The 57,671-nt window shown below is 54.0% G+C and carries 56 protein-coding genes (1 of these 56 running past the window's edge); 29 read left to right on the top strand and 27 right to left on the bottom strand.

The annotated features are described in order from the left end of the window. The 6 genes in view from TALK_RS11435 to TALK_RS11410 are tightly spaced (at most 2 nt apart) and all read left to right on the top strand, a layout consistent with a single transcriptional unit that may run on beyond the window. Positions 1 to 418, top strand: the 3' end of a protein-coding gene (locus tag TALK_RS11435) for an NAD(P)/FAD-dependent oxidoreductase (RefSeq protein WP_085618948.1). It extends 818 nt beyond the left edge of the window; only the last 418 of its 1,236 coding nucleotides appear in the window; its start codon lies beyond the left edge, outside the window; it ends in the stop codon at positions 416 to 418. After that, complete coding sequence (locus TALK_RS11430; protein WP_169715008.1) at positions 400 to 1,038, top strand: DUF3261 domain-containing protein; 639 nt, start codon at positions 400 to 402, stop codon at positions 1,036 to 1,038. Before TALK_RS11435 ends, TALK_RS11430 begins: the two co-directional genes overlap by 19 nt. Positions 1,039 to 1,040: 2 nt before the next feature. Further along, positions 1,041 to 2,258, top strand: a complete 1,218-nt coding sequence (locus TALK_RS11425) for a beta-ketoacyl-ACP synthase (protein ID WP_085618944.1) — start codon at positions 1,041 to 1,043, stop codon at positions 2,256 to 2,258. Continuing rightward, positions 2,255 to 2,755 carry a hotdog family protein gene (locus TALK_RS11420; RefSeq protein WP_169715007.1) on the top strand — a complete coding sequence of 167 codons (501 nt, stop codon included), beginning with the start codon at positions 2,255 to 2,257 and terminating at the stop codon, positions 2,753 to 2,755. The genes TALK_RS11425 and TALK_RS11420 overlap by 4 nt, the downstream gene beginning before the upstream one ends. Then, positions 2,752 to 3,477 (top strand): 3-oxoacyl-ACP reductase FabG, encoded by a 726-nt coding sequence (fabG, locus tag TALK_RS11415; protein ID WP_085618941.1) that lies wholly within the window; start codon positions 2,752 to 2,754, stop codon positions 3,475 to 3,477. The genes TALK_RS11420 and fabG overlap by 4 nt, the downstream gene beginning before the upstream one ends. After that, the gene (locus TALK_RS11410; RefSeq protein WP_085618939.1) at positions 3,474 to 4,703 is read left to right on the top strand and encodes a beta-ketoacyl-ACP synthase; all 1,230 of its coding nucleotides are present in this window, start codon (positions 3,474 to 3,476) and stop codon (positions 4,701 to 4,703) included. Before fabG ends, TALK_RS11410 begins: the two co-directional genes overlap by 4 nt. 51 nt (positions 4,704 to 4,754) lie before the next feature. On the opposite strand, the gene TALK_RS11405 is transcribed toward TALK_RS11410, so the two are convergent. The 15 genes from TALK_RS11405 to TALK_RS11335 all read right to left on the bottom strand — a co-directional run bounded on the left by TALK_RS11405 (position 4,755) and on the right by TALK_RS11335 (position 19,518). Continuing rightward, entirely contained in the window at positions 4,755 to 5,165 is a 411-nt protein-coding gene (locus TALK_RS11405; protein ID WP_085618937.1) for a RidA family protein, read from the bottom strand. After that, complete coding sequence (locus TALK_RS11400; protein WP_085618936.1) at positions 5,158 to 5,589, bottom strand: acyl-CoA thioesterase; 432 nt, start codon at positions 5,587 to 5,589, stop codon at positions 5,158 to 5,160. The genes TALK_RS11405 and TALK_RS11400 overlap by 8 nt, the downstream gene beginning before the upstream one ends. 1 nt (position 5,590) lies before the next feature. After that, entirely contained in the window at positions 5,591 to 6,280 is a 690-nt protein-coding gene (locus TALK_RS11395) for an ABC transporter ATP-binding protein (protein WP_085618934.1), read from the bottom strand. 1 nt (position 6,281) lies between these two features. Then, entirely contained in the window at positions 6,282 to 7,031 is a 750-nt protein-coding gene (locus TALK_RS11390) for an ABC transporter ATP-binding protein (RefSeq protein WP_085618932.1), read from the bottom strand. Then, on the bottom strand, positions 7,024 to 8,010 hold the full coding sequence (locus tag TALK_RS11385) for a branched-chain amino acid ABC transporter permease (protein ID WP_085618930.1): 987 nt from the start codon (positions 8,008 to 8,010) through the stop codon (positions 7,024 to 7,026). Before TALK_RS11385 ends, TALK_RS11390 begins: the two co-directional genes overlap by 8 nt. A gap of 1 nt (position 8,011) precedes the next feature. After that, on the bottom strand, positions 8,012 to 8,929 hold the full coding sequence (locus tag TALK_RS11380) for a branched-chain amino acid ABC transporter permease (RefSeq protein WP_085618928.1): 918 nt from the start codon (positions 8,927 to 8,929) through the stop codon (positions 8,012 to 8,014). An 87-nt stretch (positions 8,930 to 9,016) separates the two neighbouring features. Continuing rightward, positions 9,017 to 10,156, bottom strand: a complete 1,140-nt coding sequence (locus TALK_RS11375) for an ABC transporter substrate-binding protein (protein ID WP_085618926.1) — start codon at positions 10,154 to 10,156, stop codon at positions 9,017 to 9,019. Between the two features lie 137 nt (positions 10,157 to 10,293). After that, entirely contained in the window at positions 10,294 to 11,157 is an 864-nt protein-coding gene (kynA, locus tag TALK_RS11370; RefSeq protein ID WP_139833803.1) for a tryptophan 2,3-dioxygenase, read from the bottom strand. Continuing rightward, positions 11,154 to 12,347 carry a kynureninase gene (kynU, locus tag TALK_RS11365; protein WP_085618924.1) on the bottom strand — a complete coding sequence of 398 codons (1,194 nt, stop codon included), beginning with the start codon at positions 12,345 to 12,347 and terminating at the stop codon, positions 11,154 to 11,156. The genes kynA and kynU overlap by 4 nt, the downstream gene beginning before the upstream one ends. Next, complete coding sequence (locus TALK_RS11360; protein WP_085618922.1) at positions 12,344 to 13,978, bottom strand: AMP-binding protein; 1,635 nt, start codon at positions 13,976 to 13,978, stop codon at positions 12,344 to 12,346. Before TALK_RS11360 ends, kynU begins: the two co-directional genes overlap by 4 nt. Positions 13,979 to 14,001: 23 nt before the next feature. Further along, positions 14,002 to 15,159 (bottom strand): acyl-CoA dehydrogenase family protein, encoded by a 1,158-nt coding sequence (locus TALK_RS11355; RefSeq protein ID WP_085618920.1) that lies wholly within the window; start codon positions 15,157 to 15,159, stop codon positions 14,002 to 14,004. After that, complete coding sequence (locus TALK_RS11350) at positions 15,159 to 15,971, bottom strand: enoyl-CoA hydratase family protein (protein ID WP_085618918.1); 813 nt, start codon at positions 15,969 to 15,971, stop codon at positions 15,159 to 15,161. Before TALK_RS11350 ends, TALK_RS11355 begins: the two co-directional genes overlap by 1 nt. Then, positions 15,964 to 16,461 carry a MarR family winged helix-turn-helix transcriptional regulator gene (locus TALK_RS11345; RefSeq protein ID WP_085618916.1) on the bottom strand — a complete coding sequence of 166 codons (498 nt, stop codon included), beginning with the start codon at positions 16,459 to 16,461 and terminating at the stop codon, positions 15,964 to 15,966. Before TALK_RS11345 ends, TALK_RS11350 begins: the two co-directional genes overlap by 8 nt. After that, on the bottom strand, positions 16,458 to 17,216 hold the full coding sequence (locus TALK_RS11340; protein WP_085618914.1) for an SDR family NAD(P)-dependent oxidoreductase: 759 nt from the start codon (positions 17,214 to 17,216) through the stop codon (positions 16,458 to 16,460). Before TALK_RS11340 ends, TALK_RS11345 begins: the two co-directional genes overlap by 4 nt. A 7-nt stretch (positions 17,217 to 17,223) precedes the next feature. Beyond that, positions 17,224 to 19,518 carry a bifunctional salicylyl-CoA 5-hydroxylase/oxidoreductase gene (locus TALK_RS11335; protein ID WP_085618912.1) on the bottom strand — a complete coding sequence of 765 codons (2,295 nt, stop codon included), beginning with the start codon at positions 19,516 to 19,518 and terminating at the stop codon, positions 17,224 to 17,226. Between the two features lie 218 nt (positions 19,519 to 19,736). Here TALK_RS11335 and TALK_RS11330 point away from each other — a divergent pair, with 218 nt between their 5' ends. Together TALK_RS11330 and TALK_RS11325 are read left to right on the top strand one after the other, a co-directional pair. After that, positions 19,737 to 20,573 carry an alpha/beta hydrolase gene (locus TALK_RS11330; protein WP_085618910.1) on the top strand — a complete coding sequence of 279 codons (837 nt, stop codon included), beginning with the start codon at positions 19,737 to 19,739 and terminating at the stop codon, positions 20,571 to 20,573. Continuing rightward, positions 20,573 to 22,531 carry a 3-hydroxyacyl-CoA dehydrogenase NAD-binding domain-containing protein gene (locus TALK_RS11325; RefSeq protein WP_085618909.1) on the top strand — a complete coding sequence of 653 codons (1,959 nt, stop codon included), beginning with the start codon at positions 20,573 to 20,575 and terminating at the stop codon, positions 22,529 to 22,531. Before TALK_RS11330 ends, TALK_RS11325 begins: the two co-directional genes overlap by 1 nt. Before the next feature lie 99 nt (positions 22,532 to 22,630). On the opposite strand, the gene iolG is transcribed toward TALK_RS11325, so the two are convergent. The 9 genes from iolG to TALK_RS11280 all read right to left on the bottom strand — a co-directional run bounded on the left by iolG (position 22,631) and on the right by TALK_RS11280 (position 33,027). Continuing rightward, complete coding sequence (iolG, locus tag TALK_RS11320) at positions 22,631 to 23,620, bottom strand: inositol 2-dehydrogenase (protein WP_085618907.1); 990 nt, start codon at positions 23,618 to 23,620, stop codon at positions 22,631 to 22,633. Positions 23,621 to 23,658: 38 nt separating this feature from the next. Beyond that, the gene (iolB, locus tag TALK_RS11315; protein WP_085618905.1) at positions 23,659 to 24,462 is read right to left on the bottom strand and encodes a 5-deoxy-glucuronate isomerase; all 804 of its coding nucleotides are present in this window, start codon (positions 24,460 to 24,462) and stop codon (positions 23,659 to 23,661) included. After that, positions 24,462 to 25,367 (bottom strand): myo-inosose-2 dehydratase, encoded by a 906-nt coding sequence (iolE, locus tag TALK_RS11310; RefSeq protein WP_085618903.1) that lies wholly within the window; start codon positions 25,365 to 25,367, stop codon positions 24,462 to 24,464. Before iolE ends, iolB begins: the two co-directional genes overlap by 1 nt. A gap of 6 nt (positions 25,368 to 25,373) precedes the next feature. Continuing rightward, positions 25,374 to 27,203 (bottom strand): 3D-(3,5/4)-trihydroxycyclohexane-1,2-dione acylhydrolase (decyclizing), encoded by a 1,830-nt coding sequence (iolD, locus tag TALK_RS11305; protein WP_085618901.1) that lies wholly within the window; start codon positions 27,201 to 27,203, stop codon positions 25,374 to 25,376. Then, a complete protein-coding gene (locus TALK_RS11300) occupies positions 27,200 to 29,113 on the bottom strand; it encodes a bifunctional 5-dehydro-2-deoxygluconokinase/5-dehydro-2-deoxyphosphogluconate aldolase (protein ID WP_085618899.1) in 1,914 nt (637 codons plus the stop codon). The genes iolD and TALK_RS11300 overlap by 4 nt, the downstream gene beginning before the upstream one ends. Beyond that, on the bottom strand, positions 29,113 to 29,892 hold the full coding sequence (locus TALK_RS11295; RefSeq protein WP_085618897.1) for an ATP-binding cassette domain-containing protein: 780 nt from the start codon (positions 29,890 to 29,892) through the stop codon (positions 29,113 to 29,115). Before TALK_RS11295 ends, TALK_RS11300 begins: the two co-directional genes overlap by 1 nt. Continuing rightward, complete coding sequence (locus tag TALK_RS11290) at positions 29,892 to 30,989, bottom strand: ABC transporter permease (protein WP_085618895.1); 1,098 nt, start codon at positions 30,987 to 30,989, stop codon at positions 29,892 to 29,894. The genes TALK_RS11295 and TALK_RS11290 overlap by 1 nt, the downstream gene beginning before the upstream one ends. Positions 30,990 to 31,067: 78 nt before the next feature. Continuing rightward, a complete protein-coding gene (locus tag TALK_RS11285) occupies positions 31,068 to 32,009 on the bottom strand; it encodes a sugar ABC transporter substrate-binding protein (protein ID WP_085618893.1) in 942 nt (313 codons plus the stop codon). Positions 32,010 to 32,202: 193 nt separating this feature from the next. Further along, a complete protein-coding gene (locus tag TALK_RS11280; protein ID WP_085618891.1) occupies positions 32,203 to 33,027 on the bottom strand; it encodes a MurR/RpiR family transcriptional regulator in 825 nt (274 codons plus the stop codon). 109 nt (positions 33,028 to 33,136) lie between these two features. Between TALK_RS11280 and TALK_RS11275 the strand changes: the two genes are divergently transcribed. The 12 genes from TALK_RS11275 (at position 33,137) to TALK_RS11220 (ending at position 47,571) form a co-directional block, all read left to right on the top strand. Further along, positions 33,137 to 34,264 (top strand): Gfo/Idh/MocA family protein, encoded by a 1,128-nt coding sequence (locus TALK_RS11275; RefSeq protein ID WP_085618890.1) that lies wholly within the window; start codon positions 33,137 to 33,139, stop codon positions 34,262 to 34,264. A 94-nt stretch (positions 34,265 to 34,358) separates the two neighbouring features. Next, positions 34,359 to 36,119, top strand: a complete 1,761-nt coding sequence (locus TALK_RS11270; protein WP_085618888.1) for a sensor histidine kinase — start codon at positions 34,359 to 34,361, stop codon at positions 36,117 to 36,119. After that, positions 36,082 to 37,461 (top strand): sigma-54-dependent transcriptional regulator, encoded by a 1,380-nt coding sequence (locus TALK_RS11265; protein WP_085618886.1) that lies wholly within the window; start codon positions 36,082 to 36,084, stop codon positions 37,459 to 37,461. Before TALK_RS11270 ends, TALK_RS11265 begins: the two co-directional genes overlap by 38 nt. Before the next feature lie 244 nt (positions 37,462 to 37,705). Next, entirely contained in the window at positions 37,706 to 39,043 is a 1,338-nt protein-coding gene (locus TALK_RS11260) for an ABC transporter substrate-binding protein (protein WP_085618884.1), read from the top strand. 21 nt (positions 39,044 to 39,064) lie between these two features. Then, positions 39,065 to 40,378 carry an ABC transporter substrate-binding protein gene (locus tag TALK_RS11255; RefSeq protein ID WP_085618882.1) on the top strand — a complete coding sequence of 438 codons (1,314 nt, stop codon included), beginning with the start codon at positions 39,065 to 39,067 and terminating at the stop codon, positions 40,376 to 40,378. A gap of 76 nt (positions 40,379 to 40,454) precedes the next feature. After that, positions 40,455 to 41,354 (top strand): branched-chain amino acid ABC transporter permease, encoded by a 900-nt coding sequence (locus TALK_RS11250; RefSeq protein ID WP_085618881.1) that lies wholly within the window; start codon positions 40,455 to 40,457, stop codon positions 41,352 to 41,354. Between the two features lies 1 nt (position 41,355). Further along, complete coding sequence (locus TALK_RS11245; RefSeq protein WP_085618879.1) at positions 41,356 to 42,303, top strand: branched-chain amino acid ABC transporter permease; 948 nt, start codon at positions 41,356 to 41,358, stop codon at positions 42,301 to 42,303. Next, complete coding sequence (locus TALK_RS11240; protein WP_085618877.1) at positions 42,300 to 43,076, top strand: ABC transporter ATP-binding protein; 777 nt, start codon at positions 42,300 to 42,302, stop codon at positions 43,074 to 43,076. Before TALK_RS11245 ends, TALK_RS11240 begins: the two co-directional genes overlap by 4 nt. Beyond that, positions 43,073 to 43,735: an ABC transporter ATP-binding protein gene (locus TALK_RS11235; protein WP_085618875.1), complete on the top strand. Its 663-nt coding sequence runs from the start codon at positions 43,073 to 43,075 to the stop codon at positions 43,733 to 43,735. The genes TALK_RS11240 and TALK_RS11235 overlap by 4 nt, the downstream gene beginning before the upstream one ends. Before the next feature lie 14 nt (positions 43,736 to 43,749). After that, on the top strand, positions 43,750 to 44,904 hold the full coding sequence (locus TALK_RS11230; RefSeq protein ID WP_085618873.1) for an iron-containing alcohol dehydrogenase: 1,155 nt from the start codon (positions 43,750 to 43,752) through the stop codon (positions 44,902 to 44,904). Between the two features lie 15 nt (positions 44,905 to 44,919). Then, entirely contained in the window at positions 44,920 to 46,395 is a 1,476-nt protein-coding gene (locus tag TALK_RS11225) for an NAD-dependent succinate-semialdehyde dehydrogenase (RefSeq protein WP_085618871.1), read from the top strand. A 21-nt stretch (positions 46,396 to 46,416) separates the two neighbouring features. Next, complete coding sequence (locus TALK_RS11220; RefSeq protein ID WP_085618869.1) at positions 46,417 to 47,571, top strand: iron-containing alcohol dehydrogenase; 1,155 nt, start codon at positions 46,417 to 46,419, stop codon at positions 47,569 to 47,571. Between the two features lie 82 nt (positions 47,572 to 47,653). On the opposite strand, the gene TALK_RS11215 is transcribed toward TALK_RS11220, so the two are convergent. Further along, positions 47,654 to 48,598 (bottom strand): cyclase family protein, encoded by a 945-nt coding sequence (locus TALK_RS11215; protein ID WP_085618867.1) that lies wholly within the window; start codon positions 48,596 to 48,598, stop codon positions 47,654 to 47,656. A 394-nt stretch (positions 48,599 to 48,992) separates the two neighbouring features. On the opposite strand from TALK_RS11215, the gene atpD reads away from it, so the two are divergent. Genes atpD through TALK_RS11170 form a run of 9 tightly spaced genes read left to right on the top strand, consistent with a single transcriptional unit; the run spans position 48,993 to position 55,618 of the window. Further along, positions 48,993 to 50,477: a F0F1 ATP synthase subunit beta gene (gene atpD, locus TALK_RS11210; protein WP_085618865.1), complete on the top strand. Its 1,485-nt coding sequence runs from the start codon at positions 48,993 to 48,995 to the stop codon at positions 50,475 to 50,477. After that, entirely contained in the window at positions 50,474 to 50,884 is a 411-nt protein-coding gene (locus TALK_RS11205) for a F0F1 ATP synthase subunit epsilon (protein WP_085618863.1), read from the top strand. Before atpD ends, TALK_RS11205 begins: the two co-directional genes overlap by 4 nt. Beyond that, complete coding sequence (locus tag TALK_RS11200) at positions 50,881 to 51,189, top strand: AtpZ/AtpI family protein (protein ID WP_085618861.1); 309 nt, start codon at positions 50,881 to 50,883, stop codon at positions 51,187 to 51,189. Before TALK_RS11205 ends, TALK_RS11200 begins: the two co-directional genes overlap by 4 nt. After that, positions 51,171 to 51,476, top strand: a complete 306-nt coding sequence (locus tag TALK_RS11195; protein WP_245829861.1) for an ATP synthase subunit I — start codon at positions 51,171 to 51,173, stop codon at positions 51,474 to 51,476. Before TALK_RS11200 ends, TALK_RS11195 begins: the two co-directional genes overlap by 19 nt. After that, complete coding sequence (locus TALK_RS11190) at positions 51,473 to 52,171, top strand: F0F1 ATP synthase subunit A (protein ID WP_085619231.1); 699 nt, start codon at positions 51,473 to 51,475, stop codon at positions 52,169 to 52,171. Before TALK_RS11195 ends, TALK_RS11190 begins: the two co-directional genes overlap by 4 nt. 11 nt (positions 52,172 to 52,182) lie before the next feature. Continuing rightward, a complete protein-coding gene (locus tag TALK_RS11185; RefSeq protein ID WP_085618857.1) occupies positions 52,183 to 52,428 on the top strand; it encodes a F0F1 ATP synthase subunit C in 246 nt (81 codons plus the stop codon). A gap of 4 nt (positions 52,429 to 52,432) precedes the next feature. Continuing rightward, positions 52,433 to 53,173, top strand: a complete 741-nt coding sequence (locus TALK_RS11180; protein WP_085618855.1) for a F0F1 ATP synthase subunit delta — start codon at positions 52,433 to 52,435, stop codon at positions 53,171 to 53,173. Then, on the top strand, positions 53,160 to 54,776 hold the full coding sequence (locus TALK_RS11175; RefSeq protein WP_085618853.1) for a F0F1 ATP synthase subunit alpha: 1,617 nt from the start codon (positions 53,160 to 53,162) through the stop codon (positions 54,774 to 54,776). Before TALK_RS11180 ends, TALK_RS11175 begins: the two co-directional genes overlap by 14 nt. Further along, complete coding sequence (locus tag TALK_RS11170; protein WP_085618851.1) at positions 54,773 to 55,618, top strand: F0F1 ATP synthase subunit gamma; 846 nt, start codon at positions 54,773 to 54,775, stop codon at positions 55,616 to 55,618. Before TALK_RS11175 ends, TALK_RS11170 begins: the two co-directional genes overlap by 4 nt. A gap of 77 nt (positions 55,619 to 55,695) precedes the next feature. On the opposite strand, the gene TALK_RS11165 is transcribed toward TALK_RS11170, so the two are convergent. Then, a protein-coding gene (locus tag TALK_RS11165; protein ID WP_245829860.1) for an IS3 family transposase occupies positions 55,696 to 56,900 on the bottom strand; the annotation gives its coding sequence in 2 pieces (ribosomal slippage) (positions 55,696 to 56,567 and positions 56,567 to 56,900; 1,206 coding nt in all). A gap of 31 nt (positions 56,901 to 56,931) precedes the next feature. After that, positions 56,932 to 57,671: phage tail protein (locus tag TALK_RS11160; protein WP_085618849.1), on the bottom strand; the 740-nt coding region annotated here is incomplete at its 5' end.

The raw sequence follows: 57,671 nt of genomic DNA, 5'->3' as shown, positions 1-57,671 counted from the left end.
GATTGCCGGATACAGCGCACAATCGGAAAAACTTCATGGCGATGGTTATGTCTTGTTGGGGAATTCGGCCGGGTTCCTTGATCCGGTGTTTTCATCTGGGGTTACCATTGCCATGCAATCGGCCGAAATGGCCGCCAGTGTTCTGATCAATCGACACAGGGGACAATCGATTGACTGGAACAAGGATTTTGCCGAACCGTTGTCAAAAGGTGTCGATACGTTCCGGTCCTATGTCGATGCTTGGTACGATGGACGTCTACAGGCGATTATTTTCAATCAGCCCGATGATGATTCACAACTGAAACGTATGGTCGTTTCGATCCTTGCAGGATATGCATGGAACATCGAAAACCCGCTGGTCGACAAGACCGAGCGTTATCTGGAAATGTTGCACGATCTATGCGCGCCATCATTATAAGAACCCTTTTCGCAAGCATCCTTGCCGCCGGGCTTACCGCCTGCGACAGTATCCACATGCCCGAAATGTCGATGCCAAATATCTTTGCACCGGGCCAGACACAAACCGTGATGCTTGACCCGGGTTCGGAATTCACCCTGCCCGACGAACCATGGGACAGCGATGAAACCATTGATGTCACCCAACAGGTTCGCGCCAATTGGAAAGATGGCACTGAAACCGGACAAGGCATTTTTCAGGCCCGCATAACAATCGAACGCGATCATGCCCGTATCGTCATGCTTGACGATCTGGGTCGCCGGGCGATTGATATCGACTGGACGGTTGATGCGCTATCGGTGCAATCAGCGGACTGGCTTCCTGCCAGCCTTGATGCCAAACGCCTGCTTGCTGATATCATCATGGTTTACTGGCCCAAAGACGTGCTGGAAGGTTCCCTGCCCGATAATATGTCGGTCAATCAAACCATGGGCGAACGGATCATTCGTCTGAATAACAATGGCCGCGCCTATGCCCGGATTGAACGGCCGGTGCGCGATGTCTGGCACGGTATTGCGACCCTTCGCAATGAACAATTCGGTTATGTCATCACGATCAATTCCAAACGGACGGGATCGTAAGCATGACGTTCGGTCCGCTTTATCTTTCCGCCCTTGGCATTGTTTCCGCCCTTGGCACAGGGATCGATGAAACCCGTACAACCCTGCGTGGTGACCGTGTTGCCGATATGATTGCGCGCGATGGCTTTATGGCAAGCGGGTCAACGATCCTTGGAACGGTTACACAGGCACCGGCAAAATTGCCCGAACACCTTACCCGCCACGATACACGCAATAACCGCCTGCTTTGGGCCGCCACCTGCCAGATCAGGGATCAAATCACCGATCTGATCGCCACAACCGGCAAGGATCGCATCGGCATTGTGATGGGCACCAGCACATCCGGGATCGAAGAAGGAACAACCGACTATCAGGCAACACTGGATCAGGGCACCTTTCCCGAAGGCTTCCTTTACAGTCATCAGGAAATCGGATCACCGGCAGATTTCCTGCGCGAGGCCTTTGACCTTGGCGGGCCAGCCTATGTGATTTCCACCGCCTGTTCATCCAGCGCCAAGGCATTTGCCGCCAGTGCCCGCCTGATCAAGGCCGGATTATGCGATGCGGTTCTGGTTGGCGGGGTCGATAGCCTGTGCCGCCTGACCGTGCGAGGCTTTGACGCGTTGCAATCAATATCTGCCGGGGTTTGCAACCCCATGAGCATCCATCGCGACGGTATCAATATCGGCGAAGGGGCTGCCCTTTTCATCCTGCGCCGTGATGCGGGCGAGGTCGAATTACTGGGCGTTGGCGAAAGTTCGGATGCCCATCATCCCAATGCCCCCCATCCCGATGGCAAGGGGGCGGCACTGGCGATGCAAAACGCCCTTGCCAATGCCAATGTGACCGCATCCGATATCGCCTATATCAATTTGCATGGCACGGCCACACCGTTAAATGACGGGATGGAGGCACGCGCCGTTTGCGATGTGCTGGGCCCAGATGTCCCTGCCAGTTCGACCAAACCCATGACCGGCCATACATTGGGTGCCGCAGGCGCGATAGAGGCGGCGATACTTTGGCTGTCGCTTTCCGATGCACCAGATAGGGCATCCCTGCCACGTCATATCTGGGACGGTAAAAAGGATGCCGATATTCCTGAACTGCAGTTGATCAATGATACCAACGCGCACCTTGCCCCAATGGATCGCTACGCAATGATGAGCAACTCATTCGCCTTTGGCGGCAGCAACGTTTCAGTCATTCTTGGCCGGGGATGGCAACGGGGCAAACCGGCATGACGACCATCACGGCAACCAACGATCATTGCGACTTTCCACCAGTTGAAACGCTGGTGCCACACGCGGCCCCAATGCTGCTGATTGACCGGGTGCTGGCCGCCGATGACGAAGCCATGTGTACCGAAGTCCGCATATCAAAAAACAGCATGTTCTTTACCACCGGTCATGGTGTTCCGGGGTATGTCGGGATTGAATATATCGCCCAGACCGTCGCCGCCTATAGCGGCTGGCGCGTTCAATCTGCCGCACCGGGCAGCACGCCCAAAGTCGGGTATTTACTGGGCACGCGCAAGATGACCATGACCTGCGACTGGTTTGATGACGGCGCGACACTTTCGATCCATGTGAAGAATATTTTCGAAGACGGCGAAATGGGCGTTTTTGACGGCGAAGTGCGCAACGGTGATGACATACTTGTTAGCGCACGCATCAATGTCTATCAACCGAACGAACCGTCACCTGCAACAGATAGCAACCAAGATACGACAGACCCATGACAGAAACCATTTTGGTAACCGGGGCAAGCAAAGGGATCGGTGCTGCCACCGCCCGCCGACTTGCCAAGGACGGATTTGACATCATCGTCCATTATCATTCGGACCGCATAGGCGCCCAAGCCGTGTGTGATGACATCATTGCCCTTGGCCGTTCCGCACGATTGATCCAGTTTGATATCGCAGACCGCGAAACCACCCGCACGGCGATCGAAACCGACATCGCCGAAAACGGCGCACCATATGGGGTAATCCTGAATGCCGGGTTGACCCGTGATGGTCCGTTCCCAGCCCTTGAAGATGACGATTGGGACCGGGTATTGCACACCAATCTGGATGGTTTTTACAATGTGATCAAACCGTTGATCATGCCGATGATCCAGCGACGTAAGGGCGGGCGCATTGTCGCGTTAACCTCTATCGCCGGGATTGCCGGTAATCGCGGACAGGTCAATTATGCTGCGTCCAAGGCCGGGATCATCGGTGCCGTCAAATCGCTGGCCCTTGAACTGGCCAAACGCAAGATCACGGTCAATGCGGTCGCGCCTGGTGTCATCGAAACCCAAATGACCAAAGATTTGCCCGAAGACGACGTCAAGGCCATGATCCCGATGCGCCGATATGGCACCAGTGATGAAGTTGCCGGAACCATTGCGTTTCTGTGCGGTGCAGATGCGTCCTATATCACCCGTCAGGTCATTAGCGTAAATGGGGGGATGCTATGACGCGGCGCGTCGTTGTCACCGGCATGGCCGGGATTACCGCCCTTGGCGATAGCTGGGAAATCATCTCGTCACGCATGGCGAATGGCGAAACCGGTATCCGGCGTATGCATGACTGGGACGGCAAATATGATTTGCGCACCCGTCTTGCCGCCCCGGTCGAGGATTTCACGCTCAAAGGAAAGTTCAACCGCAAACAACTGCGCAGCATGGGTCGTGTGGCCCAAATGTCGGTGGCTGCGACCGACAAAGCACTTGAAATGGCGGGCCTGCGCGATGACAAAACTCTTCTGCAGGGTGGGCGTATTGGTATTGCCTATGGATCATCCTTTGGCAGCACCCCACCGGTTCTGGGCTTTACCCGCCTGATGGAACATGGTGACAGCAACGCCATCACCGCGACGAGCTATATCCAGATGATGAGCCACACGGCGGCGGTCAATATCGGTGTGCTATATGGCATTTCGGGCCGGATCATTCCGACCTCAACCGCTTGCACATCGGGCAGCATGGGGATTGGTTACGCCTATGAGGCCATCAAATTCGGCATGCAGGATTTGATGATTGCCGGTGGCGCCGAAGAACTCTGCCCGACCATGGTCGCGGTATTCGATACCCTGTTTGCCACCAGCACCAATAACGACACCCCGGAACTGACCCCGCGCCCCTATGATGCGCGACGTGATGGATTGGTGATCGGCGAAGGTGCCGGGACGTTGATCCTTGAAGAATACGAACATGCCAAGGCACGCGGCGCGCAGATTTTTGGAGAGATCATCGGCTTTGCCAGCAATTCGGATGGTGCCCATATTACCCAACCCGCCGCCGACAAAATGGAGATCGCCCTTCGCACCTCGCTTGAAACGGCGGGTCTGTCACCAAGCGATATCGATATCGTCAATGGTCATGGCACCGCCACGGATCACGGCGACCTTGCCGAAAGCAAGGCGACACGCGCGGTATTTGACCGCGCCATTCCAATGCATACGCTAAAGGGGCATTTCGGCCACAGCCTTGGCGCATGTGGCGCGATCGAGGCATGGCTGGGACTGGAAATGATGCGTGACAGCAAATTTGCCGCCACCGCCAACCTTGAACAGGTCGACCCGGAATGTGCTGAACTTGATTATATCTATGGAACCGCACGAAATATTTCCGCCGAACATATGATGAGCAACAATTTTGCCTTTGGCGGCATCAACACATCACTGATCTTCCGGCAGATCTAAGTCTGCCAGACCCGACAAACCCCCGGCATCTATCTGCCGGGGGTTTGCTTCTCAAGCTGCACTTTTACTGGTCGGAATGGCGGCTGTTGCCTCGATCTCGATCAGGGCTTCGTCTTCGACAAGCGCACTGACAACCACCATGGTCATGGCCGGAAAGTTTTTGCCAAGCACACGGCGATAGGCTTCGCCAACTTCACGCTGATGGGCCAGATATTCTTGTTTATCCACAACAAACCAGGTCAACCGCACAAGGTTTTCAGGGCCACCACCGGCGGCTTCAAGCACGTCAACGATGTTGCGAAGTGCCTGTTCCATCTGGCCGACGAAATCCTTGGCGACAAAGACCTGATCGGCGTTCCAACCGATCTGACCACCGATATAAAGCGGTGCCCCGTCGGCAAGCACACCATTGGCGTATCCCTTGGGCGGTTTCCATCCGTCTGGCTGAATGATTTTATGCATTTTTTTCTACCATTTCGTTGATTTCATTATCGATCTTGGCACGCAAGTTATCGGGCCAGGGCACCGACTTTCCGGCACCATTTCGGGTAAAGACCAGTGTTGCTGTCATTGCAAGGCGTTGCTCGTCACCGCAAACGGCACTGATTTCAAGATCAAGGCTGGATCGCCCCAATCGTGTCGGCGTCAGGCGAAATTCAAGCATCTCGCCAAGACGGCTTGGCGCGGTAAAGCTGATTTGAAGGGCGGCGGTTGGCACGGCAACCTGCAAGGGCCCGTGCATTTGCGCAAAACTGACCCCGATCCGGGCATCAAACCATTCTTCGACCGTAGCATTGATCATTTCGAAATAACGGGGATAGAAAACGATCCCCGCCGGATCGCAATGTTGAAACAAGACTTTTTGGGGATAGGTAAATACCGTCATCTCAGACCCCCAAATACCGGTTGGTCAGATCGTCAGTCAGGTCATTGACCGCACCACTCCATGCCGTAACGCCCTTTTCAACAATGACATAACGATCCGCCACGCCCGACAGTTCCTTTAACGACTTATCGACGACAAGGATCGACAGACCTGATTGTTTCAAAACGTTGATCGCCACCCAGATTTCCTGTCGCACGACAGGGGCCAAACCCTCGGTCGCTTCGTCAAGGATCAGAAGGCGCGGGTTGGTCATAAGCGCACGACCAATCGCCAGCATCTGCTGTTCGCCGCCCGAAAGCGTCATCGCCTTTTGATCGCGACGTTCGGCAAGGCGCGGAAACAAATCCGCCACCCGGGCAAAATCCCATTCGCCGACGGTTGCCGCCGCCATCAGGTTTTCCATCACGGTCAAACGCGCAAAGCACCGCCGACCTTCGGGCACCAAACCAATGCCAAGGCGGGCCGCCTTATGCGATGGCAATTTGGCAAGATCATTTCCGGCAAAGCGGATATCACCATCACGATGGGCCATCATGCGACAGATGGTTTTGATCGTGGTTGTCTTGCCCATGCCATTGCGGCCCATAAGGGCCACGGCCTCGCCCTCACCCACGGTTAGGTCAACACCAAACAACGCCTGTGATGCTCCGTAAAAAGCGGTCACACCCGATAATTCGAGAAGTGCAGTCATATCAGGCTTCCTCCCCGAGGTAGGCACGTTTAACATCGTCATTGCCCCGAATTTCATCAACCGTTCCGGTCGCAATGATCCGGCCATAAACCAAAACCGAAATCCGGTCGGCCAAGGCAAAAACCGCATCCATATCGTGTTCGACCAAAAGGATCGGGGCCTCGGCACGCAGCCCCCCCAGGAAGTCGGTCAAATTTTTGGAGCCCTCTGGCCCCATGCCGGCCATTGGTTCATCCAGCAGGAAGGCACGCGGTTTAAGCGCCAATGCTACCGCCATTTCAAGCTGACGACGTTCACCGTGCGATATATCAGCCGCCCGCATTTGTGCCCGATCGGCAAGGCCAACCCGTTCAAGCTGTGCCATCGCCGGTTCAAGAAGCGACGCATCGGACAGAACCGGCTTGAAAAACCGAAAGATTTTGCCGCTGACCGATTGCTGAGCCAGAACAACATTTTGCAGTACCGAGAATTCCGGCATCAACGATGATACCTGAAACGTTCGGGCCAAGCCCATGCGGGATCGTTCAACCGCATCCAATTCACCGATATCGCGCCCGGCAAAACGAATTTCACCGCTATCGGGTTTGATTTCACCGGCAATCTGTTTGATCAGGGTGGATTTCCCCGCCCCGTTCGGCCCGATCAGGGCATGAATTTCACCCGGCATCAGATCAAGCGATACATTGTCACTGGCAAGCAGAGCGCCGAACTGTTTGGTGACTTTTGATAGCGAAAGAATGGCTTCAGGCATGTTTGCGTTCCCCCGCCAAAAGGCCAATCAGGCCACCGCGTGCAAACAGCACCACCACCAGCAACAAAATACCCAACGGCAATTGCCAGAATTCAAATGTACTGCCCAAAAGATGTTCCAGCATGATGTAAAGTGCCGCCCCGGCCACCGGGCCAAACAAACGCCCCACCCCGCCCAGAATGACAAACACCATGATTTCACCTGACATATGCCAAGACATCATCGACGGGCTGACAAAGCGGTTCAGATCGGCGTAAAGCGCCCCGGCCCATGCGGTAATCATGGCCGAAATCACAAAGGCCACCAGACGCACACGGAATGGTGCAATACCAACCGCCATCATGCGTTGTCCGTTCTGGCGTGCCCCCTGAAGGGCAAGACCAAAGCGTGACCGGATCAGCACCGCTGAAAACGCCAAAACAATGCCCAGCATCACCGCACACAGGCCAAAGAAACTAAGCGGATCAAGCGTATTAAGCCCCGGGAAGCTGTTACGCACATAGATCGACAACCCATCCTCGCCGCCATAGGCCGGCCAGGAAATTGCGAAATAATAGATCATCTGTGCGAAGGCCAGCGTGATCATGATGAAATAAACACCACTGGTCCGAAGCGTGATCGCCCCGATCAAAAGCGCAATCACGGCCGATGCGATCAAGGCCACAACCCAAATCACAATCATCTGTGTCGTGCCGTTAATTTCAAACGGCGTGCTCATGATCGGTTCATAGTTCAGCGCATGGCTGGCTAGGATCCCGGCGGCATAGCCCCCGATCCCGAAAAAGGCGGCATGCCCAAACGAGACAAGCCCGCCATAGCCAAGGGCGATGTTAAGCCCGACACCGGCCATACCAAATATCGCGACCTTGGTCGCAAGGGTGATGATAAAGGGTTCGTCCATTGCCTGTGCAATCAGCGGCACCGCAATCAAAAGAACAGCCAGAATAATATTTAAAATGGTTTCGCGGTTCATGGTCATATCAGGCTTCCGTCCCGAACAAACCGCTTGGCCGCAGGAATAACACCAGCGCCATAACGATATAAATCAGCATCGATGCCAAGGCCGACCCGATTGCAGTTGCACTTGCCGGGTCAAAGAATGCCTCGAACCCGATTGGCAACAGGAAACGCCCCATCGTGTCGGTAAATCCAACCAGAAGTGACCCGATCAAGGCCCCTTTGATCGACCCGATCCCGCCAATCACGATCACGACAAAGGCCAAAATCAAAACCGGTTCGCCCATGCCGACCTGAACCGACTGGGTCGTGCCGACAAAGGCCCCGGCAAGCCCGGCCAAGGCAGCACCAAGGGCAAAAACAATCGTGTAAAGACGATCAATATTGACGCCCAATGCCGCGATCATGCCACGGTCGGCTTCGCCCGCACGAATACGAATACCAAGCCGGGTTTTCCCGATCAAAAGGAACAAACCAATGGCAACGGTCAGACCGGCAATAATAATTGCCAGACGGAAAATCGGATATTGGAACCCGCCCGGCATCACAACCGTGCCAGACAACACATCCGGAACACTTAAAAACAAAGGAAATGATCCAAAAAGCCACCTTGTGCCTTCGGAGAAAATCAGAATAAGCGCAAAAGTCGCCAGCACCTGATCAAGGTGATCACGCGCATAAAGACGACGGATCACAATCATTTCAACCAGCGCACCGGCAATGGCCGCGGCCATCAAACTGCCGACCAGCCCCAGCCAGAATGACCCGGTCCATGCCGCCACCGCCGCACAGGCAAACGCCCCCACCATGTAAAGCGATCCATGGGCCAGATTAATCAGCCCCATCACGCCAAACACCAGCGTCAAACCCGATGCCATCAGAAACAGCATCACGCCTGACTGAAGGCCGTTTAACAGCTGTTCCAGAAATAAAGAAAACATATAGGGAAAACTCCGTCGCAAGATGGCGGACACCAAGCCCCCGATATCATTACCGATCCCGGTGCCCGCCGACTTGTCAGACTTCTTTTACATCACACATTCTGATGCATAGGCATCGGCATGATCAATCAGCGCGGTACCAACGATCTTGTTGGTCAGAACATCGCCTTCCTTAATCACTTCGCGGACATAAATGTCCTGGATCGGATGCTGGTTCGCACCAAAGATGAACTTGCCACGGACCGAATTAAAGTCCGCCGCACGTAGCGCATCACGGAATGCGTCCTGATCCTTGACATCTGCCTTGCCCATTGCCGACAGCAGCAGGTTCGCCGTATCAAAGCCATAGGATGCATAAAGCGACGGCAGGCGGCCATATTCGGCCTGGAAGGTTTCGACAAATGCCTTGTTGGTGGCATTGTCGATGTCTTTTGACCAGTTAGAGGTGTTTTTGATGCCAAGTGCCGCATCACCAACCGCACCAAGGATCCCCTGATCCAGCGAGAATGCCGGGCCAATCAACGGAATGCCAACACCAGACTGTGCATATTGCTTCATGAACGCAATACCCATGCCGCCCGGCAGGAAGAAGAACACGCTATCGGCACCCGATGCACGGATCTGGGCGATTTCAGCCGCATAATCGGTCTGGCCAAGCTTGGTGTAAACTTCACCGGCAACATCACCGAGATAGAAACGCTTGAAGCCGGAAATGGAATCTTTACCCGCCGGATAGTTCGGCGCCATCACAAACGTTTTCCCGTAACCGGCACTGGTCGCATAACCGCCAGCGGCTTCGTGCAGGTTGTCGTTCTGATAGGAAACGCTGAAGTAATTCTTGTTACAGCCCTTGCCGGCAAGTTGCGACGGTGCGGCATTAACCGACAGATAGAATTTGTTCTGCGCCACAGCCGATGGCACAACTGCCATAGCAAGGTTCGACCAAATAATACCGGTCAGGACATCAACTTTTTCCTGCTGGATCATTTTATCCGCCAGCTGAACCGCAACATCGGGTTTGCGCTGATCGTCTTCGATCACAACCGTAAGATCGGGATTATTGGCTTGCTTGACAGCCAGCATGAACCCGTCACGTGCATCAATACCAAGACCGGCACCGCCGCCCGAAAGGGTCGTGATCATGCCAACTTTTAACGGTTCTGCATGTGCAGTCCCTGCCATCAGCAATGCAGCAAGTGCTGCAATTGTTGTTTTAGTGCCCTTCATCAAAGCCTCCGTGTTTATGTTTTTATCTGTCTAGCAACACGTTGATCCCGCGACTTTTTCTGTAGTGTGTTGCCGCGGTTATAGTGAACCTGATGCCTGCCCCTGATTTTGCAGTGTTCAGCCAGGTCCGTCCATCCTCAAAGCGTGGTTCTGACACGCCAGAGTTCCGGAAACAGTTCAATTTCCAGCATTTTTTTCAGATAACTAACGCCGCCGGTCCCCCCGGTACCGCGTTTAAACCCGATAACGCGTTCAACCGTTGTCACATGGTTAAACCGCCAACGCCGAAAATAATCTTCGAAATCGACAAGCTTTTCGGCCAATTCATAAAGCGGCCAGTATTTTTCAGGTGCGCTGTAAACCATATGCCAAGCCGCAATCACGTCATCATGCGCGCTATAAGGTTCACTGACATCGCGGTTCACAATCGCATCGGGCACAGCAATGCCTTCGCGCACCAGCAAACGAAGCGCTTCGTCATACAGGCTTGGCGTTGCCAGTTCGGCCATCAACAATTGAGTAATATCGGCGCGGTGCGCATGTGGACGCAGCATCGCATGATTGCGATTACCCAACATGAATTCGATCTGACGATACTGATAGGATTGAAACCCCGAAGACGGGCCAAGCGCATCACGGAACGTCGTATAGTCACTTGGCGTCATGGTGCGCAACACGTCCCATGCATTATTAAGCTGTTCGAAAATACGTGATACACGGGCCAGCATCTTGAACGCCGGTTGCAGGCGTCCATTACGGATGGCATCGCGTGCTGCGGTAATTTCGCGGATTGCCAGCTTCATCCAAAGCTCGGACGTTTGGTGCTGAATGATAAACAGCAATTCATCCTGTGCATCGGTCAAAGGATGCTGCGCACTTAGAACAGCATCAAGCGACAAATAGTCGCTATATGACATCTGATCGGAAAAATCGGTCCGTGCGCCTTCGGTGCTGGGATCATAAGGCTGATTCATCGGGCAACCGTTGTTTTTCTCGCTCATGTTACCGCATTCCTTTTGTGGAATTCCGGCCTATCCCAGGCACGGGTTCCCATGATTTCTGCAAGGATTTTAACCGCGCCATCAACGTCGGCATTGTCGATATAAAGCGGGGTAAAACCAAACCGGATAATATCGGGTGCGCGGAAATCACCAATCACGCCGCGCGCGATCAAGGCCTGCATCACCGCATAGCCATCGGCACATTTAAACGATACCTGCGATCCGCGATTTTGGGCATCACGCGGGCTTGCCAGTTCCAGCATCGGGCAGCTTGCCTCTACCCCGGCGATGAATTGTTCGCAAAGTTCAATACTGCGTGCACGGATATCAGCCATTTCAATGCCGTCCCAGGCTTTCATGGCTTCTTCGAGAACCGTCATCTGAATGACCGGTGGCGTCCCCACCCGCATCCGCGATACATCGGGTGCCGGGTTATATGCCATATCAAAGGCAAAGGGGGCCGCATGCCCCAACCAGCCCGAAAGTGCGGGCCGCACGGTTTTGGCGTGATCCGGACGGACATAGATAAACGCCGGGGCACCGGGGCCGCCATTTAGGTATTTATAGGTGCAGCCCACCGCGAAATCGGCTTCGCACCCGGCAAGGTCCACCGGCACCGCCCCGGCGGAATGCGCCAAATCCCAGATCACCAACGCACCAACGTCATGGGCAAGTTTGGTAATACGTTTCATGTCGTGCATGCGCCCGGTGCGATAATCGACCTGGGTTAGCATCAAAACGGCAAGGTCTTTGTTGATCAGGTTTTCGACGTCTTCGGGGTTCGGGGTTTTAAGAACGTGCCCTTTATCCAGGCTTTTGATCAGGCCATCGGCCATATAAAGATCGGTCGGGAAATTGCCGTTGTCCGAGACCACCACCTTGCGATCTGCACGCATTTCAAGCGCACTTGCCAGCGCCTGATAAACCTTGATCGACAAGGTATCCCCCATCACCACCGTACCCGGTGCCGCGCCGATCAGACGCGCGACCATATCGCCGACACGTGTGGGCTGCGCCATCCATTTGGCATCGTTCCAGCCCCGGATCAGCATTTCACCCCATTCATCCGTAATCATGGATGAAGCACGCGCAGCAGCCGTTTTTGGCATCGCGCCCAATGAATTCCCATCAAGGTAAATCACCCCGTCGGGGATATGGAACAACGCTTTGGTGGCGGCAAAATCAGTCATGCAGAATTTTCCTGTTTCAGGCGGAAACGTTGAATTTTTCCAGTCGCGGTTTTGGGCAACCCATCGACGAAAATCACCGAACGCGGATATTTATAGGGCGCAATCGTTGCCTTAACGTGATCTTGCAAAAGCTTGGCCATTTCAGGCGACGGATTGGCATTTGTGGCCAATACCACATGCGCCTGAACGATATAACCGCGTTCCGCATCAGCACTGGCAACCACCGCACATTCAGCAACATCGGGGTGGGACAACAGGGCGGCTTCGACCTCTGGCCCAGCGATATTGTAACCCGACGAAACAATCATATCATCGCTACGCGCCGCAAAATGGAAATAGCCTTCGTTATCGACAAAGAACGCATCCCCGGTCAGGTTCCAGCCATCACGCACATAGCCAAACTGACGATCATCAGCCATATAACGGCACCCGGTTGGACCGCGTACCGCCAGCTTGCCGACCGTGCCAACGGGCAGTTCGTTCATCTCGTCATCAACGATTTTGGCTTCGTAACCGGTTACCGGGCGCCCGGTGCATGCCGGATGGGAATCCCCGAACCGGTTGGAAATAAAGATATGCAGCATTTCGGTCGCCCCGATGCCGTCCAGCATCGGTTTGCCGGTCTTTTCCATCCATGCGTTATACACAGGGGCGGGCAAGGTTTCCCCGGCCGAGACAGCAGCCCGAAGTGATGACAAATCAGCCCCATCATCCATCGCGGCCAGCATCGCACGATAGGCCGTTGGCGCAGTAAAGCAGACGGTCGCCTTATAGGTTTCGATGATTTCGATCATATTGGGCGGCGATGCCTTTTCCAGCAACGTCGCAGTTGCGCCAAAGCGCAGCGGAAATACCGCCAATCCACCAAGGCCAAAGGTAAAGGCCAATGGCGGTGATCCGACAAACACGTCATCGGGCGTCACATTCAAAACTTCCTTGGCATAACCATCGGCAATGATCAAAAGATCGCGGTGGAAATGCATGGTTGCCTTTGGCTGCCCGGTGGTGCCCGATGTGAACCCCAAAAGCGCAACGTCATCCCGCCCGGTTTTGACCGCATCGAATTTCACCGATTTGGTCAGGGCAATACGATCCAGTTCGGCGTCATGATTGGCCGTGCCATCAAACCCGATAACCTTGGTCAAAAACTTGCTATCTTTGGCGCAGGCGACCAATTCATCCATCAGGCGCGTATCGCACAGGGCAAATTCGATCTCGGCCTTATCAACGATCTGGGCCAATTCACCCGCGCGCAGCATCGGCATGGTATTAACCACCACCGCCCCCGCCTTGGTTGCCGCCAGCCAGCACGCAACCATTGCCGGATTATTGGCCGACCGGATCATGATGCGATTGCCGGGCTTGACCCCGTAATCTTCGACCAATGCATGAGCAATGCGATTGGTCCAGTCGGAAAGTTCCTTATAGGTACGCTGACGGCCATTGCCGATCAATGCGGTATTATCGCCAAATCCCTGTTCGACCAAACGGTCGGTCAATTCGACCCCGGCATTAAGATATTCGGGGTACTGAAATTGATCGAGATTGAATTCCGGCCAGGTTTCGACCGGTGGCAGATTGTCCCTTGCGAATGTATCGCTATGTGCGGTTGGACCCAAAACGTGCGACATGGTTAGTTAAGCCCCTGATACAGCTATTTTTGTGCCAGCGTTTGCCGTGCAATGATTATTTTTTGGACGTCTGACGCGCCTTCATAAATCCGAAGAGCGCGAATTTCCCTATACAGCGTTTCAACGATGTGGCCACTGCGCACACCATCGCCGCCGTGAATTTGCACCGCCTTGTCGATGACGGTTTGGGCGTGATCGGTTGCATAAAGTTTCGCCATTGCGGCTTCGCGACTGACACGCGCCGCCCCGCTGTCTTTAAGCCATGCGGCGCGATAGACCAAAAGCGCACTGGCATCGACATCAAGGGCCATATCGGCAACATGCCCCTGCACCATCTGCAAATCAAACAACGGCGCGCCAAACAATTCGCGTGACTGGACACGAGCAATGGTTTCATCCAGCGCCCGGCGTGCAAAGCCAAGGGCCGCGGCGGCAACGGTTGACCGGAACACATCCAGAACCGACATCGCAATCTTGAACCCTTCGCCCGGCAGGCCAATCAGGGCACTTGCCGGAATGCGGCAATCGGTAAATTTCAACCGTGCCAACGGATGCGGAGCAATGGTTTCCAGACGTTCGGCAATCTCAAGCCCCGGCGCATCCGCAGGCACCAGAAAGGCCGACAGGCCCTTGGCACCGGGGGCTTCGCCAGTGCGGGCAAAGACGCAGTAAAAATCGGCGATGCCGCCATTGGAAATCCAGGTTTTCTCGCCGTTCAGAATATAATCACTGCCATCTGTTCGCGCATCAAGGGCGATATTGGCAACATCCGATCCCGATTGCGGTTCGGTTAAGGCAAAGGCGGCGATGGCTTTGCCTGACCGCACTTTGTGCAGAATATCACCGCGCTGTGCGCTTGTGCCGAACAATGAAACCGCGCCACTACCCAACCCCTGCATGGCAAAGGAAAAATCGGCCAAACCATCATAACGCGCCAGCGTTTCACGGATCAGACACAGCGACCGCACATCCAGCTTTGCCCCGGCCATATCAGGATCAATAGCGGCATGTTTTAACCAGCCACCTTCATTCAGACGCGACACCAGATCACGACAGGCAGCATCGACATCGTGATGATTGATCCCCTCAAGATTTGCAGCAGCCCACACATCAAGATTTGCGGCCAATTCGCGGTGCCGATCTTCGAAGAAGGGCCAATCAAGGTATGATGTATCGGCCATCAGTTCCCCTCAAACACCGGTTTTTGTTTGGCAACGAATGCCTTATAGGCGCGATTGAAATCTTCGGTCTGCATGCAAATCGCCTGGGCCTGGGCTTCGGCCTCGATCGCCTGTTCGATGCCCATGTTCCATTCCTGCGCCAGCATGGTTTTGGTCATCATGTGGCCGAAATTCGGGCCTTCGGAAATGCGGGTTGCCAGCGCAATTGCCTCAGCCTCCAGCACGTCGGCCTCGACCAGACGATTAAAGAATCCCCAGCGTTCGCCTTCGTCAGCCGACATCGACCGGCCGGTATAAAGAAGTTCGGCAGCACGCCCCTGACCAATAATGCGCGGCAGGATGGCGCACGCCCCCATATCACATCCGGCAAGACCGACACGGGTAAACAAAAATGCCGTTTTGGATGCCGATGTCGCAAGACGCAAATCCGATGCCATGGCGATGATTGCCCCGGCACCGACGCAAATCCCATCAATGGCGGCAATCACCGGTTTGCCACAGCCAATGATCGCCTTGACCAGATCGCCGGTCATGCGGGTGAATTCCAAAAGGCCCTTCATGTCCTTGTCGATCAGTGGACCGATGATGTCATGGACATCACCACCGGAACAGAAATTGCCCCCGTTCGATGCAAACACCACGGCCTTGATATCATCGGCATAGACCAGATCACGGAACGTATTGCGCAATTCGGCATAGCTATCAAAGGTCAACGGGTTTTTGCGATCCGGACGATCCAATGAAATGACCGCAACATCGCCTTCCATGCGCCAATTGAAATGCTTTGGTTTAAGACCGGACATTTTAGTCATGGGGCGCCTCGTTATGATGGGAAATGGTGCGCAAAATACGGATCAGCGCGTCAGCATCGTTTGCCGACAAATCGGAAAACAGTTCGGAAACCCAGCCTTCATGCACAAGCGCACGTTCGGCAAAATCTTTTTCCCCATCCGGGGTCAAGCGCACAATCGATGCCCGGCGATCATTTTCAACCGGTACACGAACAATCATGCCATCGGCAACCAAGCGATCAACAATGCCCGTGACATTGCCGTTTGAAACCATCAACGCGCTTGAAAGTTCGCTCATGCGCATACCGTCACGCGACCGATACAGGGCGGCCATAACATCGAAACGTGGCAGCGTGGAACCAAATTCAAGCCGCATCTTTTCACGCAGCTCGCCCTCGATCTTGCGCGACACTTTCAGGACTTGCAGCCAAGCGCGCAGGCGGGCCTTTGACAAGTCCGAGGTTTCATTATCGGCGTCGTTTCGAAGGTCTTCGGGGTTGGTCATATTCATACTTCTCCTCCCGATACCGAAATTGCCTGTCCGGTTATCGATCCGGCTTGCGGGCTGCATAGCCACATGACGGTTTGGGCGACTTCTTCGGGTGCGATGAACCGCCCCTGCGGATTAATTTTGGCAAGGCTTTGACGCGCGGCATCGGGGCTCATACCGGTTTTCGACACGATATTGGTAACCGACTGTTCAAGCATCGGCGTTTCCATGAAACCCGGGCAAACCGCATTCACCGTGATCGGAGTTGATGCCAGTTCGTTTGCAAGGCTTTGGATCAACCCAATGACCGCATGTTTGGCCGCACAATAGGCGGTGACATAGGCATATCCCTTTAACCCCGCGGTCGAGGCGATTGAAATCAAGCGTCCCGGCTTGGTCTTGTCCATCACGTTTAACCCTTCGCGGAAGGTCAAAAACGTTCCGGTCAGATTGACATCAATCGTGCGTCGCCACAGATCGACCGATGTTTTGCCAAACGGTGCACTTTCGGCCATGCCCGCATTGGCAACCACCAGATCAGGCCCGCCGATCACATCACACATGGCTTCATACATCGCACGCACCGATGCCTCGTCGGTGACATCGGCCCGAATGGCGGTGATATTGGGATGTTTTGCCACCTCGGCCAGCATATCAACCCGGCGACCCGATACGGCAACCTTAACCCCCGCATCGGCCAGCATGCGGGCCATGACGGCCCCCACCCCGGAACCACCACCGGTGATCAATGCCGTCTTGATGGCAAGATTGGTCATGGCGGGCTTATACCTTTCCTGTCATGACATCGCCGCGTTCTGCCAGACGCCACATCTGATCACGGCCCGCGTAATAGGGTTCGGGCCAGTTTTCAGTGCGATTGCCCAGTGCGGCGCTTGCATGCAACGTCCAATAGGGATCGGCAAGATGCGGGCGCGCCAGACAGACAAGATCGGCACGACCGGCCATCAGGATCGAATTGACGTGATCAGGCTCATAGATATTGCCGACCGCCATGGTCGCCATATGGGCCTCGTTGCGGATACGGTCGGAAAACGGCGTCTGGAACATGCGACCATAAACCGGGCGTGCTTCCTTGGTCGTCTGACCGGCGGACACATCACAGATATCAACATCATTGGCCTGAAGCAGACGGGCGATTTCAACCGCGTCTTCGGGGGTGACACCATCATCACCAACCCAATCATTGGCCGAAATACGCACCGACATCGGTTTATGTGACGGCCATGCTGCGCGCATTGCATTAATGACTTCCAACGGATAGCGCATCCGGTTTTCAAGTGACCCGCCATATTCATCACCACGGACATTGCTGACCGGGCTGATAAATGATGACAAAAGATACCCATGCGCGGCATGGACTTCGATCATGTCAAAGCCCGCCCGTTCGGCCATTTTCGCCGCAGCAACAAACTGATCCCGGACCCTGTCCATATCATCGCGCGTCATCGCCTTCGGCGCTTGATTACGATCCGACCACGGAATTTCGGATGCCGACAATAACGGCCAGTTATCGGATTTCAATGGCGCGTCCATTTCTTCCCACCCAAGCTGGGTCGAACCCTTGCGCCCGGAATGTCCAATCTGCGCACAAATTTTGGCGTCAGTTTCCCCGTGTACGAAATCGGTGATGCGTTTCCATGCCGTTTCGTGGGCGGGGTCATAAAACCCGGGACAGCCCGGCGTAATGCGACCATCGGCCGACACACAGGTCATTTCGGTATAAACCAGCCCGGCACCGCCCTTGGCACGTTCGGCGTAATGCACCAAATGCCAATCGGTCGGGCAACCATCCACCGCCTTGTATTGCGCCATTGGCGACACAACAACACGGTTTTTAAGCGTCATATCGCGCAATTTGAACGGCACAAACATCGGATGACGCACCGGTTCATTGGCAGGAAGACCGGCTTGACGCTGAAACCATCCTTCGGCGTCGTTAAGCCATTTGGCATCGCGCAGGCGCAGATTTTCGTGACTGATACGTTGCGATCTGGTCAGCAATGAATAGGTGAACTGCACCGGATCAAAGCGGAAATATCGTTCGATTTCTTCGAACCATTCCATCGAATTGCGGGCGGCTGATTGCAGGCGCAGCACTTCAAGACGACGTTCGTCTTCGTATTTGGCAAAGGCAGACGGCAGATCGGCCTCGGAATGCAGATAGCTTGCCAGTGCAATTGCACTTTCAAGCGCCAATTTGGTGCCCGACCCGATTGAAAAATGCGCAGTCGCCGCCGCATCGCCCATCAAAACGATGTTTTCATGCGACCATGTTTTGCACAAAACACGCGGGAAACTAAGCCATGCGGAACCGCGCACATGATGGGCATTGCTGATCAGCGGATGACCGCCAAGATGATCCTTAAAGATTTCCTCGCAGGTGGCGATGGATTCTTCCTTGGTCATATCGCCAAAACCATAGGCATCCCAGGTTTCTTGCGAACATTCGACGATGAAAGTCGCGGTTTCATCATCAAATTGATAGGCGTGCGCCCAGACCCAGCCCTTGTCGGTTTCTTCAAAAATAAAGGTAAAGGCATCATCGAATTTCTGATGCGTGCCGAGCCAGACAAATTTGCATTTGCGGGTATCAACGTCGGGCTGGAAAGTATCAGAAAACTCGCTGCGCGTTTTGGAATTCAGGCCATCACTGGCAACAACAAGGTCAAATTCCGTGGCGTAGTGAGCAGCACTTTCGGCCTCTGTTTCAAACCGCAGTTCAACACCAAGCTCGCGGGCGCGCTGTTGCAGCAGGATCAAAAGTTGTTTGCGACCGATACCGCAGAAACCATGACCGGTCGAAACCGTCTTTTCGCCGCGATATTGAACGGCAACATCATCCCAATAGGAAAAATGCGCCCGGATTTCTTCGGCACTTTTGGCGTCATTTTCCGCCAAATTGGTCAATGTTTCATCCGACAACACAACGCCCCAGCCGAATGTATCATCGGGCTTGTTGCGTTCGATCACCACGACATCATGCGCGGGATCACGCAATTTCATCGAAATCGCGAAATAAAGCCCCGCAGGACCGCCACCCAGACAAACTACTCTCACCTGCTTTCCCTTTCTTGATGTGTTTGGTTGTTTCGGGAAACTTATGAAACGGTACGCCTCTGAATTATTTATTTCAAGCATAAATATTTTGAGTTTGAAATATCTGTAAATTCACCTAAAGTCCCTCGAATAAACTGTTGAAAAAGCTTTGCAATCCGCCCGTTTTTAAGCAGAGTCCGCATAGATAACATCGCATTCAGGCAAGGAAGGCATTCACCATGATCACCGATTGGGACGACGCATACGCCAATGGCGACCACATTAAAGGTGCCGCTGAATTCCCCGGTATGTGGGTAAAAATGGCGACCGCCTTTCGCGATGAAATGACCGCAACAAACCGCGCGGAAATTGACGTTGCCTATGGCACGGCGGAACGTGAAAAATACGATCTTTTCCTGCCCGAAGGCAGCCCCAAGGGCATCGTCGTGTTTGTGCATGGCGGGTATTGGAAGGCGTTTGATAAATCAACCTGGTCACATCTGGCACGCGGGGCCGTGACCAAGGGATGGGCAGTTTGTTTGCCAAGTTACACCCTGGCACCCGATGCAAGGATTTCCGAAATCACCCGCCAAATCGGCAGTGCAATTGACCATGTTGCCAAACGCATTTCCGGCCCGATCCACCTGACCGGGCATTCGGCAGGCGGGCATTTGGTCAGCCGGATGAATTGCATCAATTCACCGCTATCACCCGGTACACAGGCACGCATTGAAAACACAGTTTCGATCAGCGGCCTGCATGATATGCGCCCGCTTTTAAACACCGCGATGAATGACGTGCTGAAGCTTGACGAAGAAGAAGCGATTGTTGAAAGTGCCGCCCTTCATCGCCCGCATTTGCCCTGTTCGATCACTTGTTGGGTCGGCGCGGATGAACGCCCGGAATTTATCCGCCAGAACGCATTACTGGCGAATATCTGGACCGGGCTTGGCGCATCAACCCGATCCGTCGAAGCACCGGACAAACACCATTTTAATGTGATTGCCGATTTGGCCGATCCGGAATCCGATCTTGTTGCCTGCCTGCTCCATCCGATTGATCCGGAGGACGCATAATGTCGCCAGTCAGTATTGCCATCGAAAACGATATTGCGGTCATCACGATCGACAATCCACCGATTAACGCCACCAGTCATGCCGTGCGCAAGGGGATTTGGGATGCGATTGAACTGATTGACCGCGATGACGCAATCCGGGCCGCGATCCTGACCTGTGCTGGCCGGACCTTTATTGCCGGTGCGGATGTGACCGAATTTGGCAAACCGCCATTGGACCCAATCCTGCCCGATCTGATCATTCGCATGGAACACGCGACAAAGCCGATCATTGCCGCCATTCATGGCACGGCATTGGGTGGCGGACTTGAAGTTGCGCTGGGGTGCCATTACCGGGTTGCGTCGGAGACGGCCAAACTGGGCCTGCCAGAAGTCAATCTTGGTCTGATCCCCGGTGCGGGTGGCACGGTACGATTACCACGTCTGATCCCGGTGGCCGAGGCCATCACCATGATTACCAGTGGCAAACCGATTACAGCCCGCAAGGCGCACGACATCGGCCTTATCGACAAGGTTGCGCAGGATGATTTGCTGAGCACGGCCAAAACGCTTGCCGTGCAGATCAAGGATACCCCCTGCCCGGTGGCCCTTATGAACAGAGCCCCCATCAAGGCCCCGGACGATACCACGTGGGATGGCATTATCACGGATGTTACAAAGAAGGCGCGCGGGCAAGACGCCCCGATTGTTGCGGTGAACACCATCCGGGATTCCGTGACCGGCGACGCCAAAACAGCCCTTGCGACGGAGCGGGAAAATTTTGTTCGGCTGCGCGACAGCGACCAATCCAAGGCGTTGCGTCATATTTTCTTTGCCGAACGGTCGGTTGCCAAGCTGCCAGAGCTTAAGGAGGTTGATCCCCATCCCATTCGAATTGTCGGTGTGATTGGCGGCGGGATTATGGGGGCGAGCATTGCCACCGCCACCCTTTTGGTTGGTTACGCGGTTGTGATGATCGAACGCGATGACGCGGCCTGTGACCGGGGGCTAGAAACGATCAAACACCATCTGAGCGGAAGCCTGAAACGTGGGTTGCTAAACCAAGAGAAGTACGACCGGTTATTGGGCGATTTTATGGGCAGCACGGATTACGCTGCCCTTTCGGATGCCGATCTGGTGATCGAGGCTGTGTTTGAGGATATGAGTGTCAAGCATGACGTGTTTGGGCAGTTGTCCCGGCATTGCAAACCGACGGCCGTTCTGGCGTCGAACACCTCGTATCTGGATATCAACGCGATTGCCGATATGTGCGCCAATCCGGGTCGCGTGATCGGGCTTCATTTCTTTTCGCCAGCACATATCATGAAACTCCTTGAAGTGGTGCGCACCGCCAAGGCAGATGCCAAAAGCCTTGCCACGGCTTTTGCCTTTGCCAAGCGGCTGGGCAAGATTGCGGTACCGACCGGGATTTGCGACGGGTTCATCGGCAACCGGATCATGTCGGCGTACCGGAAACATTGCGAATACATGCTTGAAGACGGTGCCCTGCCCCGCGACATTGACCGGGCAATGGTCGCATTTGGTTTCCCGATGGGGTTGTTTGCCATGCAGGACATGGCGGGGCTTGAAATTTCCTGGGCAACGCGCAAGCGCCTTGCGCCAATGCGCGACCCCAACGAGCGTTATGTCGCCCTTGGCGATTACCTGTGCGAAATGGGCCGATTGGGTAAAAAGAACGGGCTTGGCTGGTATCGTTATGATGCGAACGGCAAAGCAGAAAACGATCCCGTTGTCGATGATCTGGTCATCAGTGAGTCACTGAAAAAGGGCATCACCCGGCGCACATTCACAGACGCGGAAATCATCGAAACCATTCTGCGTGCGATGCAGGCGGAAGGCGACAAGATCCTGTCCGAAGGGATCGCAACCAGCCCGGATGCTATTGATGTTGTGATGATCAATGGATATGGCTTCCCGCGGCACAAAGGCGGCCCGATGTTCATGCGAAAAACCGGTTAAAACAAAACCGCCCGCAAGGATCATAAAATCCTGCAGGCGGTTTTATCGCGTTGATTTGACCTTTATATCACATCAAGAACATATCGACAAAATCACTCCTCAGCCAATGGCAACTTCTTTGCCCGAGGCAAGCGATTCAAGGGCGGCATCCGCCAAAAGAAGGGCCTTCAGGCCATCCGTACCGCTTGGATAATTGCTGGTTTTCCCTGCCACGACATCACAGAAAGTGGTCAGTTCGATGCGATAGGCATCGGCATAGCGTGACATGAAGAAATCCATCAGCGGTTCGGCGGTATAGCCCGAACCGTTGGCCACCGTGACGGAGGTGGTGCGATGATTGCCTGCCTCGACCAGCCCCTTGGAGCCATGGACTTCAATCCGCTGATCATAGCCATAGGTTGCGCGACGTGAATTGGTGATAACCGCCATCCGGCCACTTTTGGTCCGCAGTGTTGCCGCCGCACTATCGACATCACCGGTTGCCTTGATCGCCGGATCGGTCAGAACAGCACCGGTTGCGTAAACCGATACAATTTCCTCGCCCAAAAGGAAGCGCGCCATATCAAGGTCATGGATCATCATATCGCGGAACAGGCCACCGGAACGTTTGATGTAATCAACCGGCGGCGCCGACGGATCGCGCGATGTAATCTGAACCATTTCAACATCGCCGACACTGCCATTATCAATCTCGGCACGCAGACGGGCGAAACTTGGATCAAAACGACGGTTGAAACCAACCATCAAGACCACACCGGTTTCTTCAACCACCTTCAGGCAATCGCGCACACGACCGGCATCAAGATCAACCGGCTTTTCACAGAAAATCGCCTTGCCTGCGCGGGCGGCCAGCTCAATCTGATCTGCATGCAAATCGGTTGGGGTGGCAATGATCACGGCGTGAATATTGTCATCTGCCATGATGTCATCGACCGAGGCACGGGTCGCCCCGGTAAGTGCGATGGCATTTTCGGCTGCGGCATCGATAGGGTCAAAAACCTTGGCGATTTTGGCATTCGGCAAGGCCTGAACGGCTTTGGCATGGGTGATCCCGATACGGCCTGCGCCGAGAAGTCCGATATTAAGCATGTTTGACATCCTGAAAGGACAAGTGTTGCGATATGGGGCTATTTGCTGTCGCGCTGGAAAATCCAGTCATGATCTGGATGGTTCTGGAAGCGCCATTTGCGCATCGGACCAGCCATGACATTCAGGTAGTACATTTCATAACCATAGGGGCTGCCACACGGATGATGGCCCTTGGGCACCAGAACAACATCACCACTTGAAACCGCCATGGTTTCATCAAGTTCGCCGTCTTCGGTAAAGACACGCTGAAATCCGAAACCCTGTTCGGGGTTTAAGCGATGATAATAGGTTTCTTCAAGATAGGTCATGTCGGGATAGTTATCTTCGTCATGACGGTGCGGCGGATAGCTTGACCAATTGCCTTGCGGGGTAAAGACCTCGGTCACGAGCAAACTATCCGCGATATCTTTTTCTTCCATCGCGATGGGATGGATGTAACGGGTATTGGCCCCTTTGCCGCGTTCGACCAGTTCGATATCGGTGATCACCCGGGCAGGATAATTGCCTTTGCCCGGTGCGGTGCAAACTGCAAGCGTACAATTGGTCGTGGCCTTTGCCGTCCAATTTGTATCATTGGGCGCATAGACACAGGCCGGGGGAATGCGTTCAAACACATTCATGCGTTTGCCAAGTTCGCCGAAATTCTGATCCCCCACCGCGACTTCGGCCTTGCCTTCGACAAGGACAAGGATCACTTCACGATCGCCGGTTGGCTCGGCCGCGGTTTCACCGGCCTTAAGGTGATACAGCCCAAACCCGACATAGCCCCAATTGGCATTTTCGGCCGTAATATCATGCACCTTGCCGATGGTGCCGGAAGGTTTTCTGAGCAGATCAGCCATCAGGCGGCTCCTTTATCCAAACCAGATGATTTTGCCATTGCGCGCAAGGATTTCAGACCCAATGACTGATATTCAAACGGGTTGCGAACAGATGGGTCCTGTTCGGCTTCGATCACCAGCCAACCGGAATAACCATGTTCGCCTGCGATTTTCAAAACCGGTTCAAAGACAACACCGCCTTCGGTGTCGCCCGGCACGGTAAAGACGCCACGTCGAACACCTTCCAGAAAGCTCAGCCCTTCATCGCGGACCTGCTTGCTAATGGCAGGACGGACGTTTTTGCAATGAATATGAGCAACCCGGTCCATATAACGGGTGGCAAGTTCTTCGGGATCAGCACCGCCAAACCATGCATGACCAGTATCAAGCAACAAATGCGTTTTCGGGCCGGTATTGGCCATAAATGCATGAATTTCATCCGCCGTTTCGACAATGGTGCCCATGTGATGATGATACACCAGCGTCACACCCTGATCAGCGCAATAGACCGCAATGGCTTCGACATCGGCGCCGAATTTCGCCCATTGGTCAGCAGGCAGAACCGGGCTTTCCGAAAGGGCAGCATTATCGTCGCCGTGGATGGCGTTGCTGGTTTCGCACACGATGCAAACCTTGCAACCCATGGCTTTAAGCAGGTCAAGATGCGGCTGAATAGCTTTTTTCTCGTCCGCGACCGAATGGGTCAGAAGGTTCAGCGAATGCCAGCCCGACACGAATTTAAGGCCATGCGGATCAAGGGCGGCTTTTAAAGCCACCGGACCGGTCGGCATTTTGTGGCCTTTTTCAATCCCGTCAAAACCGATTTTCCCCGCTTCGGACAAGCAAGTTTCAAGCGAGATGTCAGCCCCCAGGGTCTGATCATCGTCATTGGACCAGGCAATCGGATTGGTACCATAAAGGATCATTTTTAATTAATCTCCGGGGCGCTGCGCCTTGAGCGCGGTTTCGTATTTTTTGCGGGCTTCGTTCACCGTCGGGCGAACGGATACTTCTGGCACGGCAACATCCCACCAATTTCCACCGGCATCGGTGCTTGGCAGTGGGTCGGTATCAATGACAATGGCGTATGACCGATCGGCCTTGTGCGCGCGTTCCATCGCGGCCTCAAGCTCGGTCACCGACGATACCTTTTCGGCAATCGCACCCATCGCCCCGGCATGGGCGGTGAAATCAATCGCCGACGGCACGACATGGCGCGCGGTATCGAGAAGGTTATTAAAGCTTTCGCCGCCGGTTGCCATTTGCAGGCGATTGATGCAGCCATAACCACGGTTATCAAGGATCACAGTAATGATCTTGTGACCCAGCATCACACTGGTCGCGAGTTCAGAATTCATCATCATGTAGGAGCCATCACCAACCATCACGACGACGTCGCGATCCGGCTTGGCCATCTTGACACCAAGCCCACCGGCGATCTCGTACCCCATACAGGAAAAGCCATATTCAACATGATAGCCGTTGGGTTTTGAGGCCTTCCACAATTTGTGTAATTCGCCGGGCAATCCGCCCGCCGCACAAACCACAATCGCATTTTCATCGACACTGCGCTGAACCGCACCGATGACCTGTGCATCCGTCGGCAGGTTATTGCCGGTTGGTGTTGCTGTGACACCATCCAACGCCGCCATCCAATCGGATTTCAGCGATGCATCAAAGGCAGGCGCACGATGATCGCCCAGCATTTTGTCAAGTTCAGCCAGCGTTGCCTTGGCATCGCCGGTAACGGCAATCGCGTTATGCTTGGCGGTGTCATAACCGCAGACATTGATCGACAGGATGCGGCGATCCGGGTGTTTGAACAAGGCCCAGCTTCCGGTGGTAAAATCCTGCAACCTTGTGCCAATCGCAATGATCAGATCGGCATCTTCAGCAATCGCGTTGGCACTGCTGGCCCCCGTTACACCGATAGAGCCAAGGTTAAGATTATCATCCCATGGCAAGGCAGATTTACCGGCCTGTGTTTCACCCACAGGGATATTATGACGATGAGCGAATTTGGCCAGATCATCACAGGCATCGGCGTAATGTACCCCGCCCCCGGCAATGATCATCGGCTGTTTTGCGGCGCGGATGGCAGCCACCGCATCCGCCAACTGATCAAGATCGGCACGCGGACGGGGTGTTTTCCAAACCTTGGACGCAAAGAAGCTTTCGGGCCAGTCAAAGGCCTCTGCCTGCACATCCTGACAGAAGGCAAGCGTGACCGGGCCACAATCGGCGGCATCGGTCAAGGTTGCCATCGCGCGCGGTAATGCGGTTAAAAGCTGTTCGGGGCGCATGATGCGATCGAAATACCGGCTGACCGGTTTAAAGCAATCATTGGCCGATATCGTGCCATCACCAAAGTCCTCGACCTGTTGCAAAACCGGATCAGGGGCACGGTTGGCAAAGATATCACCGGGCACGAACAAAACCGGCAAGCGATTGACATGCGCCAAGGCCGCCGCCGTGACCATATTGGTTGCCCCCGGGCCGATAGAGGTCGTTACCGTCATCGCGCGTTTGCGATTGGATGCCTTGGCATAGGCGATGGCGGCATGCGCCATGCCCTGTTCGTTATGACCACGCCAGGTCGGGAAATCATCCCCCGCACCATGTAATGCCTCGCCAATTCCCGCGACATTGCCATGACCAAAGATGGCCCAGCATCCACCAAAGAACGGCACGACGTCTTCATTTTGCTGTTGGCTCAGATACCGCACCATGGCTTGGGCGGCGGTTAGTCGAACGGTTTTCATGCCGCTCCTCCCGCTTTTTGGCGCGCCGCATCCCATGTGGTGCAAAGCGTGCGATATTTTTCGGCCATTTTTGCAACGGCTGTTTCATCGTCGATGTTACCGGCAAACCAGTCACGTGCAACCCCGACAAATATCGTTCGGCCAACGGCAAAGCCTTTGACCATGTCATGCTTTGCCGCGACCTCGAAACTGGCAACCAGTTCTGCTTCGGGGGCTTCAAGGCCCAGAACAACAATGCCACGGCAATAGGGATCATGGCGCGAAATCGCGTCACAGGCATGACGCCAAGCCGCGTCTGTTTTCATCGGTTCCAGCTTCCACCAATCAGGATAAACCCCGATTTCATAGAACCGTTCGATAATCTTGGCCGTTGTATGATCGTCACATTCGGCGACTTTGGACGGGATAACTTCCAGCAGGAATTCAAGCCGGTTGGCCCGTGCGCCATCGGCAAGGCGCAGGATGGTTTCTTCCTGTGCCGCCTTCATCGCCACGTCATCATCGGGATGATAGAAACACAGGACCTTAACGACATGCTCGACCGGCCATTCGGCAAGCTTGCTGCCGATATCGGGGCCGATTTCAAGTTGCAGCGGGCGCGATCCCGGAAGTTCAACCGGGCGTCCGATCCACAACCCCGAACCGGCAGCAGCATAAAGTGCATCCCGCCCCAAACGCGGATCACATAAAATGCCATAGCCCGGTTTGCCCCCGGAAACTTCGGTTGCCGCCGCAAGGCAAAGCTTCTTGAACGGTCCGACCCGATCACGTGACACACCAACCTCGTCGGCAAGATCTTCAAGCTGCATACGATGATCAAATGCGAAAACGCGCATTTTCGGCCAATCGCCAATTCGGTTGGTTGACCAGTGGATCTGTTCAAGCTCGGCATCATGGCGCAGTGACGGATTTTTTATGCCGCGATCAAAGAAGAATTGCAGTTCTTCCCAACTGGGGTAAGCCGGTGTGCAGCCATGGCGCGATACGGCAAAGGCCCCGCAGGCATTGGCATATTTAAGCGATATTTGCCAATCCTGATCGGTCAACCACCCCTTAAGCAGGCCGGACATAAAGCCATCCCCGGCACCAAGCACATTAAAAACCTCGACCGGGAAACCAGGCCCGGAAATACCGTCATCAAGATTAGCACCGATATCACCGGTAAAGGCCACCGCCCCCATCGGCCCGCGCTTGCAGACCAATGTTGCCAACGAAACCGCCCGCACATTTTCAAGTGCTTGTAGGGTATCGGTTGTGCCTCCGGCAATGTGGAATTCTTCTTCTGTGCCGACGATCAAATCGAACAAATGCAGGGTTGCTTGTAGTTCCTTGGTGACCTTTTCCGATGCAATGAAACGGTTTTCACCGTCCCCATGACCAGACAATCCCCAAAGGTTTGGACGGTAATCGATATCAAGCGCGGTTTTCGCCCCATTTTCACGCGCCAAACGTAATGCTTTAAGCACGGCTGCACGGGTCCGCGGATGGGAAAGATGCGTGCCTGTCACCGTCACACAACGCGCATCCGCAACAAAATTCGGATCAATATCGTCTTCACACAGGGCCATATCGGCACAGTTTTCGCGATAGAAAATCAACGGAAACTGTTCCTGATCACGTACCCCCAAAAGGACAAGCGCGGTCAGTCGATCCGGATCGGTAATCACACCCCGAACGTCAACACCCTCGGCGATCAGTTGTTCGCGAATGAAACGTCCCATATGTTCATCACCGACCCGCGTAATCAGGGCCGATTTCAATCCAAGTCGCGCCGTCCCGCACGCCATATTGGTCGGTGATCCGCCGATATATTTATTAAACGATGCCATATCTTCAAGCCGGCCGCCGATCTGCGCGCCATACAGATCAACCGATGATCTTCCGATGGTAATGACATCAATCGTCTTCATCAGATCGTCCCCCCAAGGGATCCTTCAAGTTCGGCAAGCTCCTGCCCGCCGGCCATCAGATCCTGCAATTCTTCGGGGCTGATTTCACCGCGATTGGCCGTACCATGGGTTTGGCCCCGGTTCAAAACGGTAAAACGATCCCCGACCGCCATGGCATGGCGCACGTTATGGGTGATAAAAATCACCCCGATCCCGGTTTTGCGCACCCGATCAATCGTCGCCAAAACGTTCGATGTCTGACGCACACCAAGGGCGGAAGTCGGTTCATCCAAAATCAGGACCTTGGCCCCGAAATAGACCGCACGTGCAATTGCAACCGTCTGGCGTTCCCCGCCCGAAAGGGTGCCGACCGCCTGCTCGGGTTCGCGCAGATTGATGCCCATACGTGCCATTTCATCAAGCGTCACGGTGTTGGCTTGTTTGAAATCGATCCATTTGAACGGACCAAAGCTTTTGCGCGGTTCACGGCCCATCCAGAAATTGCGGGTCACCGACATCAGCGGGATCATCGCCAGATCCTGATAAACTGTGGCAATACCGGCTTCCATGGCATCGCGCGGACTGTCAAACGCAATTTCGGTGCCGCTAACCTTCATCGTGCCTTTTGACGGTTTGTGAACACCCGACATGGTTTTGATAAAGGTCGATTTACCCGCACCATTATCGCCCAAAAGACAATGACATTCACCTTCGCGCACATCGAACGACACCCCGCCCAGCGCAATCACCGGACCAAAATGCTTTTCGATATTGTTCATTTCAATCAATGGTGTGGTCATTACCGTTCTCCCGTGATCATGCGGCGGATATAGGTATTCATGATAACAGCCAGGATCAGAATGGTGCCAAGGAACACACGGAACAACGAACTTTCAGCCCCGGCAAAAAACAGGCCCTGTTGAACCACGCCAAAGATCAGCGCGCCAAGTGCAGCACCTATGACCGATCCGTAACCACCGGTCAAAAGCGCGCCGCCGATTACCACACAGATGATGGCTTCGAATTCTTTTAAAAGACCACGGTCTGCTGCGGCCGAGCCAAATTCCATCACCTGACAGGTGGCAAAGACCGTCGCGCAAAAGGCGGTAAACATGAACATCAGGATTTTGACCCGGTTAACCGGCACCCCGACATAGCGCGCAGCCTGCGCATCCCCGCCCGAGGCAAATATCCAGTTCCCGAACCGGGTTTTGGTCAAAAGCCAATGTCCAAAGATCACCAGCGCCAAGGCCCATACGACCAGCATTGGTACTCCTTCGACAACCGGCTGACCGATACGCGAACCGCGCGTAAAGGCATCGATCCAGCCCATATCGGCAAACCACTGGAACAGGTCTTTGAAAATCACCCCGCCGAAAAGAAAGGCCAGCGGATCACCAATAGCCGCTTCCTTGACCCCGCCGATGATGGTCTGGCGCGTGGTCATAACCGATAGCCAGATTGTCAACCCGCGCAGGATATAAAGAAAGGCCAGTGTCACGATAAAGCTGGGCAAGCCGGTCTTGATCACAAGAAAACCGTTAAGGGCACCAAGGGCCACACACACCACAAAGGCCGCAATAATCGACAGCCAGACCGGCCAGCCCATATGGACCGACAGGATGGCAATCACCACACCGGCAAAGCCGATCATGGAACCAACCGACAAATCAAATTCACCGGCAATCATCAGAAGGCAGGCACCCACCGCAATGATGGCAAACTGGGCAGAAACCACCCCCCAGTTCTGGATCCCTTCGGGCGAGAACATGCCGCTGTCGCCCGCGATCATGAAGAAGAAAACAAAGACCAGGATCGTACCGCAAATCGCGCCCAGTTCCGGCCGTATCATGGCACGTCGAAGGGTTGAGACTTGCTTGAGGCGCTCGTCCGTCATGACATCACTCTTTATATTTAGCAGGTAGATTTTGTCAGGGGGCAGCATCAGATGCCTGCCCCCTGACGGGAGGAATGCTTAACGGAATTCGCCAGCGTATTTTTCAACAAGCGCAATATTGTCCTTGGTAATGAAACCGGGACCGGAATTGATGTTCCCAGATGGCAGAACACCATAACGCGCATAATTGGTCAGGATCACGACCGGCAGATAGCCCTGCAGATAAGGCTGCTGATCGATGGCAAAGTTGATTTCGCCTTTTTTGATCGCATCGGCAATTTCACCGGAAAGATCAAAGGTGCCAAACATGATTTCACCGGCAAGACCGGCATCACGCACAGCAGCAAGGGTCGGATGGGCCGAATTCGGGCCCAGGGTCAGGATCGCATCAACATCCTTATGTGTCTTCAGATAGGCCGCGACCTTGTTCTTCACTTCCGACGGATCCATGCCGCTATCGATCATCTGGCTGCCAAGTTCGACACCAAGTGCATCGGCAAAGCCACGGCAACGTTCAACCGATGCCGGATTGGTGATGTAGTGATTTACACAGACAAAGGATTTTGCACCGGCCGCAGCCGCACGTTTGCCCGCACCAAAACCGGCGTCATATTCCGGCTGACCAACATGCATCAGCGCGCCAAGTTCAACCGATTGTTCGACCGTGCCGGAATTGATCGTGATCACCGGAATACCGCGATCAACCGCATCCATGATCGGGCCTTTAAGGACGTTGAAATCCGCGATGGTCACGATGATACCATCCGGGTTGGTCGCGGCGGTCTGTTCAACGATACGGGCCATATCGGCCAGATCACCGGTCGACGGATTGCGGTAATCAACCGTGACATCCATCTGGTCACCAGCAATCTTGATCGCATTTTTGATCGTGTTCCACCAGCTGTCTGAATCCGGTGCGTGGCTGATCAGAACGAATTTTTCGCCTTCTGCAGATGCGGTGCCGGTCAATCCGGCAAAAGCAATGGCAGCGGCCGCAATTGCGGTCAAAGTCTTCTTCATCGTTAGCCTCCCTAGTGGCTTTGAAACGGGCCGCATTTTACGCCCCGTTGCGTCAACTGATATTTCAGTGAGCGGTCCGGGCCGTGATTTTTTAAAACCTCACGTTGCCGGGCCTCGTTACGGGGATGCGAGATCCCCGAAATCGATGAATAGAATTTTTATTCCATTATTTTATTTATGCAACAAATTTTTTCTATTCATCCATCTGATCCCGTTTGGCACCAATGGCCACAGCCAATGAAATTGCCAGCGAAAGCGTGGCAGACAACGCCCTGAAGGCCCCGACATCGACTTCGGAAACAGCAAGTGTCAGCGCATCAATCCGGCGCAACGGGCTTGTCATCGTATCGGTAATCGCGACGACCGAATTACCGAGTCCCCGTGCATAAGCCGCCAGATCAATGGTTTCCTGTGAATAGGGCGAGAACGTAATCGCAATCATGACATCGCCCTTTCGGATCGCATGACGCGGGTTAAGTTTGCCCACGCCGTCATGCAGAACCGCCGGAATATCCATTTTTTCAAAGGCATATGACAGATAGCTTGCGACAGGGAAGGCACGCCGAAAGCCAACAACATGGATCATTGGGGCCGCGGCCAGAACATTAACAGCCTGTTCAAGCGACACGGCATCAATCGACGATGCCAGATTTTCCAGCGACAACCGCCCGGCCTCGACAAATTCGGCCAAAAGCGCACTGGGGCTATCGGCACCGCTGGCCCGCAAATTTTCAAGCCGCGTGGCATAATCCGGCCATTTCTGGGCATAGGTTTCGCGAAACATCTTTTGCATTTCGGAAAAGCCGGAAAAGCCCAGAAGCTGACAAAATCGCATGAAGGCTGATGGCTGTACGCCCGCTCCGATTGACAGCTCTGCCACAGTTGAAACGGCGATACGATCCGTGTTTTGTGCAACGAATTCGGCACATTGGCGCAACCGTTTTGGCATTGCTTCCGAGATTTCAGCAAGGCGATGATTGAATTCTTCAAGCGAGACCGGGGCCGTTTGCTCTGTCATGGCGTATTTTATTCCTGTTTTTGTTTTTTCTTGACGCTCATAGCGTTCCATGACCATCCATTTTATAGAATAAAAATTCTATTTTGATATCAGCGAGGAGTCCAGATAAATGGGATCAATCGGAATTGGCCTGATCGGCACCGGTTTCATGGGTAAGGCACATGCTCTTGCATTTGGCGCCGTCCGTGCGGTAATGGGCGATGTACCAGATATACGTCTGGAAATATTATGCGATACGCCAACCGACAAGGCATCCGATATGGCGTCCCAATTCGGCTTTGCACGCGCCACCGATGACTGGAAGACGCTGATTTCGGACCCGAAAGTTGATATCGTTTCGATCACCACCCCCAATATGCTGCATTTCGATATGGCATTGGCCGCGATTGCGGCAGGCAAACATGTTTACTGTGAAAAGCCACTGTCCCTGACCCTTGATCAGGCACATAAAATGCGCGATGCAGCGCGCAAGGCCGGTGTCAAAACCATGGTCGGGTATAATTACATCAAAAACCCGGCCTTTACCCATGCCTGCAAATTGATCTGCGACGGTGCCATCGGCGATATCGTGCATTTCCGCGGCTGGGTCGATGAAGATTATCAGGCCAACCCGGAACTGCCCTGGACCTGGCGCAGCACAATTGCCGATGCCGGGCTGGGCGCACTTGGCGATCTTGGATGTCATCTGGTGTCAATGGCCTATGGCCTTGTCGGGCCAATCGACAGTTTGATTGCCGACATGCAAACAATCCATGATACCCGCCCGCTTGCCGATGGTTCAGGCCGGGCAAAGGTGGAAAACGAAGATACCGCCACCGCATTGGTCCGCTTTGCCAATGGTGTTCAGGGCAGCCTTTCAACATCGCGCTCAGCCTGGGGTCGCAAGAACCGACTGGCGTGGGAAGTCCACGGCACCAAAGGTATGCTGTGCTTCGATCAGGAACGACTGAATGAATTGCAGCTTTATCGCAATGACGGCCCGACCGGCAAACAGGGCTTCACAACCATTCTGACCGGTCCGGAACACCCGCCCTATGGCAATTTCTGCCCGGCACCGGGACATCAGCTTGGCTTTAATGATCTTAAGGTGATCGAAGCTGCCGCATTTCTGCGCGCCATCCGCGACAATCACGCGGCCTATCCAAGTTTCGATGATGCGTTTGAGTTCGAAAAAGTCATTCATGCCATCGCGATATCGGCGCGTGAAGAACGGCGTGTTCGGGTCGGGGAACTGTAAATATCGCAGTTTGGGTTGCTGACTTGTTGCGAATCCGCCACAAAAGGAACCGGCACCACACCAGAATAACATCATACTGTTGCAGGGAACGGCTGTGTCCGGGTTTCATTGGTCACGCAATCAACGTCTTAGCCTCGTCGCCCGATATACATTTTTATCGGTCGGTGTGGTTGTTTGTGCCCTGATTGCCCTAAGCTTTCTCTATCAGCGTTTTTCAAATGAACTGATTGATCGGCTGACAGGTGAACGGTTAAGTGCGCAGGTTGCTGCGACATCAAACAAACTTTCGGCTTTTCTTGATTCGCGTATCTACCAGTTAGTAACCCTGTCAAACCACCCGGCACTTCCGGCGTTTATTGATGCACCTGACTCACCACAAGCCGATGAAGCCCTGACGCTTTTGAGGGTCGAAGCAGATTCTCCCGACCTCTATGGCGTGTTGTTTTTTGACTGGCAAGACCGGCTTGATCGTCTTGTCGCCGGTCAGGCGGCTTCCGGCCCGCCCTATTGGTCCAAAACCGACTGGGATATTAGCAGCCTGCCACGCGTCACCCACGAAGGGGTCGAATTTATTGGTCCCCAATTGCCCGAAAATGGCAATTCCGGCTGGCTTTTAATGCGCCAGCAAATCCGTGATTCGGGACTTGGCCAGAATGTTTCAGTCGCACTGCATGTCCGTCTGTCATCCCTGACAGAACTTCTGGCAAGTGCCGGTGTTGCCGGGGTGATCGAACCGCTGCTGCGCACACCGGGCGGTGCGGTTCTCGACCCGTCAGGTCGCCCCGCCGAGGTTACCGGCGAACTGGTTGAAGGACCAAGCATCCTTCCGGGCTGGAACATTGTCATGAGCGTTCACCCTGGCACCATTCTGCAACCGATTGATGAAACGCGCCTGTGGCTTTATGCCGCTGCCATTCTGATTATTGCGGTGATCCTTGCCATATTCTTTGCCCTGTCGCGCAGCCTGCGCCGACGGGTTGACACCCTTGTTCAAGGCGCCAACAGCATCGCATCAGGTGACCTTTATTACCGCCTGCCCGAAGGCCGAAGACGTGATGAAATCAGCATCGTCGCCAAAGCCTTCAACACAATGGCATGGCAGTTAAAGGAATTGATCGATCGCACGGTTCGCGCTGAAAAGCTTGCCGTGCTTGGCCAATTTGCCACCGGGGTTGCCCACGAAGTCCGCAACCCGCTTGCCACAATGAAAACGACGGTTCAGGCCCTGACCCGTCGTGAAAAAGACGAAGAACGCAGAACGCTTCTTGACGATATGGGGACCCAGATTGATCGACTGTCGCGTGTGGTCAATGATCTGTTATCATATGGGCGCCCTGGCGAGGCCGCACCGCAACCAACAGCCATCCGCGAATTATTCCGGCAAACATCCCTGTTACTTGAACCTGTTGCTGCCGAAGCAAATGTGCGATTTTTCACAAGCGGTGATTCCCGTCTCAACATCTATGTTGATCCCGAGCAGATATTCCAAATTCTGCTTAACCTCGGAATCAATGCTGTGCAGGCGTGCGATGCGGGCGGCACGGTCAACTTGCGGGCCGAGGATCATGGCAAAACGGTCGAAATTCGCGTAACCGATGATGGTTGTGGTATTCCGCGCGAGCATTTACTTGACGTAACCCAGCCATTTTTTACGATGAAAAGCAAAGGCACCGGATTGGGATTAACAATCAGTCAGCAATTGGTTGAAGCCAATCACGGTATGATCAACATCGAAAGCGCCCCGCAAGAGGGCACGACGATAATATTGACGTTCCCGGCAACAGAACCGGGAAACAGTCGGGAGGAAACATCAGGAAATGTCAAAGAGGATCAGCATACTGATCGTCGACGATGAAGAATCTTTCGTCCGATCACTAAGCTTTGCGTTACGCACAGAAGGAATGGACGTCACCGGTGTACATTCCGGCGAAGACGCCTTTCTTGTCGTGCGCAAACAGCAATTCGATATCATTTTGCTGGACCTTCGTTTGCCCGGCGCGGACGGCATGGAAGTACTTGCCAGCATCCAGAAACTTGATATCAGCATCCCGGTCATCATGATTTCGGCACATGGCGATACACGCGCCGCCGTTCACGCCGTCAAAAACGGTGCGGCGGATTATCTTAGCAAACCGTTTGAACTTGATGAACTGATCCACACCATCAAGACCACGCTGGATCAAAGCCAGGTTGCGCTTGAACTTGATTATCATCGCCGTCGTGACGTTGTCCCGACCAACGGTCTGATCGGCGAATGTGCCGCCATGAGCGCATTACGCACAACCATTGACCGGGTCGCCCAAAGCAGTGCAAGCCGCATTTTACTTCTTGGTGAATCAGGCACCGGCAAAGCACTGGTCGCGCGCGCCATTCACAGCCAAAGCCCCCGTAAAGACCGCGCCTTTGTCGAAGTCAACTGTGCAGCATTGCCCGAACAACTGATTGAATCCGAATTATTTGGTGCTGAAAAAGGATCCTATACCGGCGCGCATCAAAAACGCACCGGTCTGGTCCGGCTTGCCGATGGCGGTACCTTGTTCCTGGATGAAATTGGCGAATTACCCCTCGCTCTTCAGGCCAAGTTTTTGCACTTTCTGGAAAATGGTGACTATCGCCCGGTGGGCGCAGAACGATCTGCATCGGCCGATGTGCGCGTGATTACCGCGACCAACCGCGACCTTGCCGAACAAGTTCGTCTTGGTCATTTTCGTGAAGACCTGTTTTATCGTTTGAATGTCATTACCATCGACATCCCGGCCCTGCGGGAACGCGGCGAAGATATCTTAAGCCTTGTCACCCATTTCGCGGATCGACAGGCACAGGCCGAAGGTTGCCACCCGATCCAGTTTGACACCGAAACACGGGAAATATTGCACGCCCATCAGTGGCGCGGCAATGTGCGTGAACTGAAAAACCTGATCGAACGCCTGACAATCCTCTATCCGGGCAAGACAATCTCTGCCGACTTGCTGCCAGGTGAATTTCACCATCAGGATGACGTACACCAGACGAATGAAATAAATCGTTCGACAAGCCCCCCACACCCCCAGCTACAAGATCGTCTTGATGTGACCGAACGCCACATTGTGCAGGATGCACTTGAACAGGCGGATGGTCACAAAGGACGTGCGGCAGAAATTCTTGGCATTTCGCGCCATGCTCTGAAACGACGTTTGCAGCGGCTTGGCTTGCAGTAACGACCCTTTGACTTTGCAAGACCTGAAACCCGGGTGAGCGAAAACCGCTCATCCGGGTTTTCCATTTGGAGCGACAACCGCTCCACACGGCGATCAACCTGATGCGCTAAAAACACCCTGAAACGCGAAAAACCGCGTCCTGACTGACTTCCAACCAGATTGCCCTGAACTGGCACAGCCTTTGCGGAATAGCTCGACAAAGGTACAAACACGAATGGAACAACCATTCGTAGGGAGGAAAGTCATGGAGATGCGATATCGCCCGGTTTCCGGGTGCATCACCATCATTGCAGCAACGTTGATCCTGTTGACAGGCAAACCTGCACAGGCAGAACGTTTTGAACTCGGCGCGACGCCCGCAGAGGCGGACGCGGTCGTAGGCTGTTTGTACCCGATGACCGGCAGATCGGCGACTTATGGCCGTGACAGCATTGTCGGCATCCAGATTGCGCTTGATGACCTTGCTGCCGAAGCCGCAACCGGTCTTCCTGCCCCCAAATTGCGCATCATTGCCGACGATCCACGGTCAAAGGCATCCTATGCCGTGCGTCTGGCGCAGGACTTCATCACCAATGACAAGGTCCGGTTCTTTTGTGGCATTGTTTCATCCGGTGTGGCCCACGCGGTCAGTGATCTTGCCCTGCGCGAAAAAATCATCATGGTCGGTACCGATCATGCATCATCACGGCTAAGCATCGAAGCCGGGCATGAATATTATTTCCGTGTCACCAATGACAGCTGGACCTCGATGGCGGCAGGTGCGCGGTACCTGCGTGACCTGCAAAAAGAAACCGGCTGGCGCAAACTGGCTTTTATTGGCCCGGATTATGATTACGGCCATGTTTCCTGGTCCGACCTTCAACTGGCACTCAACGAACTGGGTGTTGAATATGAAAGCGTCGGGGAACTGTGGCCAAAACTGTATGAGCCGGACTATTCGATTTATATCAACGCCCTTCAATCCGCAAAGGCCGACATCGTTGTCACCGCACTGTGGGGGGGGGATTTCATTGCCTTTATCAAACAGGCCGCAACCACCCGTTTCTTTGAAACCACTCGGCTGGCCAATTTTGATACCGGGGCAAATTACGATGTGATGATGGCGCTGGGCGATCAACCTTATCCGGGGCTGATCCTGTCGGCACGCCACCATAACAACTGGCCCGATACCGGACGCAACAAACGATTTGTCACCCAGTTTCATGAAATGACCGGCCGCTATCCGACCTATGCCGCCGAAGGCGCATATACCGGCATCATGGCGATTGCACGTGCGATTGAAAAAGCAGGCAGCGCAGACGATGACCGCGCCTTGATCAAGGCACTCGAAGGATTGCAACTTGCCCTGCCCGAAGATCCGCCGGGTTTTGCATCCTATATCGATCCAGACACCCACCAGATTGTCCAGGCGCAAGCCGTGGGCACCGTCGTCCATAACGAAGATTTTCCGCCGTCAAAATTGATGGTTGGAAATTGGGCGATCTATGACGCCGAAGACCTCAAACCATCAAAAAAGATGGTCAAACTCCGCCGCGATGCTGTGGCGGGCGGGTCAGAGGCTGTTCCACCACCAACACCATAAACCTTTCCTAGGGAGGAAAAAGTGAAGAACAATAAATCAAACTTCAGCAAATACCTGGTTTCGGGCGTCGCGGCTCTGGCCCTGTCGGCAGGTCTCGCATCCGGCGCATCGGCCGCTGAAAACGGCAAGTTCCGTGTTGGTATCGTGACGTTCCTGTCCGGTCCGGCTGCTGGTCCGTTTGGTGTTCCGTCCGCCAACGCCGCCAAAGTGCTTGTTGAAGCACTAAACAAAGGCGACGTTCCGGCCCCATACAATAAAATGGGCATCAATGGCTTGGAAATCGAAGCCGTCATCATTGACGAAGCCGGTGGCGCGACCAAACAGGTCGAAGAATACCGCAACCTGGTTCAGCGTCAGAAAGTCGATGCTGTCATTGGTTATGTTTCGTCGGGTGATTGCCTTGCCATCGCACCGGTTGCCGAAGAGCTGAAAACCTTCACGATCGCATATGATTGCGGTACTCCCCGTCTGTTTGCCGACAATGCCGACGCCCAGTACATGTTCCGTACCGGCCTTGACGCATCGGTCGACAATATCGGTGCAGCGCGTTACCTCGCAGCGACCCGCCCGGACGTAACCCGTCTTTCGGGTATCCAGCAGAACTATTCCTGGGGCCAGGACAGTTGGGCTGATTTCACCGCTGCCGCAGCAAAACTTCTTCCTGATGCAGAAATCGTCGAAGAACAGTTCCCGAAAATCTATCAGGGTCAGTACGGCGCAGAAATTTCTGCCCTGTCAGTGAAACGCCCGGAAATCCTTCACAGCTCCTTCTGGGGTGGTGACATGGAAGCACTTGTCCTTCAGGCAAATGCCCGTGGCCTTCTTGAAGATGCAACCGGCCTTCTGACCTGTGGCGAAGCAAGCTTTGCCAACTATAAAGATCAAGCCCCGAATGGCATGATCATTGGGGCACGTGGTCCGTTTGGTGCCTTTGCACCGAACAACGAACTCAACACCTGGTTCAAGGGGGTCTACAACGCGGCCTATGATCTTGATCCGGTTTATCCGGCAACCAAAATGGTGCAGGCCATCCTTGGTCTGAAATTTGCGGCCGAGAATGCCGGCGTTGCCGACAAGGAAATCCCAACCGCAGAACAGCTTGCATCGGGCATCAAGGGCGCAACATTTGAATCGGTATCAGGTACCGTTGAAATGGCGCGTGCTAATGGTCATCAAGCCATGCAGGGCATCACCTATGGGCAATACCATTACGAAGACGGCAAAGCATCCATCGTCAATGCCGTTTCGTTCGATGGTGAATGCGTAACCCCGCCAGAAGGTGTGGATGCAGCAACCTGGATCTCCGAAGGTTTCCCGGGTGCTACCTGTAACTAATCCCATGCTTCCCTGAGACTGCGGGCATCTCTTTTGCGGGATGCCCGCCCTTTCTCTCGTGTACTGGAATTTCGTGATGACAAGTCTTCTTGCCGTCCTGATCGATGGCTCGATCTATGCCTCGTGGCTGTTTCTTGTTGCTGCCGGCTTGACCGTGATTTACGGCGTAATGCGCATCCTGAATATGGCGCATGGCAGCTTCTATGCCATCGGTGCCTATTCTGCTGCGTCGCTTGTCGGCTGGTATTTCAACAATGGTGTTGGTCCAGCCTGGATCAGTTATCTTTTACTTGTTGGTGCCGCACTGGTTGCCGGGCTGATTGTTGGTGTGATCGTTGAACGCGGGTTACTGCGCCTGATGTATGGCCGCGACGAAATCCTGATGGTCATCATTACCTATGCGCTGTTGCTGATCCTGGAAGACACGATGAAAATCGTCTGGGGGGTTAGTCCGTATTTCGCGTATCAGCCCTATTCCGAACTGGGTCGAACGTCACTCGGCCTTTTAAAGGTTTCCAATTACGATCTTGCACTTGTCGGCGTTTCGGCCCTGCTTGGGCTCGGCCTTTGGGCATGGCTTGAACGCACCAATCAGGGCAAGGTCCTGCGTGCCATGATTCACGACCGCGAAATTTCGGTCGCGATGGGTGTCAATGTCCGCCTGATGTTTACCATCACCTTTGTTCTTGGCACGACACTTGGCGCGCTCGCTGGTGCGTTAACCGCCCCTGCCATTTCGGTTGTCCCGGGTATCGGGATTGAAGTTATCGTTCTGGCCTTTGCCGTCGTCGTAATTGGCGGACTTGGCAGCATCGGTGGTGCTGCGGTTGGTGCTCTTCTTGTCGGGCTAAGCCGTGCAGCCGCTGTGCACTATGCCCCGGAATTCGAGCTTTTCGTCATTTATGGCGTGATGTCGCTGGTTCTGGCGTTCCGCCCTGAAGGCCTGTTCGGCCGAACGCTCGCGAGGAAAATCTGACATGCGTTTTGATAAAACTGAAATCTCGCTGGCGGCGGTCGCAATTGCCTGTGTACTCTTCGGGTTTGTATCGCCCGGCTGGTTGATCTTCCTTATGACCATCGCCTTTGCCAAGGCGCTGGTTGTACAAGGCGTGGTCATGCAGATGCGTTCCGGTCTGGTCTCATTTGGTCAGGGCCTGTTTTATTGCATCGGCGGCTATACCGTCGGCATGGGCGGGCAATTTTTTGGCATTCATGATGCGATTGCCGCCCTTGCGCTGGGTGTCTTGGTTGCCATTGTCGTTGCCATGATCCTTGGTCTGCTTTTGACGCGATATCGCGATATCTTCTTTGCGATGCTGTCACTGGCCTTTTCCATGATCCTGTTTGGCATTCTGGTCAAAAGTCAGAGTCTGGGCAGCACGGATGGCTTTAACGTTCATAACTGGACCGTATTTGGCTGGGCCCCCGAAGTCGGCGCCGGAAGCCAGCAAACCGTTTTCACCATGACAGTTCTTTCCGGTCTTGTGATTGCGGTTTTAATCCATCGTTATACCAAGGCCGGTATCGGTGTCATTTGCGAAGCCATACGTGAAAACGAAGTCCGGGTGGAATATCTTGGCCTGTCCCCACGTTGGGTTTTGTACGGCAACTATGTCGCAGCAGCATCCGTTTCGGCACTTGGCGGCGGGTTAACCGCCCTTGCAACCGGTCATGTTGACCCGGAAATGGCTTATTGGACGACATCGGGCGAATTCATCTTCATTGCCCTTCTGGGCGGACTTGGCCATGTCGCAGCCCCGTTCATTGCTGCCATTGTCTTCTCGGTCGTTCGGACCTACGCAATCGAGTTTGTCCCCCACACCTGGCAGATGATCCTCGGTTTCACATTGCTTGGCGTCATCGTGTTCTTGCCAAAGGGCCTTTGGAGCCTGGTCTCACGTGAAAAGTCAGGAGAACGCGCATGACCAACATTCTTGAAACCCGATCCCTGAACAAGGAATTCGGCGCCGTCATTGCGGCCAAGGACCTGAATGTGAAGGTCGCAAAAGGCGAAATTGTCGGTGTTATCGGCTCCAACGGTGCGGGCAAGACCACCTTCATCAATATGGTCACCGGCTATTTAAAACCGACGCGTGGTGAAATCCTGTTCAATGGCAAATCCATCCTTGGTCATTCCCCGCGCGCGATTACCCGTGCAGGAATGGCCCGGTCGTTTCAGGTCGCGCAGCTGTTCCCGGAAATGTCGGTTATCGACAATCTTGTCGTTGCCCTTGCCGCTGCCGAAAGCCCCCGCCCCAGTTTCCTAAGCCCGCTTCGCAGTGATGCGCGCATAGCACGTGCCGAAGAAATCCTCACCGAATTCGGGGTTGTCAATTATCGCAATTCGACCGTCACCGCCGTCCCGCAAGGCGCGCGCAAACTGGTCGATATTGCAATGGCATTGATCGGCAATCCGCAGATGCTGCTGCTTGATGAACCAACCAGCGGTGTCAGCATGGATGAAAAAACCGGACTGATGGATACGGTGATGAATGCCGTGCGTCAGCATGGTGTGACCGTGCTGTTTGTCGAACACGACATGGATGTCGTCGAACGCTATGTCTCGCGGGTTCTTGCCTTCTATAGCGGTGAAATCATTGCCGATGGCAAACCATCGGCCGTTCTGGCCGATGAACGGGTCCGCGATCTTGTGACCGGGCATCGCCCCACACAGAAAAAAGGGAACGGTGCATCATGACCCTTGATATCAACAATCTGAATGTCTCTATCGGCAACATCCCGATCCTGCGCGATGTAACACTAAGCGTTCCCGAAGGCAAAATGATTGGCCTGATCGGTCATAACGGGGCCGGCAAAACCACCTTGATGCGGGCGATCATGGGCCTGCTTAACGCAGAAGACGGTGCCATCACATTTGATGGCCAGAACCTGCGCAAGATGGCCGATTACCGACGTGCGAGATGCGGCATCAGCTATATGCCCGAAGACCGGCGCCTGATCCCGTCCCTTACGGTCGAGGAAAACATCCTGATGCCTGCATGGACCAATGGCATCAAGGATGCGGCCGAACGGCTTGAATGGGCCTATGATCTGTTACCGGAAATTGCCCAGTTCCGTCATCGTCGCGCCCTTCAGCTTTCCGGTGGCCAGCAAAAACTGGTGTCACTTGCCCGTGCCCTGATGCCCGGTCGCCGGTTGCTGTTACTTGATGAACCGTTCGAAGGCGTCGCCCCGGTTCTGTCGCGTCGATTAAGCGAAGTAATCGCAAGCCTCGGCAGCAGTGGGTTATGTGTCCTGATTTCTGAATCCGACGACATCCATTCCGCCGATCTGGTCGATGGATCGTACCGCATAGAACGCGGCACGGTTCACGCCGCCGAAATGCAGCCCGCCTGAAAAGAGGTTCCCCGATGTTTGATTTTACATTTGAAACCACCCCGCGCGTTATTTGTGAATTTGATGGTGCCCTGAAACTGGGGGCGCTGTGTTCCGAACTGGGCACAAAGCGTGCGATACTGATCACCGATCCCGGCCTTCAAAAGGTCGGTTTGATTGATGCCCCGTTTGATGCCCTTAAACAGGCAGGAATTGAAACCCTTCTGTGGACACGGGTTGAAGCCGATCCACCGGAATCCACCATTCTTGACGCTGTCAAAGGTGCGACTGATTTCAATGCCGATATCATTATCGGTTTGGGCGGCGGATCATCGATGGATACCGCCAAGCTGGTTGCGCTTTTATGCGGTCACGATCAGAAACTTTCCGACATCTATGGTATCGGTTTGGCCAAAGGCCCGCGCCTGCCACTGATACAGGTTCCGACAACGGCAGGAACCGGATCGGAAGTCACACCAATTTCGATCGTCACCACCCCGACACAGGAAAAGAAGGGTGTTGTTTCAAGCCTTCTGTATCCTGACATCGCGCTTCTGGATGCCAAACTGACCATGGGTCTTCCGGCATCGATCACGGCGATGACCGGCATTGATGCAATGGTCCACGCGATTGAGGCCTATACGACGAAGTACAAGAAAAATGCCCTGTCTGACGGTCTGGCCATCCGCGCGCTGCAACTGATGACCACCAATATTGACGATGCAGTTTCGACGACCCCAAGTCAGGCATCCCGCGAAGCCATGCTTCAGGGATCAATGATGGCCGGAATGGCCTTTGCCAATGCCCCGGTTGCAGCGGTCCATGCACTGGCTTATCCGCTGGGCGGTCATTTCCATGTTCCGCATGGTCACAGCAACGCACTGGTCCTGATCGAAGTCCTGAAATTCAATCGTGACGCTGCACGCAACCAGTACGCCGAACTTGCCCGTGCGGTGCTGCCAGCCGAACGTTTTGCCGATGACAAGGTCGCATGTGATCGTTTCATCGATTTTATGACCGACATGGTGCAACGCATGCCCTTTGCCAAAACATTGCGCGAAGTCGGTGTATCAGAAAGCGACCTGGACATGTTGGCAACCGATGCGATGAAGGTCGAACGGTTATTGATCAATAATCCGCGCGAAATGACCTTTGCCGCCGCACGCGATATCTACGCCACCGTACTTTAACGACGGAGCCCCACAATGCCCCTTACCCTGAATGATCCCGCCCTTTGGCAAACCAAAGGCCACATCAATGGCGCATGGACAGATGCGACATCTGGCAAAACCTTTGCCGTGCTTGATCCGGCCACGGGTGAACATCTTGCCGATGTGCCTGATATGGGTGCATCTGAAACCCGTTACGCCATCGAAAGTGCGAACACCGCCCTGCCAGCATGGCGTGCACGAACGGCAAAAGACCGTGCGAACATCCTGCGTAAATGGTTTGACCTTTGCATGGCGGCACAGGCCGACCTTGCCCTTCTGATGACCCGCGAACAAGGCAAACCCCTTGCCGAGGCCGCCGGTGAAGTCGCTTATGGCGCATCCTTCATTGAATGGTTCGCCGAAGAAGGCAAACGCATCTATGGCGATGTCATTCCATCGCATGGTGCGGATAAACGCATCATCACCGTCAAACAACCCATCGGTGTTATTGCCGCCATTACGCCGTGGAACTTCCCGATGGCGATGATTACGCGCAAATGTGCCCCGGCCTTGGCTGCGGGATGTACAGTTGTCATCAAACCGGCCGAAGACACCCCGCTAACCGCGCTGGCCTTGGCTGAACTGGCCCGTCGTGCTGGTTTCCCTGATGGGGTTATCAATGTTGTGACGGCATCGCACGGGGCGGAAATCGGAAACGAGCTGACCGGCAATCCGATTGTGCGCAAATTATCCTTCACCGGATCGACGCAGGTTGGCAAACTTTTGATGCGGCAATGTTCCGATACCGTCAAAAAAGTCAGCCTTGAACTGGGCGGCAATGCCCCGTTTATCGTCTTTGATGATGCAGACCTTGACGAAGCCGTTGCTGGTGCGATTGCATCAAAATACCGCAATGCCGGTCAGACCTGTGTTTGTGCCAACCGCATTCTGGTACAGGACAGTGTTTATGATGCCTTTGCTGAAAAACTTAGTCACGCGGTTGCCAAACTGCGCGTTGGCAACGGCACCGAAGATGGCGTGACACAGGGTCCGCTGATCAATACCAAGGCCATCGAAAAGGTTGAAACACTGGTCGCCGATGCGGTTTCCAAGGGGGCAAAAGCCGTCCTTGGTGGCAAGCGCGAAAAACCAGACAGCAATTTCTTCACTCCGACCATTCTGACCGGTGTCACAGCCGATATGCGGATTTTCTCCGAAGAAATCTTTGGTCCGGTTGCACCATTGTTTCGGTTCCACGATGAAGACGAAGCCATCCGCATGGCCAACGATACACCGTTTGGTCTGGCAGCCTATTTCTATGCCCGTGACATCGGGCGCATCTGGCGGGTTGGCGAGGCACTTGAATACGGCATTGTTGGCATTAATGAAGGGATCATTTCAACAGAGGCAGCACCGTTTGGCGGTGTCAAAGAATCCGGTATCGGCCGCGAAGGGTCGAAATACGGCGTCGATGACTTTGTTGAAATCAAATATATGTGTCTCGGCGGTCTCGCCGGGAAAGCCAACTGATCCCGGATAAGGAAACCAATCATGAGTTTCATGTTTCGAAGTGTCCCGCGCATCATCTGCAAAGCCGGTGGCATTATCAAAACCGGCCCGTTGATGAAAGAACTGGGTGCCACCCGTGTCACCATCGTCTGCGATCCGGGTATTGTCGCACTTGGTTTTGCTGATCAGGTGCAAAAATCACTGGAATCCGTTGGGATCGCGGTACAGATATTTTCCGAGGTTGCCGCAGATCCCCCCCAGCATATTGTCCAAAAGGCAATCGATGGGGCAAAAGACTGGAAGGCCGATGGCGTTATCGGTCTTGGCGGGGGAAGCTCGCTTGACAGTGCCAAGCTGGTTGCGCTTCTGATCAATTCAGATCAAACCATCAACGAAATCTACGGCATCGACAAGGCGGTTGGTGATCGCTTGCCCCTGATCCAAATCCCGACTACGGCCGGTACTGGATCCGAGGTTACCTGGGTTTCGGTCATTACCGATCCCGATAACCTCAAACAGGTTGTCTATACCCCGCAACTGATGCCCGATATCGCCCTTCTGGACCCGGAACTGACCTATGGCCTGCCGCAAAAAGTAACTGCGGCCACCGGCCTTGATGCAATGGTCCACGCGATTGAGGGATATACAAGTCGCACGCGCAAAAACCCCATTGCCGATGGCATGGCGGTGACTGCTTTGTCTTTGCTGGGCAAGAACCTGATGAAGGTGATTGAAAACCCGTCGGACAAGGATGCCCGTTCGGCCATGCTGCAAGGATCCCTGATTGCCGGAATGGCTTTTGCCAATGCATCCGTTGCCGCCATTCATGGTTTGGCCTATCCGCTTGGTGCGCGTTTTCATATTCCGCATGGTCATGCCAATGCACTGGTCATGGCGCAGGTTCTGCGTTTTAACCTGCCCGCAGCAGGCAAACTTTACGCCGAATTGGCACCCTGTATTCTCGATCAGACAGACTTTAAATCCGACGAAGAAGCCGCAGAAAAGTTTGTTCAACGCATCGAAGAAATGGTTCCGGCCAGCGGCCTTGAAACCCGCCTGCGTGATCTTGGCGTTACCAAAGACGCCTTGCCTGAAATGGCTGATGAGGTCTTTACCAAGATTTACCGCCTGATCGAAAGCAACCCGCGTGATATGACCGCATCCGAGATCGAGGCCATCTATCGGCAAGTCTACTAAGCCCAGAAGATCGATCATCCAAAAGAAAACCGGCGATCCCGATGGACCGCCGGTTTTCGTTTTTAACGTTAACAGCCCTGGATCAACGCACCGCAACCGGGTTAATGATCATCTGCACGGCTCCCTTAAGCTTGGCCTGACCAAGCACAAACAGGAACTCATGCGCACCATCAGCGGCAAGGTCACGGGTTACAATATTTTCAAGGATATAGACCCCGTTCTCGGCCAGAAGTTTAACATGGACCGGGAAAAACGCATCAGGGTCTTCATGCGGGACGGCTTCAAGCCCCCATGTATCGGCACCCACGGCGACCACGCCCTTGTCGGCCAACCATGCAGCCGCTTCAAGACCAACACCGGGTTCGGTTCGACCATATAGGCCATCATCCTTGCCCACCAGATCAAGCCATCCCGTGTGGAACAGAACCACGTCACCTTTGCGGATTTCCGTCCCGGCGGCTTTCTGGGCTTTCATCACATCATCAAGACTAATGACATACCCGCCTTCCAGACGGTCGGTTCCCTTGATCGCCGCGATATCAAGTAACACACCACGGGTTGCCATTGGTGGCACATTTTCAATACCAAGCTTGGTCAGGCCGGTGGCCAAAACAAAGTCCTCGGCATGGTTGTTATTATAATAGGTATGATGGTCACCAAGATGACCAAGGCCATCAATCTGGGTGCCTACCCCCAACCAGCCTGTGAACATATCATCATTATATGTTCCGGAATTGCTGCCGATGGTCTTGTTACCACTTTGACTTGGCGAGAAAACCGTAACCGCAACACCACGCGGCGCAAAGGCCGGTGTCTCGCGCGAGATAACCATCCCCAGCGAATAAACCTTGCCCGTCGAAATCAGTTTGCTCGCAGCCAAGGTCGTATCCGCACTCAGATTATTCGCCGCACCAATCTGATCTTCGGGACCAAATTTTGATGCAAACCGGTCTTCGGCTTGAACCGCTGTTGCACTGGTCATGCCCAGAATGACCGACGCTGCGATGAGTATTTTTGATTTATGCATTGTTTCCTCCCTAAGTTGATAAGGACTGAGGAAACAGCAATTAACATGCCAAGAAAACAAGCCCGAAAACAGCGCTGATATACATAAGAAAGAGCGCAATCAGCTCAACTTGAAGTTTATACTGATCGTTTATCGCTCACGCGCGCATTCAAGGCATCGCCAGTTTGTACCCCTGCACCCGACAAACGAACATTTGAAAAGCCCGCACGAGAGCGAGCAGGCATTGGGTCATTAAGTGCCCCACCATTGCAGCCCGTGACATGAAAACCGATCGACGAAATAAAACTTAATATAAATCAATATTCGGCTCACCATTTGCAGCTATGATATTGATGAATGAACTGTCAAAGTTCATCAATGCCGTGACCGTCACTGGTCAGGAGGGCTTACTATCATGCAATCGGATGACGCCCTAACCGACGAAAACATTCACCACTTACACGGTATCGTATCCGCAGTTCGCGGTGCGGTTGTTGACGTGGTTTTCAGCGATACAGATTTACCGCCGATCAATTCTTCACTGATAGTGGCATGGGATCGGCCAACTCCCTTGACCTTGGAAGTTCACAGTCACCTTGACCTGAACACCTTGCGTGCTGTTGCCTTTCAATCCACAGCAGGATTGGCACGTGGTGTGGCTGTTCACGCAACCGGAACCGCTGTCACTGTTCCTGTTGGAGAGGCTGTTCTCGGGCGACTTCTTGATGTTGTCGGCGAACCGAAAGATAACGGCCCCGCACTTCCCAAAGATACACCACGTCGTCCGATCCATGCATCACCGCCACTTTTGCAATCACAAACACGCACAACCGATATCTTCGAAACGGGGATCAAGGTCATTGATCTTCTGACCCCGATGGCCCAGGGCGGCAAGGCGGCAATGTTTGGGGGTGCCGGTGTTGGGAAAACGGTTCTGGTGATGGAACTGATCCATGCCATGGTCGAGAAATACAAAGGCATTTCGGTGTTTGCCGGCATTGGCGAACGGTCGCGCGAAGGTCATGAACTTCTGACCGAAATGCAAGCATCGGGCGTTTTGGAACGAACAGTGCTTGTCTATGGGCAGATGAATGAACCGCCCGGTGCGCGTTGGCGCGCCCCACTGACTGCCCTGACGGTTTCGGAATATTTTCGCGATCAGAAACATCAAAATGTGCTGTTACTGATGGATAATGTATTTCGTTTTGTCCAAGCCGGTGCAGAAGTATCAAGCCTGTTGGGCCGTTTACCATCACGTGTTGGCTATCAGCCAACCCTGGCAACCGAAGTTGCCGGACTTCAGGAACGCATTGCATCGGTTGCAGGTGCTGCTGTCACCGCAATTCAGGCCGTCTATGTGCCCGCCGATGATTTTACCGATCCGGCCGTAACCACCATTTCAAGCCATATGGATTGCGTCATCGTGCTGTCGCGAAGCCAGGCCGCCGAAGGTTTCTATCCAGCGATTGATCCGCTTGGTTCATCGTCGATGTTACTCGACCCGCTGGTCGTTGGCGAAGAACATTACGCAACTGCCGAAGCCGTCCGTCAGGCTCTGGCACGGTTTCGGGAACTGACCGACATTATCTCGTTACTGGGTATCGAAGAACTGGGCGCTGAGGACCGAAAAATCGTCAAACGAGCCCGACGACTGCAACGTTTTTTAACCCAGCCGTTCATGGTCACACAGGCCTTCACCGGCACCCCGGGCACCAGTGTTCCGCTTGCCGATACCCTATCAGGATGTCGGGCTATTCTAAGCGGTGAAGCAGATGACTGGGTGGAAAGCTCGCTTTATATGGTCGGAACGTTCGAGGATGCCCGCTCGAAAGAAGCCAAAGCAAATGCGGCAGAGAAAAAGCAAGACGCAGGTATTGCCGATAAGGAGGCCCGCGCATGAGGCTTGAGATCATCACCCCGCTTTCAATTATCGTTGACGAAGAAATTGAAAGTCTGCGCGCAGAAGATGACAGCGGAAGTTTTGGCATCCTTCCCGGCCATGCTCCGTTTTTAACCGCACTTTCAATTTCAATCGTTAGCTGGCGCGTTGCAGACAAAGATCGGTTTTGTGCCGTGCGCAAAGGTGTCATGACCGTGAGCGGGAAAACAAACGTCGCCATCGCAACCCGCGAAGCTGTCACCGGCGACGACCTTTCAACACTTGATGAGGAAGTCTTGCTCCGCTTTCAGTCAGAAGCCGACGAAGAACGGGTCGAGCATGTTGAGGCAATGCGTTTACAGATGCACGCCATTCGACGAATGATCACGCGTCTTGGCGCAACAGCAAACAAGGAATCTTTCCGGTGACAGAAACATCGGACAAACACCCAAATTCGCCATCACCAAACGAAGACCCATTGGTGCGCGAAGTCCGGCTGCGTCGCGATCGACAAGAGCGCTGGTTGCGCGAAGGCGACATGTCAATCGGGCGGCGTTTGGCGCAAATCGGGGTATTGGGCTGGATCATTATTGTACCGACCCTTGGTGGGCTGTTTTTGGGGCACTGGATCGATAAACGTCTTGAAACCGGCATTTTCTGGACAGGCCCCCTTTTGGTTGTGGGGCTGTTAATCGGCGGATGGTCTGCTTGGAAATGGATGAATACGCGATGATGCATCCTGATACTTGGCCAATTTTACTGCTGCTCCCGGTTTGTTTTATTGGCGGGGGTGTTTTGGGGGCTGTCTATTTTCGCAGCCTGCAATTGACGGCCGATCTGATCGTCAAAGGGCACAAACCTGCACTTGTCATCGCTTTGGCATTCGCCCGATTGATTGTTCTGGCGGCGGGGTTTGCCATTGCTATTCCAACCGGTGGGATTGGAATTCTTGGTACATTGGCTGGTGTCATCGCAGGACGCGAACTCATCATCCGTCGTAAATGGGGCGTCCGCGCATGACCTCGCCACTTGAATCCCTAGTTCTTTTTTATCTGGGCCCCGTCCCCATCACGCTTGCCGTTGTCACCACTTGGGGGATCATGATCATTCTGATCACGGGTGCTTTTCTACTGACCCGGCAACTTGATCTAACCGCCACCAAACGTCAGGCGGCCCTCGAACTTCTGGTAGACACCATTGACAACCAAATTCGTGAAACAAGCGGCGCAGAACCAGCACCTTATCGCGGTTTTATTGGCTCATTGTTCCTGTTTATCCTGATCGCAAACTGGTCATCACTGGTCCCTGGTATTGAGCCACCGACGGCCCAACTTGAAACCGATGCTGCACTTGCAACACTGGTGTTCCTGTCTGTCATCTGGTTCGGCATAAGAGGCTCTGGCGTCAGGGGATATCTGCGATCTTTTGCCGCCCCCAATCCCGTAATGATCCCACTTAATATGATTGAAAGTGTGACGCGGGCGTTTTCCATGTTTGTGCGTCTGTTTGGCAATGTGATGAGCGGGGTGTTCGTCATCGGGATTGTTGCATCACTCGCCGGGCTTCTTGTGCCCATCCCCCTTATGGCACTTGATCTACTGACCGGGCTTGTTCAGGCCTACATCTTTGCCGTTCTGGCGATGGTATTCATTACATCTGCCGTCGAAGATGGCGCGCATCATTCCAAACACAAGCCACCTCATTCCCCCAACTAAAAGGATATGAAATGGAATATCTGAACCTTGCGAGTATCATATGTGCGGCCTTTGCTGTGGCGTTTGGTGCCATCGGCCCTGCGCTGGCCGAAGGTCGGGCTGTTGCCGCAGCAATGGACGCGATCGCCCGTCAACCAGAAGCGGCCAATACTATCTCGCGGACCCTGTTTGTTGGTCTTGCGATGATTGAAACAACGGCAATTTACTGTCTGGTGATCGCGCTTTTATTGCTATTTGCCAATCCGTTGCTGGGATGACACCATGACAATTGACTGGTGGACTCTGGGCCTTCAGGCGATCAATGTTTTAATCCTGATGTGGCTGTTGTCACGTGTATTCTGGCGCCCGGTTGCCGCGGCAATTAGCAAGCGCAAAGACGCTGTAAAAGCCATGCTTGACGCTGCCAAAGAAACGCAAGCCAAAGCCGATGCGGCCCTTGCCCAAGTCGCCGCGGCCCGCGACGGCATAACCAAAGAACGTGACACTATTCTCAGTTCTGCAAAATGCGAAGCAGATGCGGCAACCAAAGCGGCGCTTTCAGAAGCGCGCGAAAAAGCCGAAAAAATCTTTGCCGCAGAAAAGGCATCCCTCGCGCGTGATACAGATACCGCACGCATCGAAACCACCAAACAGGCCGCCGAACTTTCGACCGAAATCGCGGCAAAACTTTTGCAACGGCTTAGCACATCAAGCATTCAGGAAGCTTTTGTTTCGCGCCTCATCAAGGCCATCACAAACATGCCCGAAAGTGACCGGGCGGCATTGGCCCAAACCACAGATGGCATTGATTTGGTCAGTGCATCGGATATCAAAGCGGCCGACAAAGCAAAAATCACCACATCCGTGCAAAAGGCACTTGGCAGCACCCCCACCATCACATTCGTTACCGATACCGATTTGATTGCCGGGATGGAAATCCGAACCTCGCATTTCGTCCTGCATAACAGTTGGCAATCTGATCTCGCCGAGATTCTCAAGGAGCTCAACAATGCAGCCCAATGATGCAGATTGGCGCATTGCGGCCCGGAACGCGATTGACAAGGCATCTGTCGGCCCCCGCGCCGAACATAAAGGCCGGGTTGAAGAAATCAGTGATGGCGTTGCCATGATTTCCGGCCTTCGTGATGTTCGCCTTGACGAAGTTCTGCGCTTTGCAGGTGGACAAGTCGGCTTTGCCAGGGTTCTTGACCCTGACCTTATCGGGTGTGTTTTACTTGATGGCACGACAACCATTGAGGCCGGTGATGCGGTCTTTGGTACAGGCGAGATTGTTCAGGTTCCGGTTGGCGAGGCTTTGCTTGGACGGGTCGTCGATCCACTTGGCCGCCCACTTGATGATAAGGGTGAGCTTTCCACCACGGAAAAACTGCCCATCGAACGCCCCGCCCCCGCCATCATTGACCGTGACCTGGTTACCGAACCGGTTCAAACCGGACTGGTGGTGGTCGATACATTATTTGCGCTTGGCCGGGGGCAGCGCGAACTGATCGTTGGCGACCATTCAACGGGAAAAACCACACTGGCAATTGATGCGATCATCGCACAGCGCGAAAGCGATATGATTTGTATCTATGTTGCCGTCGGACAAAAAACATCCAGTGTGCGCCGCGCCATAGATGCCCTGCAATCAGAAGGCGCATTTGACCGCTGTATCGTCCTTGTTGCCGGATCCGCCAGCGCGCCGGGACTGCAATGGATTGCCCCATATGCCGGGATGACCATGGCGGAATACTTCCGTGATAAGGGGCAACATGCCCTTGTCGTCATTGATGATCTGTCAAAACACGCCGCAACCCATCGCGAGATTGCCCTTTTAACCCGACAATCGCCGGGTCGTGAAGCCTATCCCGGTGATGTGTTTTACATTCATGCCCGTCTTCTTGAACGTGCGGCAAAACTGTCAAAGGAGCTTGGGGGCGGTTCTCTTACGGCCCTGCCGGTTGCCGAAACAGATGCCGGTAATCTTTCGGCCTATATCCCGACCAATCTGATTTCGATCACCGATGGGCAGATTGTTCTTGATGCAACTTTATTTCATCAAGGCCAAAAACCCGCTGTCGATATCGGGCTAAGCGTCAGCCGTGTCGGAGGTAAAACGCAAGCACGGCTATTGCGTGATGCTGCCGGTACACTGCGGCTCGACTACGCACAATTTCTGGAGCTTGAGGTCTTTACACGGTTTGGCGGCATGCCCGAAGGACGGGTGAAACAGCAACTCAAACGAGGGGCACGAATTCGCGAAATCCTCAAACAACCGCAACACACGCCATTTCGTCTTGCCGACACTGTTGCCCTGATGCTTGCCGTCCAAGCAGGCCTGCTTGATCCGTTATCGGTTGACGCGGTTGCCAACTTTCGCGCCCGCCTGCCTGAAATATTGAACAAGAATGCCGCGAAATGCGTTCAAGCAATCGCTCAAACCGGTAAATTAGATGATGACGCACGCGCCCTTTTGATGACGGCGATGAATGACCTCATATCATCATTGTCCGATACCGCCACCAAAGCAGCCCCACCCCATGTCAAAGCAGAGGACAAAAAAGAAGCCAATCCCATGAAAAATGCCCCACATGGCCGCTCTGACAAGCAGGAAGAGACATCATGACCGACCGTCTCGCCGATGTCAGCGCCCGCATTGATGGCATCGAACAACTTGGTGCTGTCGTCAACGCCATGAAAGGCATTGCTGCAGCCCGTGCCCGTGTTGCACGAACGCAAATCGCCGCCATCGACAGTTACGCCACCACCATCGCAAAAGCCATGAGTGGCGTCCTTGCCCATAACGCGCCACCCCGCGTTGTTACAACATCCCAAACGCCCCGAACGGGTCTTCTTGTTTTCTGTGCTGAACAAGGCTTTGCCGGCGCCTATAGCGAACATGTACTTGAAAGCATTGACGATGATCTAACGACAACAACGCTGTTTCTAGTTGGGACACGTGGGGTATCCATCGCCAAGACGCGTGGACTTTCCCCGATTTGGAGCACCGCCATGCCGTCCCATACGCCGGGCATTCCCAAAATGGCAGATAACATTTCCAAAGCCATCTATCAGAGTGTTAATGACGGCAAAATCGAAACCCTCGATGTCATCTATTCTGGGTGGAATTCCGGTCAAAGTGAAATCATGCGTCATACTCTTTTCCCCATTGATTTAAGCGTGTTCACATTGGCCAACACCCCAGCTCCGATGACACAGCTTTCAAATACCGCCTTAGTCGACAGCCTCAGCGCAGATTATTTCCATGCGCAGGTCTGCAAGGCATCCCTGCATGCCTTTGCCGCAGAGAATGAAGCGCGATTACAAGCTATGTCCTCTGCCGGAAGCCAAATCGAACGTGAACTTGATCTGTTTCGCGCCAAACTCCGCCAAGTCCGGCAAGAAGAAATCACCGCCGAGATCATTGAACTGGGAACCGGTATTGCATCCGCGGGCCCTCAAAAGTGACTGACGTTTAGATTAAGTGCGACACGCTTTAGCGGGACCGTCCGGGATGTCCCGTCCTAAAATAAGTTGACATTTTTTCATGGAGCCAGCGGATGTATTCCGCTGGCTTTTTGATGCACGACTTCTGGCGTTTGCATAGCCAGGGAGAGGTGCGGTCGCATTGTATTGTAAGTCTGAACCGCTTCCTTGACCAGCTGTCTGAGATCTTCAAAAGTTTTGCAGCGATGCAAGAGAAACTCCTGCTTGAGTATTCCGTTCACCCGCTCTGCCAAAGCATTCTGATAACAGTCATAGCCGTCGGTCATCGACGCGGTGATGTTGTTCTCCTTCAACACGGATTGATACAGCCCGGAACAATATTGCAATCCCCGGTCCGAGTGATGGATCAGAGGATATGTGGTGATGCGATTGCGCACCGCTTGTTTCAGCGCCTTGACGACATCGGACGCTTTCATTTCATGGCTGAGAACATGCCCCATGATTTTGCGAGAGAAGGCATCTGTTACCAGAGACAGGTAGTGAACACCCTGATCGCTCTCAATATAGGTGATGTCACTGACAAACACTTCCTCGGGGCGGTATGCCTTATGGTCGGCCAAAAGATTAGGATGCTTTCTCATCCAGTGCCGACTGTTGGTTGTTTTGGTAACGTTTTTGCGCCGCTGGACCAGCAAGCGATGCTCTCTAAGCCAGTCAAATAAACCATCCCGTCCCAGCTTGATGCCAAGACGGTGCAAATCATCCGCAAGCAGATGATAGAGTTTGCGTGTGCCGAGCCGGGGCATATGCTGACGCAGGCGCATCACACATGCATACAGAGGTTCAAGCTCCGACTGTCGTTGTCGACGACGTTGCAGCAATTGGTAAACCGATTGCCGTGACAGGCCAAAGCAATGGCAACTTCTGCTCAGACTGACTTTGCCTTGCGCCTGTAATGTTCTTGCAGTTCAGATAAATACTTTTTTCGCAGACCGGCTCCGTATTCCTGATCCATGATGGTGATCATGCCATCAAGAACCATGATGCGGATCCGCTCATCTTCAAGTTCACGCTCAAGACGCTTGATCTTTTGTTCCGGGGTTTCTTCCGAATTGGACATGGCAGTGTGCCTCGCTGTGGACCAGTCCAGCTTACCATATCTGCGCAGCCATTTCAGAACTGTACTTCTTCCCTGAATACCATAGCGGTCCTGAGCCTGCTTATAGGTTAACTCCCCTTTTTCAACCTGATCAACAACCGGGTGCCATCCTGAGTTACGTTGACGGTTTTTAGGACAGCACAGTGCTTTCCATTTGGATTTTTACAAACACATCCTACGGCCGCTCCGGGTACGTGCCATCGTACGCGATGCAATAGATGAGCGCGAGTTGCGGTGGCCTAATATCGAATGCCTGGCCTAACCCAGTTTCGCCTATTGTTACTGCGCCGCCTATAACCGCGTCATATTGCGCTTCAATTTTCGGCAAGTCCGGGGTGCCGGTTGCCGTGGACGATACGCCTTGCAGGGCAACGTCAGTTCCACCGCCCGGCCCGTAAATGCGTGCGCCGGGGCCGCCAACGGTCGAAAGTGCATTGTTTGTGGTGCTGGGGGTTGTATCTACACCGGTCGCAGTTGATGCGCCGACTTTGACATCTATGGAAAAATTGCCCGGCTGCGCGGGAATAGTTAGCATATTGGTTGCGGTGACAGGATCGAATTTTGCTCCGTGGGTATGGGATGGTAATTCGAATGTTGTAAGGGTCATGGTTTCTTGCCCGACCATTTCTCCTAATGAGATATGGGACAACCCCGGCGCTTGCCCCGCGCCGATGACGCTACGTCCAGACAAATTTGGAAGGTTAAATTCGGTTTTGCCGTCGCCGCCATATTTTTGGCCAATCACGGCATATAATACGTTAAATTGCCGGATGTCGACTTTTCGACCATCGGCGTAAAAATAGCCGTCAGGACAATAACTTGCGGCGGTGGCGCAAATTGATCCTATATAGGCCTCTTCGTCGCAGGCATGTGCAGGCTGCGACGATGACAGCATGGTGGAGCCAAATGTGATTG

This window comes from Thalassospira alkalitolerans (assembly GCF_002115745.1).
In the GTDB taxonomy this organism is placed as follows: domain Bacteria; phylum Pseudomonadota; class Alphaproteobacteria; order Rhodospirillales; family Thalassospiraceae; genus Thalassospira; species Thalassospira alkalitolerans.
This window is presented reverse-complemented; position numbering and strand designations above follow the sequence as displayed.

Excerpts from the sequence above, each read along its gene's own strand:
- TALK_RS11385 (WP_085618930.1), bottom strand. The coding sequence starts at position 8,010 with ATGACCATGAACCGCGAAACCATTTTAAATATTATTCTGGCTGTTCTT.
- TALK_RS11185 (WP_085618857.1), top strand. The coding sequence starts at position 52,183 with ATGGAATATCTGAACCTTGCGAGTATCATATGTGCGGCCTTTGCTGTG.
- iolB (WP_085618905.1), bottom strand. The coding sequence starts at position 24,462 with ATGGCTGATCTGCTCAGAAAACCTTCCGGCACCATCGGCAAGGTGCAT.
- fabG (WP_085618941.1), top strand. The coding sequence starts at position 2,752 with ATGACAGAAACCATTTTGGTAACCGGGGCAAGCAAAGGGATCGGTGCT.
- TALK_RS11350 (WP_085618918.1), bottom strand. The coding sequence starts at position 15,971 with ATGACTAAAATGTCCGGTCTTAAACCAAAGCATTTCAATTGGCGCATG.
- TALK_RS11285 (WP_085618893.1), bottom strand. The coding sequence starts at position 32,009 with ATGAAGAAGACTTTGACCGCAATTGCGGCCGCTGCCATTGCTTTTGCC.
- kynU (WP_085618924.1), bottom strand. The coding sequence starts at position 12,347 with ATGACTGATTTTGCCGCCACCAAAGCGTTGTTCCATATCCCCGACGGG.
- TALK_RS11190 (WP_085619231.1), top strand. The coding sequence starts at position 51,473 with ATGACCTCGCCACTTGAATCCCTAGTTCTTTTTTATCTGGGCCCCGTC.
- TALK_RS11235 (WP_085618875.1), top strand. The coding sequence starts at position 43,073 with ATGACCCTTGATATCAACAATCTGAATGTCTCTATCGGCAACATCCCG.
- TALK_RS11290 (WP_085618895.1), bottom strand. The coding sequence starts at position 30,989 with ATGACGGACGAGCGCCTCAAGCAAGTCTCAACCCTTCGACGTGCCATG.
- TALK_RS11325 (WP_085618909.1), top strand. The coding sequence starts at position 20,573 with ATGTCGCCAGTCAGTATTGCCATCGAAAACGATATTGCGGTCATCACG.
- TALK_RS11425 (WP_085618944.1), top strand. The coding sequence starts at position 1,041 with ATGACGTTCGGTCCGCTTTATCTTTCCGCCCTTGGCATTGTTTCCGCC.
- TALK_RS11180 (WP_085618855.1), top strand. The coding sequence starts at position 52,433 with ATGACAATTGACTGGTGGACTCTGGGCCTTCAGGCGATCAATGTTTTA.
- TALK_RS11175 (WP_085618853.1), top strand. The coding sequence starts at position 53,160 with ATGCAGCCCAATGATGCAGATTGGCGCATTGCGGCCCGGAACGCGATT.
- TALK_RS11340 (WP_085618914.1), bottom strand. The coding sequence starts at position 17,216 with ATGACCAATCTTGCCATCAAGACGGCATTGATCACCGGTGGTGGTTCC.
- TALK_RS11230 (WP_085618873.1), top strand. The coding sequence starts at position 43,750 with ATGTTTGATTTTACATTTGAAACCACCCCGCGCGTTATTTGTGAATTT.
- TALK_RS11330 (WP_085618910.1), top strand. The coding sequence starts at position 19,737 with ATGATCACCGATTGGGACGACGCATACGCCAATGGCGACCACATTAAA.
- TALK_RS11300 (WP_085618899.1), bottom strand. The coding sequence starts at position 29,113 with ATGAAGACGATTGATGTCATTACCATCGGAAGATCATCGGTTGATCTG.
- TALK_RS11400 (WP_085618936.1), bottom strand. The coding sequence starts at position 5,589 with ATGACGGTATTTACCTATCCCCAAAAAGTCTTGTTTCAACATTGCGAT.
- TALK_RS11205 (WP_085618863.1), top strand. The coding sequence starts at position 50,474 with ATGAGGCTTGAGATCATCACCCCGCTTTCAATTATCGTTGACGAAGAA.
- iolE (WP_085618903.1), bottom strand. The coding sequence starts at position 25,367 with ATGATCCTTTATGGTACCAATCCGATTGCCTGGTCCAATGACGATGAT.
- TALK_RS11405 (WP_085618937.1), bottom strand. The coding sequence starts at position 5,165 with ATGCATAAAATCATTCAGCCAGACGGATGGAAACCGCCCAAGGGATAC.
- TALK_RS11195 (WP_245829861.1), top strand. The coding sequence starts at position 51,171 with ATGGATGAATACGCGATGATGCATCCTGATACTTGGCCAATTTTACTG.
- TALK_RS11245 (WP_085618879.1), top strand. The coding sequence starts at position 41,356 with ATGCGTTTTGATAAAACTGAAATCTCGCTGGCGGCGGTCGCAATTGCC.
- TALK_RS11215 (WP_085618867.1), bottom strand. The coding sequence starts at position 48,598 with ATGCATAAATCAAAAATACTCATCGCAGCGTCGGTCATTCTGGGCATG.
- TALK_RS11355 (WP_085618920.1), bottom strand. The coding sequence starts at position 15,159 with ATGGCCGATACATCATACCTTGATTGGCCCTTCTTCGAAGATCGGCAC.
- TALK_RS11280 (WP_085618891.1), bottom strand. The coding sequence starts at position 33,027 with ATGACAGAGCAAACGGCCCCGGTCTCGCTTGAAGAATTCAATCATCGC.
- TALK_RS11275 (WP_085618890.1), top strand. The coding sequence starts at position 33,137 with ATGGGATCAATCGGAATTGGCCTGATCGGCACCGGTTTCATGGGTAAG.
- TALK_RS11380 (WP_085618928.1), bottom strand. The coding sequence starts at position 8,929 with ATGTTTTCTTTATTTCTGGAACAGCTGTTAAACGGCCTTCAGTCAGGC.
- TALK_RS11250 (WP_085618881.1), top strand. The coding sequence starts at position 40,455 with ATGACAAGTCTTCTTGCCGTCCTGATCGATGGCTCGATCTATGCCTCG.
- TALK_RS11345 (WP_085618916.1), bottom strand. The coding sequence starts at position 16,461 with ATGAATATGACCAACCCCGAAGACCTTCGAAACGACGCCGATAATGAA.
- TALK_RS11240 (WP_085618877.1), top strand. The coding sequence starts at position 42,300 with ATGACCAACATTCTTGAAACCCGATCCCTGAACAAGGAATTCGGCGCC.
- TALK_RS11420 (WP_169715007.1), top strand. The coding sequence starts at position 2,255 with ATGACGACCATCACGGCAACCAACGATCATTGCGACTTTCCACCAGTT.
- iolD (WP_085618901.1), bottom strand. The coding sequence starts at position 27,203 with ATGAAAACCGTTCGACTAACCGCCGCCCAAGCCATGGTGCGGTATCTG.
- TALK_RS11220 (WP_085618869.1), top strand. The coding sequence starts at position 46,417 with ATGAGTTTCATGTTTCGAAGTGTCCCGCGCATCATCTGCAAAGCCGGT.
- kynA (WP_139833803.1), bottom strand. The coding sequence starts at position 11,157 with ATGAGCGAGAAAAACAACGGTTGCCCGATGAATCAGCCTTATGATCCC.
- TALK_RS11430 (WP_169715008.1), top strand. The coding sequence starts at position 400 with ATGCGCGCCATCATTATAAGAACCCTTTTCGCAAGCATCCTTGCCGCC.
- TALK_RS11375 (WP_085618926.1), bottom strand. The coding sequence starts at position 10,156 with ATGAAGGGCACTAAAACAACAATTGCAGCACTTGCTGCATTGCTGATG.
- TALK_RS11390 (WP_085618932.1), bottom strand. The coding sequence starts at position 7,031 with ATGCCTGAAGCCATTCTTTCGCTATCAAAAGTCACCAAACAGTTCGGC.
- TALK_RS11225 (WP_085618871.1), top strand. The coding sequence starts at position 44,920 with ATGCCCCTTACCCTGAATGATCCCGCCCTTTGGCAAACCAAAGGCCAC.
- TALK_RS11260 (WP_085618884.1), top strand. The coding sequence starts at position 37,706 with ATGGAGATGCGATATCGCCCGGTTTCCGGGTGCATCACCATCATTGCA.
- TALK_RS11295 (WP_085618897.1), bottom strand. The coding sequence starts at position 29,892 with ATGACCACACCATTGATTGAAATGAACAATATCGAAAAGCATTTTGGT.
- TALK_RS11170 (WP_085618851.1), top strand. The coding sequence starts at position 54,773 with ATGACCGACCGTCTCGCCGATGTCAGCGCCCGCATTGATGGCATCGAA.
- TALK_RS11265 (WP_085618886.1), top strand. The coding sequence starts at position 36,082 with ATGTCAAAGAGGATCAGCATACTGATCGTCGACGATGAAGAATCTTTC.
- TALK_RS11410 (WP_085618939.1), top strand. The coding sequence starts at position 3,474 with ATGACGCGGCGCGTCGTTGTCACCGGCATGGCCGGGATTACCGCCCTT.
- iolG (WP_085618907.1), bottom strand. The coding sequence starts at position 23,620 with ATGCTTAATATCGGACTTCTCGGCGCAGGCCGTATCGGGATCACCCAT.
- atpD (WP_085618865.1), top strand. The coding sequence starts at position 48,993 with ATGCAATCGGATGACGCCCTAACCGACGAAAACATTCACCACTTACAC.
- TALK_RS11395 (WP_085618934.1), bottom strand. The coding sequence starts at position 6,280 with ATGACTGCACTTCTCGAATTATCGGGTGTGACCGCTTTTTACGGAGCA.
- TALK_RS11360 (WP_085618922.1), bottom strand. The coding sequence starts at position 13,978 with ATGTCGCACGTTTTGGGTCCAACCGCACATAGCGATACATTCGCAAGG.